Source organism: Pseudomonas sp. XK-1 (assembly GCF_038069885.1).
Lineage (GTDB): Bacteria > Pseudomonadota > Gammaproteobacteria > Pseudomonadales > Pseudomonadaceae > Aquipseudomonas.
This window is the reverse complement of the sequence record NZ_JBBPES010000010.1, coordinates 57,236-113,930: the sequence shown is the minus strand read 5'-3', so window position 1 is coordinate 113,930 and position 56,695 is coordinate 57,236. Positions and strand designations below refer to the sequence as shown.

Sequence of the window (56,695 nt, the reverse complement as noted above, 5' to 3'; positions counted from 1 at the left end):
GCGGCGCAGGCCATGGCCGATGTGTTGATGGCGCAGGCTTTGGCCTTTTCCGACGATCGCAGCTGATAGATACGAGATCATCGATTTTCGTACTGGCACCAGCATCTAGTCGCGGCTTGATTGAGTTACTCAGCCTTGTGGTTTGAACGCGCGGCTACCCCGCCTCAAATAACTGCCGCAGCGCGCTGGGTGACAGCCCGGTCCAGCGCTTGAACGAGCGGCGGAAGTTGGTCGCATCGTGGAAGCTGAGGAAATCGGCGATCTCCTCATTGCTGTAGGCCTTGATCCGGTACAGGTAGAGCGCCACGTGCTTGCGCACAAGGTCGTGCTGTTCCTGATAGTGCGTGCCGTGCTTGCGCAGTTTGCGTTTGAAGGTCGCAGGACTCATTTCGAAGGCGTGCGCGGCCTGTTCCAGGCTGGGGGACTGGCGCACGTTGGCTTGCAGCCAGGCATATAAACGGTCCAGCAGGCTGGCCTGAAAACCAAGGCCCTGCAGTTGCCGCGTAGCTTCCTGGCGGGCCACCGCGCCGGCGGTATGCGCCGCCTGGGGCCAGGCGGCGGTCAGAAATTCGCGGGGCAGGCGCAGCATGTCCAGCTGGCTGTCGAAATGCAGGTCTTCGCCCAGGTGCACCCAGTACTGTTCGACATAGCGCGGCTGCGGGTGGGCGAAGTGGAAGCGCCACGGCAGCTGTTGCCCGGACAGCCAGCGCGCCATCGCCACCACCGCGGTCATGCAGGCCTCGACCAGAAAACGCCAGTGCGGTCCGGCACCGCTGCTGTCGACCCAGTAGAGGTAGGCGTACTGCTCGTCGAGCAGCAGCCGGGGGGCCAGCAGGGGGCTGAACAGCGCGCGCATCTCGATCAGCAGTTCCAGCGCCTGCTGAAGGTTGCCGGCCTGCTGCAGCGCCTGGCTGGCCGCGCCATAGTGGCCAGGCAACAGGCGCTGGCCGAACAGAAAGCTGGTGTCGTCGGCTTCCAGCAGGCGTTGCGCGTTATCGATCAGCACCAGGAACTGCTGCGGGCTGATGCGCATCTGCCCGGCGAGAATGTCATCGTAGAACAGGCCGCTACCGCGCAGCAGGCGATGGGTGTCGATCTCGCGGCTGATGGCCAGATCGATCAAGGCCGCAGGCTGGTAATGGGCGGCAATAAAGCGACTGTCGCATTCGTACCAGGGGGTTTTCACGGTCATGCTATTGGCCTCAGGCGCGCTTGATCTGCGGCGGCTGCTTGGCCCGGGCGAGGGCTTGATTGAGGCGTTGCAGCAGGCTTTCCGGGCTGTCCTGCACCGCCATCGCCACTGCCACGCTGGCCTGCAGCTGCAGGCGCTCGCCGTGCTGACTGCTCTTGTAGGCCAGGTGTTGCACGGCGTTCTGCAGTTCGTGCGCCAACTGCCGCGCCTGGCGCTCGCCGGTGTGCGGCAGCAGCGCGACGAAACGGTCGCCGGCCAGGCGGCAGAGCAGGTCCTGGCGGCGCAGGTTGAGCAGCAGCGCCTGGGTCAGCACCTGCAGAACGCGGTCGCCTTCGGCGTGGCCGTGTTCGCGATTGATTGCGCTGAAGTCGTCGAGGTCGAGGATCACCAGCGACAGCGGCTGCTGCTCGCTGTGCGCCTCCTGCAAGGCCTGCTGCAGTTGCAGGCGTAGGTAGTCGGCCCCGCCCAGCGGCGTGACCTTGTCGAACAGGCGATGCTCGCGGAACAGGCGTTCGCGCTTTTCCATCTGCCCGCTGATCGCCAGTTGTTCACGGTGCCAGTGGTAGATGCCCAGGGTCATCAGGATAAACCCCACGGGCATCGGCCCCGACTCCAGCCACTTGTCCCAGGCGATGTTCTCAGGCAATTGCACGAACTCGTCGAGGCTATCCATCCACAGTGAGAAGAACAGGCAGGCCAGGCCGTAGAACAGCAATGTGGTGACCTGCCCGGCCGGGCGACTTTTCAGCAGCAGGCCGATCCACACCAGCACCAGCAGCGCCGAGCCGCCTTCACCGCCGATATCGGTCCAGTTCCACTGGCTCAGCGCCTTGAGCGTGCCGACGCCGAGGTAGGCGAGCAGGCCGAAGTTGGCCGCCAGCAACAGGCCGGTGAGTTTCCATACGTGCAATTTCAGCAGTGGCGGCATGGCCAATAGGCTCCGCAGAGGGTAATGGCCGCCAGCACAACAGACGCAGATGACAGTTTGGTTGCAGCGGGGGAGGTCAATTTGGCTCAGGGTTCTTCGCCGATTTATTGCGCTTTCCGGCGATCAGGCGGTTCCTGCCGGTGCCTGTTGGCGCATTTCTGCCGCGCTATAGATGAAGGGTTGCGTTAAACCGCGCACCGGTCTGTCTGCTCGGCTGCAAAGATGCAGTCATTTCAGCTCAATTGCATGCTAGAGCCTGCTGAAACCCGCTGTTTTAGCGCTATGGCGGCAAGTGCTGTCACAGAAGCGTCATCACTCCTGCCTAGCTTCCGCTCCCCAGTAGCCCGGCCATTGCAGCCTGGCAGCGATCAATCTTGGGGAGGGTAGGTGATGAAGGTGCGCAGCAGTTCCGCTGGCAATTCGGGTTGGCAGATCAGCGTTCTGGCCCTGGCGATTGCCTCCAGCAGCCAGTTGCTGGCGGCAGAGCCGGCCACCGAATACGTCGAAGTGGTCGGCCAGGCCGTCAGCATCGACAAGGCGCTGAAAGAGCAGCGCAGTTCCGACAACGTCGAGAGCGTGGTGCACGCCGACGGCATCGGCCAGCTGCCGGACGACAACGCCGCCGAAGCGCTGCAGCGTATTCCCGGCCTGTCGGTTGAACGCGACCAGGGCGAGGGGCGCTTCGTCAGCGTGCGCGGCATCGGCCCGGACCTGAACAGCGTGACCATCAACGGCACCCTGGTGCCCTCGCCGGAAAGTGACCGCCGCGCGGTCGCTCTGGATGTCTTGCCCTCGGAGCTGGTGCAGTCGCTGACGGTGGTCAAATCCCTGACCCCGGACATGGACGCCAACTCCCTGGGCGGCACGGTGGAGGTGGAGAGCCTGTCGGCCTTCGACCACGAAGGGCTGTTCTATACCGGCAGCGCCGAAGGCAGTTACGACGAGAATACCGAGCAGACCAGCCCGAAATTTTCCGGCGCGATCAGCGACCGCTTCAGCCTGGGCGACGGTATCGACAACTTCGGTGTGGCCGCGGCGTTGAGCTGGCAGGAGCGCGATTTCGGTTCGGACAACGTCGAAACCGGCGGTGCCTGGGACTTCGACAACGGTGCCCGGCTCGAAGAGCTGGAACAGCGCAACTATGCCATTACCCGCGAGCGCACCGGCTTTGGCCTGAACTTCGACTACAAGCCCGATGACCTTTCCAGCTATTACCTGCGCACCCTTTATAGCCGTTACAAGGACAGCGAAACCCGCAACGCTGCCGGCGTCGAGTTTGCCGACGCGCAGTTGCCGGGCGAAAGCGGCGATGCCGAAGGCTACCGCGAGCTGAAGAGCCGCGAGGAAACCCAGCAAGTGCAGTCTTACGTACTGGGTGGCGAGCGCATGCAGGGCCTGTGGACCATCGGTGCCCAGGCCGGTTACAGCCGCTCCAGCGAAGACAGCCCGGGAGGCATTGCCGGGGCGACCTTCGAAGGTAACGACGATTTTGCCGATGCCGGTTTCAGCAACAGCAAGAAGCCGCGCCTGAATATCGACTCGGCGTTCTACGACCCGAGCAACTTCACCCTCAGCGAAATCGAGTGGGAAAAGCAGAAGACCACCGACACCGAGCAGAACATCAAGCTTGACCTGGCGCGCGACTATGACCTCAGCGGTTATGCCTCCCAGGTCAAGTTCGGCGGCAAGCTCAGCCGGCGGGAAAAAGACAATGACCAGGAAGCCTGGAAGTATGAGGATCTCGGCGATGTCGGCCTGAGCGATGCCGACCTCAACCTCGACCAGTTCACCAAGGGCAGCGTGGATTACGGCCTGGGCCGCTTTGGCCCCGGTATCAGCGCCAAGGCCATCGAGCGCCTGCTGGGCGGCCTGAACAGAGACGACTTCTACAACGCAGAAGAGTCGCGCGTAAATGACTTCGAGATGAGCGAAGACATCAACGCCGCCTACCTGATGAACAGCCTCGACCTCGACGACTGGCGCTTTATCGCCGGGGTGCGCTACGAGGGCACCGAGTTCCAGGCCAAGGGCAGCGGCATCCGTGATGGGGTCTTCGAAAACACCGAGAGCGACACGCGCTATGAGCACTGGTTGCCGGGCCTGCATGCGCGTTATCAGCTCAACGCCAGTACCCAACTGCGCGCGGCCTGGACCAATACCGTGGTGCGGCCGACCTTCGGCCAACTGGCACCGGGCTTCGTCATTGACGGTGACGAGGCCAGCTTCGGCAACCCTGAACTCGATCCGCTGGAGGCGATGAATTTCGACCTCGGTATTGAGCACTATATGGGGCGTGCGGGTGTGGTCTCGGCGTTCGTGTTCTACAAGGACATCGACAGCTTCGTCTACAACACCGACCTGGGCGGCACCGGCATCTGGGCCGACTTCGCCGAAGCCAACACCTATGCCAATGGCGACAGCGCCAAGTTGTATGGCCTGGAGCTGGCCTACTCGCAGAAATTCGACTGGCTGCCGGCACCCTGGAACGGGCTGCTGGTGGGGGCCAACGCCACCTTCAGCCGCTCCGATGCGAAGATCGAAGGGCAGGGCCTGTCGCGCAGCATCGACCTGCCCAACCAGTCGGACACGGTCGGCAACCTGATGCTCGGCTGGGAAGACGACAAACTCAGCTTGCGCCTGTCGGCCAACTACAAGTCCGAGTACCTGGCTGAGGTCGCCGCCATCGATGACAAGGCCCATGACCTCTATGCCGACGAGCAACTGTTCGTCGACTTCAGCGCCGGCTACTTCCTCACCCCGGCCCTGCAGCTGACCTTCCAGGCGCAGAACCTGACGGACGAGTCCTTCTACGTCTACAGCGGCCGCAGCGACTTCAACGCCCAGTACGAAGAGTACGGCCCGACCTACAAGCTCGGCCTGACCTTTACCCACTTCTGACCCCTGTACTGGCCGGAGGCTTGAGCCTGCGTGCCCGTTGCAGCGTTAAATCTTCAACTAAGGATTTGTTTGTATGCACCTTTCGTTTCTGCGGAAAAACCTGCTGCTCGCCAGCCTGATTGCCTTGAGTGCGTGCCAGAGCACGGTGGCCGAACACTCCGCCGCAGCCCTGAGCCTGCAGGCGCTGGCCAGCCCGGGCATGGACGCGGTCGAGGCGGCGCAATGGCTGTCCAGCGACAGCTTCTGGCCAGGTGCCGAGCGCCTGCAGAGCAGCGAGAAAAAGGGCCTGTTCGTGCTCGATCAGCAGGGCGCGACCCTCAGCCAGTTGCCCGGCACCTTCGCCAGCATCGATCACCGGGTCGGCCCGCGCGTGCTGCTGGTGGCGGCCCTGGACGTCGACCGTCAGCAGGCCATGCTGGTCAACTTGAAGAATCGGCGTTGGGGCGAGCCGGTTTATCTGCCGCGCCCGGCTTACAAGATCGATGGCCTGTGCCTGTACCGCGATGCGGCGCATAACGCCTTTGTCTTTCTGATCGGTGAGGAAGGTATCGGCGAGCAGTGGCTGGTGGCCCAGAACGAGGTCCCGCTGTTGGCACCCAAACGTGTACGTGGCATGAGCCTGCCGCCGGCCAGCGAGTATTGCCAGGTCGACGATCAGGCCGAACGCCTGTATGTCAACGAAGAAAACGTCGGCCTGTGGGCCTACGCCGCCCACGCCGAGGCCGATCTGGTGCGCGAGCCGGTAGGCCTGGTGCAGCCGTTCGGTGATATCGGCAAGGCGCTCGCAGGCATGGCCGTGGTGCCGGGCGGGGTGCTGGCGCTGGACCCGGAAAGCAACAGCCTGCACCACTATCAGCGTGACCAAGCCGGCTGGCAGGCTCAGCCCGTACTGCCCCTGGGCAAGCTGAACGAACCGCAGGGCCTCAGCGTGCGAGCGGTTGCGGGCGGCCTGGAACTGCTGGTGCGCGACGACGACGGCCTGCAGCGCGGGCAGTTGAACTGGCAGGCGCAAGCCCCTGAAGCGCAGCCGACACTGCCGATTTTGCCGGTGCAGGTGCAGACCGATCCGGTCCCGAGCCTGGGCGATGCCGCCGATGATCCGGCGATCTGGGTGCACCCGAGTGACCCGCGCAAGAGCCGCGTGCTGGGCACCGACAAACAGGGCGGCCTGCTGGCCTATGACCTGGCCGGCAAGCAGCTGCAGGACCTGCGCGTCGGGCGGATGAACAACGTCGATGTGCGCGCCGGCTTCGACCTCAGTGGCCAGTTGGTCGACCTGGCCGTGGCCAGCAACCGTGACCATAACAGCCTGCAGTTGTTCGCCATCGACCGCAGCAGCGGCGAGCTGCGCAACCTGGGCCAGTTGCCCACGCCGCTCACCGATATCTACGGCCTGTGCATGTTTAAGGATGCCGCCGGGGCAATCCATGCCGTTGCCAACGACAAGGACGGCACCTTTGTGCAGTACCGCCTGAGTGCGGACGCCGGGCGGATCAAGGGCGAGCAGGTGCGCCAGTTCAAGGTCGACGGCCAACCGGAAGGTTGCGTTGCCGATGACCGCAACCAGCGCCTGTTTATCGGCGAAGAGGATGTCGCGGTCTGGACGCTGGATGCCCGCGCCGATGCGCCAGCCCGGCTGGAGCAGGTGATTGCGGCTGGTGATGTGGTCCATGACGACATCGAAGGCCTGGCCATTTATCAGGGCGCAACCCGCAACTACCTGGTGATTTCCAGCCAGGGTAACGACAGCTACGTGGTGCTCGACGCCACTGCGCCCTATGCCGTGCGCGGCGCGTTCCGCATCGGCCTGAACGCACAACAGGGTATCGACGGCACCTCGGAAACCGACGGCCTGGACGTTACCTCGGCCAACCTCGGCGGCAGCTGGAGCGCCGGCATGCTGGTGGTGCAGGACGGCCGCAAACGCATGCCCGAAGACCGGCAGAACTACAAATACCTACCCTGGACCGCGGTGGCCGAAGCCCTCGGTCTGGAGTAAGCAGCACACGCTGTAGGAGCCAGCCTTTACCGGCTTCAAGGTGGCCGTCATCAATCGGCAACACAAACGTAATCGAATAGCGGCCGAGGGTTTTCCTCGGCGCGCGATGCAAGGAGACACCCATGCACAACACCCTCGAACAGATGACTGTCTGGGGCCTGATCACTGATGCCAGCCTGCTGGTACAGGCGGTAATGCTCACCCTGTTGCTGGCCTCGCTGCTCAGCTGGTACCTGATCATCCAGCGCAGCGCAGTATTGCGTCGCAGCGAACGCCTGCTGAAAGACTTCCAGCTGCGTTTTCGCAGCGGCCACGACCTTGCCCAGCTGTACCGCGAAGGCCACGAAGTCGAAGGTAATGGCGGGCTGGATGAGGATGCCGGTTTGCAGCAGATCTTCCAGGCCGGCTATCACGAGTTCATCCAGCTCAAGCGCGAACCGGGAATTGCCGGTGAGCTGGTGATCGACGGCGTCGAGCGTTCGCTGCTGGTGGCCATCAGCGAGCAGGAAGAGCGCCTGGAAAAGGGCCTGCCGTTTCTCGCCACGGTCGGTTCGGTCAGCCCCTATATCGGCCTGTTCGGCACCGTGTGGGGGATCATGAATTCCTTTATCGGCCTGTCCCAGGTGCAGCAGGCGACGCTGTCCACGGTCGCCCCGGGCATTGCCGAAGCGCTGATCGCCACGGCCATCGGCCTGTTCGCGGCGATTCCCGCGGTGATCGCCTACAACCGCTTCAGCGCCCGCGTCGCCACCCTGACCTCGCGCTATTACGGCTTCGGCAACGAATTGCAGGCACGTCTGCACCGCAAGCTGCACGCCGCCAGCAGCCACGTCAGCGCCGCCGCCTGAGGAAACCGCCATGCGCAAGCCGATAAACAAACACGCGCCCAAGGCCGAGATGAACGTGGTGCCCTACATCGACGTGATGCTGGTGCTGCTGGTGATCTTTATGGTCACCGCGCCGATGCTCACCCAGGGGGTGAAGGTCGAGCTGCCCAAGGTCGCCAGCGAAGCGCTGCCCACCGATACCCAGCAGCAGATCCTCACCCTCTCGGTGCAGGCGGACGGCGGCTATTACTGGAACCTGGGCAGCGAGTTGAATACCGAGCAGCAGACCGACAGCGCCGTGGGCCTGGAGGAAATGACCGCCCAGGTGACGCAGATCATCGCCGAGCGCGGCGACACCCAGGTGTATATCCGCGCCGATCAGGCCGCTGACTACGCCACCGTGGTCGCCGGTATCGCCGCCTTGCAGAAGGGCGGGGTGAGCAACCTCGGCCTGATCACCGAGGCCCCGCAGTGAGCAGCGTGCTGATGGACAATCCCGCTTCTGTTGTCTGGCCCAGATTGCCAATCTCGCGTCTGCGCAATGCCCAGGCTGCGCTATTAACCCTGGCCCTGCATGGGTTGGTGCTGGCCCTGTTGCTGGTCAACTGGCCGGTGGAAAAGCCCGCCGCACCGAGCATCAACACCATCAGCATGCAGTTGCTCAGCCTGCCGCCTCCCGCGCCTGTGGTGGAAACCGCGCCACCCGTGCCGGTCGAAGCTCCGCAGCCGGAAGCGCTTGCGCCGGTGCAGCCGCAGATCGACCCGCGTATCGCCCAGCAAAAGCTGGAGCAGGCGGCGCTGGCGCACAAGCGTGTGGAGCAGGAGAAGCTTGAGCAGCAACGCCAGCGGCTTGAAAGCAAACGTCAGGAGCAGGCTCGGCAAGAACAGCAAGAGCGTGAGCAGGCGCAACAACGCCAAGCCGCCGAGCAGCTGGCAGCACAGCAACGTCAGCAGACTGCCGACGCAGCTGCCGAGCAGGCGCGTCAGGCCGAAGCCGCTGCGGCGGCCAGCCGTCAGTACCTGCCGATTGCCAAGAAGGCACCGGCTTACCCGCGGCGCGCACTGGACAAGGGTATCGAGGGCGAATGTACGGTCAGCTACACAGTCAATGCCCAGGGGCGGGTTGAACAGCCCGAGGTGGTCGGTGCCTGCCATCCCTTGTTTATCCGACCCTCATTGGCCGCAGCCAAGAGCTTTCGCTACCAGCCGCGGGTGATCGATGGCCGCGCCGTCGCCGTACCCAATGTGAAGAACACCTTTACCTACCGGATCGAATAACCCATGCCCGCCGTCCAGGCTGCTCCGTATCGAGCGGTGCGGGGCGGTGCGCGCCACTTTTTGCGAGAGCCGTAATGAACCCGGATCACCAACAGTTTCACGCAAGCCTTGAAGCCCACGATGATGTGGCGATCAACCCTAGCGCAAACCTGGCGCTCAGCGACGTGGTTAACCCAGCTCGACGCAATGTGCTCAAGGGCGGCCTTACCCTGGCCGCGCTCGGTTTCTTCGCCGGTGGCATCAGTGCCTGCCGCAGTGCCGGGGCCAGCCCGCTGCTGGGCTTCAAGGGCGTGCCGGTGCAGATCGACCCGCAATTCGATCGCGTGCTGGTCGCCGAAGGCTACAGCGCCACGCCGTTCTTCTCCTGGGGCGACCCGGTCGAGGCCGGCGCGCCGCAGTGGAACCCGGATGCCAGCGACGATTGGCAGGCCCAACTCAAGCAGGCCGGGGACAACCACGACGGCATGGATTTCTTCGCCTTCGAGGGCGAAACCGACCGTGGTCTGCTGGTGATGAACCACGAATACGTCAACCCGCCGCTGCACCCCGGTAACCGCATCGACCAGAGCAAGCCGCGGCCGCTGAATGAGGTGCGCAAGGAGCAGGCCGCCCATGGCGTATCGGTGATCGAGGTGCAGAAGGCTGCGGACGGCCAGTGGCAGCGGGTCATGGATTCGCCCTACAACCGCCGCATCAGCGCCCTCACCGCCATGCGCATCGCCGGCCCACTGGCCGGACACGCGCTGATGCAAACCGTCGCCGACCCCAGCGGCCGTGAAGTGCTCGGCACAATCAACAACTGCGCCACCGGCATCACCCCCTGGGGCACCTTCCTCACCTGCGAGGAAAACTGGCACAACTACTTTATCAACCGTGATCAGGCCGACTACGCCAGCCGCGTGTCGCACAAGCGCTATGGCCTGGCCCAAGAGGGCACCAGCAAGAATTACGCCTGGGAAACCGCCGACCCGCGCTTCGACGCCACCCCCGACCCGCGGCAAGCCCACGGCGGCTACGTCAACGAGCCGCACCGCTTTGGCTGGGTGGTGGAAATCGACCCCTTCGACCCGCAGGCGCAGCCGATCAAACGCACCGCCTTTGGTCGCTTCAGCCGTGAATGCGCGGCCCTGAGCCTGGGCGATGACGGGCGCATGGCGTTTTATTCCGGCGACGACGCCAAGGGCGAGTACGTCTACAAGTTCGTCCCCAGTGGGCGTTTCGATGCGGCCAAGCCCAAGGCCAACCGCGACCTGCTGGATGAAGGCACCCTCTACGTCGCGCGTTTCGATGCCGACGGCTCCGGTCAATGGCTGGCCCTGGTCCATGGACAGAACGGCCTGACCGCCGCCAGTGGCTTTGCCAGCCAGGCCGAGGTGCTGCTAAACGCCCGCGCCGCCGCCGACCTGGTGGGGGCAACGCCGATGGACAGGCCCGAGTGGGCGGCCGTGCATCCCGCCAGCCGAGAGGTCTATGTGGCCCTGACCAATAACGATGGTCGTGGCGACAAACAGCCCACCGATAAAGCCAACCCGCGCCCGCAGAACCTGCATGGGCAAATCCTGCGTTTCAAGGAGCAGGGTGCCGACCCCAGCGCCGAAACCTTCAGTTGGGAGCTGTTTCTCCTGGCCGGCGAGCAGAAAGGGGCCCGTGACGCCAACGGCAACGCGGTGCCCGCCAATCTCACCGGCACCATCAACGGCGACCTCTTTTCCTCGCCCGATGGCCTGGCCTTCGACCGCCACGGACGGCTGTGGATTCAGACCGACTACGGCGACGATGAAGCGGCGATGCAGGCCATGGGCTGCAACCAGCTGCTCTGCGCCGACCCCAGCACCCGCGAGGTCAGACGCTTTCTGGTCGGTCCGCGCGGCTGCGAAATCACCGGCCTGGCCTGGAGCCCGGATGGCAAGACGATGTGGGCGAATGTGCAGCATCCCGGCATCAGCTACCCGGCCAGCGACGGCCAGAGCCGGCCGCGTTCGACCACGGTGCTGATTTCTAAAAATGATGGCGGGGTGATTGGCAGCTAAGCCGCGAGGGCAGGGACTGAGTTATAGGCTTGAGCGGCTTATCTCAACGAGCGTCAACGGTCAGGATTTCTGGCCGTTGACGGCGGCGTATGGGCGGCTGGGCGCGGTACTTGAGCGGCCATCTAGGCAGGCAGCTCAACGGACTCAATGCCATTTCAGGCGCGTTTCAACGCCTGGCCGGCGATCTCTTCTCGGGCGCCGCGCAGTTGAGCGGCATCCAGGTTCATCCGATGGATCACGTTGAACAGTTGCTGCCTGAGCACCTCGTCGCCAATTCTTTCCGCCGCGCGCATCACGGCAACTGCGGCAGTCTCATTGTTGCTGGCCACCTGGTCGAGCGTTTTGCAGAGGTGTCGTATCGTGCGGCTCACAAGCGTGCTCTCCTGAATTTGTGTGTGCACTGTAGAGCCGGCATATTTCCTTTTGATTTCAGCCTGTCAATCGCAGCTTGCCGGCTTCTCGACCGCCGTGCGGCATGGCAGCCGAGGGTGCCGGCCGTTGGTCAGCTGCATTGAGCGATGGCCCATAAAATCCTCTCGATCATGAGGATTTGAGCGTAACGCTTGAGGTCCCGGAGGCCTTTGCCCCTGAAACCCTGGGGCATTACCAGAGCATCCAGCGCAAGCGTCAGCGCACTGTGGATGCACAACCTGAGACCTCGAAAAACGAGGTGCCCTGATGCAGCGGGCGCTGAATGTCTGGATCAACAGTGTCATGGCGGGGGCGCTGCGCGAGTTCAACGGCCTCTGGGCGTTTGCCTATAGCCAGGCGTGGTTGAGCCGGGAAGATGCCGCGCCCCGAGATCCGTGCAACGCTGAATGGTGAGATGCGCTTACTGCGGGCCATGGTTGAAATCGTTATCCGCGAAATGGCCAGACAAATCGGGCGGGTTGCCGATTAACCACTGCGTACTTCCAAAGCACTATTGCGCGGCATAGGCTGGGACATTGATGCTTGTTTGCCGAACTCCGCCAGGGCCACTGCCAACCATGTCTGCTCGCGCCGCACCTTCTGTACACCCTGGGCCGCAGCCCGACTATCGGCGGCTGGGCAATGGTCTGGGTGTGATCCTGCTGAGCCAGCCGGGTGTGACCAAGGCGGCGATCAGCCTGCGGGTCGCCGCCGGCAGTCATGACGAGCCGCTGGAATACCCGGGGCTGGCGCATTTTCTCGAACACCTGCTGTTTTTAGGCAGCGCCGGTTTCGCTGGCGAGCAGCGGCTGATGCCGTTCGTGCAGGCCTGCGGTGGCCAGCTCAATGCCTCGACCCAGGCGCATCACACCGATTATTTCTGCGAGGTACCGGCGCAGCGCCTCGAAGAGGCCCTGGCGCGGCTGCTGGATATGCTCGCCAGGCCCCTGTTCGAGCCCGAGGCGCAGGTGCGCGAGCGCGAGGTGGTGCACGCCGAATTTATCGCCCGCGGTCAGGATGCCGACACCCTGATCAGTACAGCGCTGGGCCAGGCCTTGCCTGCGGGGCATCGTTTTGCCGCCTTTCAGGCGGGCAACCGAGAGACCCTGGCGGTCGAGCAGGGGGACTTCCAGCAGGCGCTGCGGGCCTTTCATCAGCGTTTCTACCAGGCTGACAATCTGACCCTGGTGCTGCTGGCACCGCAGCCGCCGGAGCAGCTCTATGCCCTGGCCGAGGCCTATGGCGCTGCCCTGGGTGAAGGCGACGGCCCGGCTCGGTCAGCGGCTGCAGCACTGTTGCCGCTGAGGGCGCAGCACTTGCAGCTGTGTCTGCCGGCGGATGCCCCCAGCCTGCAGTTGTGTTTTGCCCTGGAACTGCCGCGCCCGGCGCAAGCGGGTGGGCTGGCCGAGGCGCTGGATTTTCTCCAGACCTGGCTGCTTGGCGAGTCGTCAGGCGGCCTGCTGGCCAACCTGCGAACCGCGCAGCTGTGCCGGGACCTGGAGGTTCGCCGGCTGTATCAGCATGACGAGCAGGCCTTGCTGCTGCTGAGCTTTGCCGGGGTGGAAGGCGCGGAGCAGGCACGCGCGGGCATTACCGCGGCGCTGCAGGGCTGGCTGGAGTTCTTTGCCGAGGCCGACTGGACGACGCTGCAGGACAGCTATCGGGCAATCCGCCAGAGCCAGCGGCGCAGCCTGCCACCCCTGGCGTTGGCGCGTTACTGGCAGGACGGCCTGGCCGTTGGCGGCAATCCCCATGACGCGCTGACCGTCCAGGGCGAGCACTGCCTGCGTGCCGTGCTCGAGCAGATGCGCCAGCCGCAGCGGTTGATCGAGTTGTTGGTCAGCCAGGCCGAGCAGCCGCTCTGGTCGACCGCTGGTTTTGCCCTGCGTATGGCCGCCATACCGCCTTTCTCGGCTGCAACGACCGACTGGTGCTGGCAACTGCCGGCGGCCAACCCCTTTTTCACGGTTACGCCGCCGCCGGCTCCGCTGCTGAGTTGCAGCGCCCAGCTGCGCTGGCTGGCCGCGCCGGACAGCCAGGCGGACGGGCAGGGCGCGCTGTACTGGCGTTGCTGTTTTAGCGCACCGCTGCCGCTGCAGATTGCCCTGGCCGTGGCCCAGGAGGCGCTGCGGGAAACCCAGGCCAGTGCCGCCCAGGCGGGCGTCAGCCTGCACCTGTCCGCCGCGAGTGCAGGGCTGCAGTTGGTTCTGCAGGGCCCGGCCGAGATGCTGGTCAGGGTGGCGCAGCAGGCCCTGCCGCGTCTGCTGGAGCCGACAGAGGCGGCCTGGCAGTTGGGGATGCGCCAGGCCCAGGACAATAGGCAGCAGGGGCAGATGCCGATTCGCCAGTTGTTGCAGCGCTTGCCAGGGTTGCTGCGGGCTCCTGACAGGGCGGCCGAGTCGCCCGGCCTGGAGCCGTTGCAGGCGCGCTACCGCCAGGTCCTCCTGGAAGGCTTGGGCGTAGGGCTGCTGCCGTCCGGGCAGCGCGCGCTGGAGGCGCTGTTCGCCAGCTTTGCGCCCCTGGTTCCGGCTGTCTCAGCCCACGCCGTCGAGGCCGGGCGTTACTGGCTGCACGACAGGTGCGACAGCAGCGAGGCGGCGCTGCTGCTGTTCTGTCCGCAACCGGCCGCCGATGCTGCCAGCGAGGCCAGTTGGCGGCTGCTGGCGCATCTTTACCAGGGGGCGTTCTTTCAGCGATTGCGTAGCGAACTGCAGGTGGGCTACGCGGTGTTTTGCGGCTTTCGCCAGGTGCAGGGGCAAGCGGGCATTCTGTTTGCCGTGCAGTCGCCCCATGCCTCGACCGAGCAGATCCTCGGCCATATCGAAGACTTTGTGCAGGCCCAGGGCGAACGCCTGGCGGGGCTGGACGAGGGCGCAATCGCCCAGGCCGCCGCGCAGCTGCAGGCCCAGTTGCAGAGTAGCGCCGGCAACCTGGCCGACTTCGCCGAGCAGCAATGGCTGCTGCATCTGGCCGGGCTGCCGGCCAGCCATGTCACGGCCGTGGTGCAGGCCCTGGTTGGCTGCGGCTGGCCGGCACTGCGGCACAGCCAGGCGTTGCTGAGTCAGGCACGCTGCGGTTGGCGCGTGCTGGCCAATAGCGCGCCGCCTGCCAGTGGCTGGGTCGCCCTGGGCTAAGGCTCGCGTTTTTCCCTCTGAAAAACATAAATCGTGGCTATGTCTGAGTAGGCTGTTGTCGGCATGCTACAGCCCCTGTAGGAGCGGGCTTGCCCGCGAATCGTGGCTCAATAGAAAAACATCGCGGGCATGGCCCGCTCCTACAGGGTTCGCAGCACCCGCAAGCCCTGCTGGCAACACTGAATTGGTACATCGCCCTCCCACCAAACCTAAACCACCGGCCAGCCTTGCCCGCACGCGGCCTTTATAGGCGTGCGCCTGTCCGTGCCTTGCCCTTGTTCCTGGATTGCCCCCGGTATTACGACCTTGGGCCTGCTTCTTTCTGCTCAGAGCCTAGGGTCGCAGCAGTCGTACGCCTTTACGCCTGCGCCGGCGCGCCCGGCCAAGGCAGCAGCCAAGCAGTGCCATAGCAGCATATGGCCACTGCCAGGGCTTTTCGATAATCGCCTCCGACCCGACTGACTGATTAGTCGTTCCTCAAGCGGAGAGCGTTATGAACAACAAGAAGATCGCCAGCACCCGATTCCTGCCTCTGGCACTGACTGCCGCCGTGGCCATGGCTACGGCCCAGCAAGCCGCCGCGGAAATCGTTCTGTATGACCAGGACGACACCACGTTTTCCACCGATGGCTACATCAACGCCTTCTATGTGAACAGCGATGTGGATCGCGAGGGCGACACCTTCGACCGCCGTCAGTCGCGGGTAAAAATGGGCTTTCTGCCCAACTGGATCGGCTTCAACTTCGGCAAGCAGATCGACGACCTGAAGCTCGGCGGCCGCTCCTCGTTCTGGGTCACCATCAACGACAGCGAGCAGAACGGCACCTCCACCGCCATCGACGTGCGTCAGTTCTACGGCACCGTCGGCAGCGAGTGGGGCGAAGTGCTGGTGGGTAAGGACTTCGGCCTGTTCGCCCGTTCCAACATCTTCCTCGACGAATTGCTGTCCGGTTATGGCCAGGTCAGCGACACCCTGGGCCTGGTCGACTTCGGCGGTGTGTCCTTCGGCAATATCGGCAGCGGCTACCCGTACCCGTTCCCCACCGCGCAGATCACCTACCGCAGCCCGAAAATGGGTGGCCTGCGCGTGGCCGCCGGGATCATGGACCCCTACGACTCCAACCAGATCGATGCTGACGGCAAGGCCTACCAGGAGAGCCCACGTTTCGAAACCGAGATCACCTACGAGTTCGAAGTGGCCGGCGCGAAGATCTACTCCTGGATCAACGGTGCCCACCAGACTTCGGACAACACCGATTCCAACGTCGACTCGGTCACCTCGCAAGGGCTTGGCTATGGCGTGCAGGCCAAGATGGGCGGCTTCTCGATAACCGGTTCGGGCTTCCAGGCCGAGGGCATGAACCCCTTCTATACCAACAACGCCGGTGAGGCCACGTTGCGCGAAGTGGACAGCGACGGTTACCTGCTGCAGACCTCCTATACTTTCGGCAAGAACCGCGTAGCGCTGTCCTACGGCAAGACCGAGGACGATGGCAACGGTCTGGGCACCGCCGCCGACTACGAGACCCGCGGCATCGCCTACTTCCGCACCATCAACGACAACCTCAAGCTGGTGGCCGAATACAACCAGTTTGAGATCGACGCCGCCACCGGCAGCGGTCTCAGCGAAGACACCAATACCTTCGCCGTGGGTGCCGTGCTGAACTGGTAAACCCGCAGAGCAGGCCGGGCCGGGGTGACCTTGCCCGGCCTTTGCCTGGAGATCGCCATGCACCTGGATTTACTGCTGATCCTGTTACCCTGCAGCAGCGTGATTCTCGCGCTGCCCATTGTGCTGATGCGCTGTCTGTTAAACGAACGTAGCTGAATTCAAGGAGGCAACATGCTCGGCTTATGGAGTGTGCATGCCCCGCAATACCTGTTGATTCTGACGCTGTTGACCACCCTCGTTTTTGCCCTGCCGATTTTCTGCATTCCGCTGGTCTGGGCCCGCCTGATGGGCTGGACGCTTCCCGCGCATACCGACCTTGCGGTCTACTTCGGCCGTTGCCTGGGCGCGTTTATCCTGATTCTCGAAGCCATGATGCTGCGCGCCGCGCTGACGGGAGAGGCGATCCACGCCGTCTTCGAAATACTCCTGGCGGTGGCCGTGATGATGATAGTGGTGCACATCTACGGGGCTCTGCGGCGTATCCAGCCGCTCAGCGAAACCCTGGAGATCGGCTTCTATGTCGGCCTGCTGGTGCTGACGCTGTTGTTCTGGCCTGCTACTTAGGGAGTAGGTCGGCGCTACTCAAGTGGCATGGGGGGCAGGGGCCGAGCTTCGTAGAATGACCCCGGGCTATCTAGGTTTATTCGCGGGGCAGGCTATGCAGCAGGAAATGACCGACGACGTCGTCACCGCCATGTCCTGCGCCAACGACGTCGAACTGGTGGCGCAGGAACTGGCACGGCAACTGATCCATCCCCATCTGGGCTTCGTACTGTTCTTCTGCTCCGCCGAATACGACCTGCAGAGCCTCGGCGCGGCGCTGGAACAGCATTTCGGCGGGATCAACCTGGTCGGTTGCACCACCGCCGGCGAGATCACTACCCAGGGCTATGGCCGCGGCTGCGTCAGCGCGGTGGGCTTCGATCACCGTAGTTTCTCCATCGCCAGCGGCCTGATCGACGAGATGGAGCGTTTCAGCCTGATCGACGCCCAGCAGCTGGTCGAGCGCCTGGTCAAAGACTGCCGCACCAACGAACTGGCCTCGATCAAGGGCCACAGTTTCGCCCTGACCCTGCTCGACGGCCTGTCCAGCCGTGAGGAAGTGGTGCTCGGCGCGCTCAGCGCAGCCCTGGGTAGCATCCCGCATTTCGGCGGCTCGGCCGGCGACGATAACCACCTGACCCACACCCACGTCTACTACGGCGGCCAGTTTCACACCGGCGCGGCGGTGGTGGTGCTGTTCAACACCTGGCTGGATTTCGAGGTGTTCAGCACCCACCACATCGAACCCTGTGCCGAGAAACTGGTGGTGACCCGTGCCGACAGCGCCAGTCGCCGGGTTTATGAACTGAATGCAGCACCGGCCGCCCAGGAATATGCCGAGCTGATCGGCGTGCCGCTGGCCGAACTGGATCACCGGGTGTTCGCCGCCAACCCCCTGGCCGTGCGCATCAGCGAGCAGTACTACGTGCGCTCGATCCAGCGGGTCAACGAAGACCTCAGCCTGACCTTCTACTGCGCGGTGGAGAACGGCATCGTGCTCACCGCCATGCAGCCCGGGCCCTTGCTGCCCAACCTGGAAGGGGTGTTCGACGGCCTGCGTGAGCGCCTCGGTCCCTTGCTCCTGACCATCGGTTGCGACTGTTTCCTGCGTCGCCTGGAAATCGAAGACCACGGCGGCGTGGAGCCGGTCTCGGCCTTTCTGCGCAGCCAGCCGGTCATAGGCTTCAATACCTACGGAGAGCAGTTCAATGGTATGCACATCAACCAGACCTTCACCGGAGTCGCCATTGGCCGCCCCGGCCGAGGCTGATGTCGCCGAGCTGCAGGCCCGCTGTCAGGCCCTGGAAAAGGAAAACCACAAGCTCAAGCGGATCAACGCGGCCCTGATCGAACGGGTCGAGTCGGTGCATTCGCGCGGCGACGACGCCTACGCCGCCTTCCAGCATTCGGTGGTGCTGGCCGAGCAGGTGCGCGAGCGCACCGATGCGCTGAACCAGGCGATGGCCGAACTGAAGTCCAGCAACCAGCTGCTCAGCGACGCGCGGATGCGCGCCGAGACCGCCCACCAGCACCTGATCGACGCCATCGAGAGCATCTCCGACGGATTCGTCCTGTTCGATCGCGAGCAGCGCATCGTCCTGTTCAACAGCCGTTTCAAGTCCTTCTGGGCCCACAGCCGCGCGCGGATCAACGCCGGCACCCGCCTGGCGGAGATCAAACGCCTGAGCAAGAGCACCGGCCTGGTGGTCGAGGAGCAGCGCGGCAAGGACGGCGAGCATATGCTCTACCGCCTGCGCGACGGGCGCTGGGTGCAGGTCAGCGAGCGGCCGACCCGCGAGGGTGGGCTGGTGATCCTCTACACCGATATCACCGAGGTCAAACTCAACGAAACCCTGCGCCGCGAACAGGCCCTGGCGCAGAAGTCGCGCCTGCTGCAGCGCGCCGTCGACAACCTGTCCCAGGGCATGGCCATGGTCAATGCCGAGGGCCAGCTGGAACTGTGGAACCACCGCTTCCTCGACCTTTGCGGCCTGGCTCCGATCAACGCCCATCGGCCCTTCGCCGAGGTGATGGCCGACAGCGAGCTGGCCCTGCTGACCCCGGACAGCCGCGACGCCAACGGCAAGCCGATCGAGGAGTTGGAGCTGCACCTGTTCGACGGACGCATGCTTGAGGTGCGCACCCATGCCTTGCCCACCGGCGGTTTCGTCAACACCTTCACCGATATCACCGAGCGTCATCGGCATGCCGAGGCCTTGAGCGAGAGCGAGCGCTGGATTCGCCTGATCACCGACCATGTACCGGCGCTGATCGCCTACCTGACCGCCGACCTGGTCTACGAATTCACCAACAAGGTCTACGAGGAATGGTACTGCTGGCCCCGCGGCGCGATGCTCGGTCAGAGCCTGCGGGCGGTGCACAGCGAGGAACATTGCCGGCGTCTGGAACCCTATATCGAACGGGCGCTGTCCGGCGAAAGCGTGACCTTCGAGTTCGCCGAAACCAACCACAGCGGTCAGGAGCGCTACATGCTGCGTTCCTATGTGCCCAATCGCCAGGCCAATGGCGAGGTAACCGGGATCTTCGTGCTGATCCGCGATATCACCGAGCGCCGGCGCACCGCCGAGGCCCTGCACCAGGCCTATCAGCACCTGGAACAGCGGGTGCGTGAGCGCACCGCCGAGCTGACCACCGTCAATCAGCAGCTGCGCCGCGAGATCGACGAGCGTACGCAGATGGAGTCGCGCCTGCGCGAGGCCAAGGGCGAGGCCGAACAGGCCAACCTGTCGAAGACCAAGTTCCTCGCCGCGGTCAGCCATGACCTGCTGCAGCCGCTCAACGCCGCCCGGTTGTTCACCAGCGCGCTGCTGGAGAAGGGTGAGCTGGCCGGCCACGCACCCCTGGTGCGCAACGTCAGCAACTCCCTGGAGGATGTGGAGAGCCTGCTCGGCACCCTGGTGGATATTTCCAAGCTCGACGCCGGGGTGATCAAGCCGGATATCGCCCCCTTCGCGGTCAGCGAGCTGCTGGAAAACCTCGCCGCCGAATACCACCAGATCGCCGGCAGCGAAGGCCTGCGACTTGATTTCATCCCCAGTTCGGCGCTGGTGCGCAGCGATATCCAGCTGCTCGCGCGGATTCTGCGCAACCTGCTCAGCAACGCCATCCGTTACACCAGCAGCGGGCGCATTCTGCTCGGCTGCCGCAGGCGTCGGCAGAGCCTGTCGATCGAGGTCTGGGACACTGGCATCGGCATCGCCGAGGACAAGCTCGGCGAGATCTTCCAGGAGTTCAAGCGCGGCGATGTCAGCCACCGCAAGCAGGATCGTGGCCTCGGCCTGGGCCTGGCCATCGTCGACAAGATCGCGCGCATGCTCGGCCACCGCATTCGCGTCAGCTCGCAGCTGGGCAAAGGCTCGATGTTCGCCATCGAGGTGCCGCTGACCACCCGCGCGCCACGCCCGCGGGTGGTGCAGGACGCCCCCGATCTGCTGCTCGAACGCCTCAGCGGCTCGCGCATCTGGGTGCTGGATAACGACGCGGCGATCTGCGCCGGCATGCGCACCCTGCTCGAAGCCTGGGGCTGCCAGGTGGTCACCGCGCTCTCCGAGGAGGACCTGGCGCGCCAGGTCGACAACTACCACGCCGACGCCGACCTGCTGATCGCCGACTACCACCTCGACGACGGCCACAACGGTGTCGACGCCGTGGCCCTGATCAACGCCCGGCGCAGCACGCCGCTACCGGCGCTGATGATCACCGCCAACTACAGCAACGAACTCAAGCAGCAGATGCGCGAACTCGGCCATACCCTGATGCACAAGCCGGTACGGCCGATGAAGCTGAAAACGGCAATCAGTCACCTGCTCGATCGCAACGCTGGCTGACGCCTGTGGCCGGCCTTATCTCGGCCGGGCCCGCAGCAAGCCGTACAGGGTCAGCAGCAGTGCCAGGATGATGGTCAGACCGCACAGTTGCAGCAGGCCACTGACCAGCAGGCTGTCGGTACCAAAGGGCGGCGGGAACTTCTCATTGAGGGTTGGCATCAGGGGTGACGAGCGGCCGATAAAGGCCGCCGCCAGGCCGGCCGCGCCGTTGCTCCAGGTGCCGAGCTGCAGGGTCACGAACCAGCAGCGCAGCGCGATGGGCTTGAGCGTCATCTCCTTGACCAGGAAGGCGAACACCACCATCAGTACGCCATTGGCAGTGAACTCGATATGCGCCATGACGATGCCGCGAAACCATTCCACCGCGGCGGGCGGGATAAGGCCAACCAGGCAGCCGACGCTGATCTGTAGCACCCCGAGTAGCAGGGTCCAGTGCTTGAGCTGTATCTGCAACCCTGTGGCTGGGCGGATCATGCTGTACTCCTGGCCATCCATAGGCAGCGGTTAGCGGAGTCTGGGTAGTCGCATTCGCCCGCGCCGGCGGTCGCTGGCCGACTCAGCGGCGCAGGTAGGCCGCGAAGTCGATATCGCCGGCGGAGAGGATTGCTTGCACCCGGTTATGCACATTGAGTTTGCGCAGGATAGCGGAGACATGGGCTTTGACCGTGGTTTCGGCGATATCCAGGCTGTAGGCGATCTGCTTGTTGGATTCACCCTTGGTCATGCGTTCGAGCACCAGCAGCTGCTTGCGGGTCAGGGCCTGCAGCAGTTCCGGCGGGAAGCTGGGGTGGTCGGAGTGGCTGCGCTGCGAGCTGCTTTTCTGCGAGCGGATGATATCCGGCGGCAGGTAGACGTTGCCGTCGAGGATCTGCTGGATCGCCTCGGTCATCTGCGCCCGTGGCGAGGACTTGGTGATAAAGCCCACCGCGCCATAGGTGATGGCCTGCAGCACGATCTGCTTGTCCTGCTCGGCGGAGACGATCACCACCGGGATGGTCGGAGCTTCGTTGCGCAGGTTGATCAGGCCGTTCAGGCCGTGCATGCCGGGCATATTGAGGTCGAGCAGGATCAGGTCGAGGTCGTCGTTTTCCAGGGTCAGGGCCAGGGCGCTGTCCAGGTCGGCAGTTTCCATGATCTCGCTGCCGGGGAAGCCATCGCTGATAACGTTGTGGATGGCTTCGCGAAACAGCGGATGGTCGTCGGCAATCAGAATTTTGTACATGGCCTTTCACCTCATTGTTTTGATTATGGTGTGGCTATAGCCGCAGGGACAATTTTGCACGGTTACGGCATGACGAGCGGTTGCGCGGGAATCAGGGGCAGGCCGGCCTGTTGCCAGCCATCGATGCCGTCACGGTACCAGTAGAGGTTGCTGTAACCCAGGTGATGGGCGCGTTTGCTGGCATTCCAGCCTAGCCAGCAGTCGGAGCGGCAGTAGAACACCAGCGGCCAGGCTTTGTCGCCCTGACTGGCCTGCTCCAGGTAATGGCTGAAGTAGGCCTGCCATTGCGGGCTCAGTTCGCCGTCACCGGTATTGGCCAGCCACAGGCTGCCGGGCAGGTTGGCATGTACTTCGTCTTCGATAAATTGGCCGTACCGCCATGGCCGGCGGTACACGTCGATCAGCCGGGTGCGTGGCTGCTCGCGCAGCAGCTGCTGCAGGGCTGAGGTGTCGAGGGTCTGGCCATAGTCGATCTGGGCCGGGGTGGGGCTGCGGTAATGGCTCAGGCGGTAGCCATCGGCGGAAAACAGCGGTGTCTCGGTCTGGGCCTGGGCCAGCGAGGTCAGGCTACTGCCCAGCAGGCCGCAGAACAGCAGGAAAGCAGGTCGTGCCAGCAGGGAATGCTTCATCGCCTTTGGTCTCGGTTCTTTTTATGCGCGTATTACAGAGCAAAGCTGCTGCTTTTGAAATTCTCCATTGGAGAGGAAAAGCAGTACCAAAGTAGTAAAAGCCAGCCCAGCAGAGCGTGCGGTCTGTAGGGAATTCCCCGTCGTCCAGACGCCGCGCTGTCGTTGGAGGCAATCGTGTCTTTCGGCTTGTAGGTACTTGTAGGAGCGGGGGGAACGCCTAGTTCCATGCCCGCGAAAGGGCGCGGCGCGGTTTAACGCCTGGGCAAAGCCGGGAGGCGCTGGTTTGGGCGAGAGCGGGGTGCGGCCTGGAGACAATCGCGGCTAAAGCCCCTCCCACGGGCATGCGCTGTTTGTAGGAGGGGCCGGGCGGCGTTCCGCTTTAGCTGGCGCGGCGCAGGGCCGCGTGTTGCGGGTTGAAGGTAAGCACCGCGAGCACGGCGAACAGCAGGGTCAGGCCCAGGCAGACCAGTAGGGCGGACAGGCTGAGGCGCTGGTAGAGGGCGAAGCGCACCAGCTCCACCGCATGGCTGAAGGGGTTGAGGGCGCACAGCCAGTACAGCCATTCGCTGGCCTCGCGCATCTTCCACAGCGGGTAGAGCGCCGAGGACAGGAAGAACAGCGGGAAGATCACGAAATTCATCACCCCGGCGAAGTTCTCCAGCTGGCGGATGCCGTTGCTCAGCAGCAGGCCCAGGGCGCTGAGCAGCAGGGCCACCAGCAGCAGCGCCGGCAAGGCCGCGAGCAGGCCCCAGAGTGGCGGCTGCACGCCGTAGAACCAGGCGATGGCGAGAAAGGCATAGACCTGCAGCAGCGAGATCAGGGCGATCGCCAGCAGCTTGCTGGCCAGCAGAAAGGCCCGCGGCAGCGGGCTGGTCAGCAGCACGCGCATGCTGCCCATCTCGCGGTCGTAGACCATCGACAGCGAACCCTGCATGCCGTTGAACAGCAGGATCATGCAGGCCAGGCCCGGGACTATGTAGGTCTCGTAGGTGATGTAGGTGTCATAGGGGGCGATGATGGCGATGCCCAACGCCGCCCGGAAGCCGGCGGCGAACACCACAAGCCACAGCAGCGGCCGCACCAGAGCGCTAAAGAACCGCGAGCGTTGCAACACAAAGCGCAACCACTCGCGCTGCACGATGCCCTGCAGGCAATACCAGTAGGCGTTCATAGCGCACTCTCCATCGGGCGATGCGGACGGGTAGGGTACAAGGCGACCTTTGCCGCGGTGCGTAGTGTCTGTAGGAGTGTGGGGAGACGCCGAGTCCCATGCCCGCGAATGGGTATTGAATGATCGAATGGATCGCGGCCATGGGCCGCTCCTACGGGGTTGCGTTCTGCCTGTGAGAGCGGCTGGGTGGCCGTGCGCACCGGCAGGTTCGGCATTGGGCCCTTGGTGCGCACGGCGCACCCTACGAGATACCTCATATGACCTCCGCGGTAAGGCGGGCGAAGGTGGCGGCCAGGCTGGCGTCGTCGGCTCCGATCTGGCTGGCCGGGCCCTGGGCCACCAGGCGGCCGCGGTTGAGAATCAGCAGCTGGTCGCTGGCCTGCACTTCATCGAGCAGGTGGGTGGTCCACAGCACGGCCAGGCCATCCTCGCGACACAGTTGGCGCACATGCTGGTTGAGGGCCTGGCGGCTGGCCGGGTCGAGGCCGACGCTGGCCTCGTCGAGCAGCAGCAGGCGCGGGCGATGGAGCAGGGCGCGGGCGATTTCCACGCGGCGGCGGTGGCCGCCATTGAGGTCGCGCACCTTGTCGGCGCGGCGTTCGTCGAGTTGCTGGCGCGCCAGTTCCTCGTCGATTCGGGCCTGCGCCGCGCGCCGTGGCATGCCGTGCAGGGCGGCGTGGTAGCGCAGGTTCTGCTCCACGCTCAGGTCCAGGTCCAGAGTGCTCTGCTGGAACACCACGCCGAGCTGGCGCAGGGCCTCGCGCGGCTGGCGGCGCAGGCTGCAGCCGAGCACCTGGATCTCGCCCTGCTGCAGATCGTAGAGGCGGGTAAGCAGGGCGATCAGAGTCGACTTGCCGGCCCCGTTGGGCCCGAGCAGGGCGGTGAAGCGCCCGCATTCGAGGCTGAAACCAACGTCCTGCAGGGCTTGGCGCGGGCCATAGGCAAAGCCAACGGCGCTGACTTCTAGAGCATTCATGGGGTCACAACCACGCCCCAGGGGTAACGACCGACCTTGATCGACTTGCTCACCTTGAGCGAGTCGACATCGATCACCGAGACGTCGCCGCTGACCCCGTTGGTGGTCAGCAGGCGCTTTTGGTCCGGGGTAAAGGCCAAATGCCAGACGCGCCGGCCGACCAGCAGGTAGTCGAGTATTTCGTAGGTCTTGGCGTCGACCACCGCCACATGGTTGGCCGGGCCGAGGGCGATGAAGGCCAGCTTGCCGTCATCGCTGAGCTTGACCCCCACAGGTTGCACCTTGTCCGGGTGCACGCCCTTGATCTGGAAGGTCAGCACCTTGTCGATCTGCCGGCTGGCGACATCGACCACGCTGACCGTGCCGCCGATTTCCGCCGAGGCCCACAGGTGCTTGCCGTCCTTGTCGAACTCGACATGACGCGGGCGCTGGTCGACCAGGGTGTTGTCCACCAGTTGCTGGGTGCTGGTGTCGATCCAGTGCAGCATATTGGTGGTTTCGCTGGTGTTGACCGCCCACTTGCCGTCCGGGCTGACGGCCATGCCTTCCGGCTCGACGCCGACGTCGATCTGCGCCAGCACCTCGTCGCTCTGCACATCGACCACGGTGACCAGGGCATCGTCCTCGTTGGAGATGTACAGCCAGCGGTCATTGCGGTGCAGGGCGAACTGCTCGGGATCGGCCCCGGAGGGCAGTTCCTTGATGATCTGGCGCGTGGCCAGGTCCATGACCTGCACCCGGTCCGAGTCGCTGGCGCAGATGTACAGCAGCTTGTTGTCGCTGGACAGCAGCAGGCCACGCGGGCGCATGCCGACTTCCAGGGTGGCGGTCACTTCCAGGCTGTCCAGGTCGATCACGCTGATGCTGTCGTCCTTCTCGTTGGAGACATAGGCGGTGGCGGCCAGGGTAGTGTGGCAGGTCAGGCCGAGGGCGATGGCACAGGCAAGGTGACTAAGACGCATGGGTTGATCCTCTTGTTGTTGTCGGGTGCGGCAGGCTTATGCGGTGGTGCGCACGGCCTGGGGCGGCCCCGCGCACCCTACGAGAGGCCGCACCATCACGTACGACTGCCAGCCAGATCGCAGCTCACTTCCGGTTGATCGAAGCCGAGGCTGTCCAGCTCGCTGGTGGGGTGCAGAAAGCCGTCTTGCGGCGAGTTGCTGACCAGGGCGCGGGGGTGCACCAGGGGAATGGGTTGGCGCAGCTGGCCGTTCCAGCTGCGAAAGCTCAGCTTGCGACCCTTGAAGCCGTCCAGCGGCAACTGGTCGCTCAGCGCCAGTTGCCGGATCGCCGCCGCGTCGCTCTGGCGCAGTTTGCTCACCGCGCTGGCGAGGCTGCGCACGGCGATCCAGGCGGCGAAATCGCGGTCGTTCATCCAGCGCCCGGCATGGGCCTCGAAGCGTTTTTGCAGCTGCGCCGCGCCGTAGGTTTCCACGGTCTTGTGCCAGCCGGTGGCGGTCAGGCCCTGGGTGCCGGCCACCGGGCGCGGGTACCAGGTCTGGTAGGGCAGGTATTCGCCGAAGTCACCGCGCTCGTCGGCCACCAGCACTACGTCGTACTCGGCGGTCTGGGTAAACAGCGGCATCTCCGCCTGGGCGCTGCGGCGCTGGTCATTGTCGAAGCTCCAGGGCTTCTCGGCGACTATCTGGTGGCCGAAGCGCTTGGCCGCACGCTTGAGCGCCGCGGCGTAGGCCTGGTCGTCCTCGGTGGGGCCGCTGATCAGCAGCCAGCGCGACCATTTGCGCACGCTGAGAAACTGCGCCAGGGCATCGGCGAGCATGGCGCGGCTGGGCAGGGTGTGCAGCACGTTGGGCAGGCATTCGCTCTGGCGCAGGCTGTCGTCGCGGCTGCCGGCGTTGAGCAGCAGGCTGTCGTCCAGGCGCAGGCTGAGCTGGCGCAGGGTCTCGGCGGGGGCGTTGACCACAAACAGGCGCAGGCCCTGGGCATGCAGTGCGCTGGCCGCTTCCAGCAGGCTGGCGCTGTCGCCGTGTTGGGCGCTGCTCAGGCTGTAGCTGTGTTTGAGGAAGCGCCCGGTGCTGTTGCTGTCGGTGATTGCCAGCTCGGCCCCGCGCAGGCCGGCGTCGGCCGGTTCGGGGATGACGTTGGACAGCAGCGGGCCAGTTTCCGGGATATAGGCCAGGTAGCCGATGCGTACCTGCAGCTCGGCGGCCGGGGTAGCCGCCAGGCAGGGCAGCGCCAGGCCGAGGCTGGCGACGGCGCAGAGCAAGAAGTGACGGCTGGTCTGGCGCATGGGCAACTCCTGGGGCGGTGTTGCCAGCATAGGAACAGCAGGCCATGGGGGAAATATGCCCAAAGTACCGATGGGCTTGTACCAAGGTCGTAAGTGCCCGGCCCAAGGATCAGCGTTGCGGATCCCGAATATCCAGGCGCAAGCGCTCTATCACGGCGCGTCCGGCGCTGATGCGCAGCTGCGCCTGTTGCTCGATCTGCAGTTCTCGCGCTGCCGCGCCCACCGCGCCAATACGTTCGCGCAGGGTGGCGAAGGCCAGGATGCGGCCGTCCGCGGCCAGCAGCTCGGTTGCGCCGCGGGCATAGCTGTAGTCCTCAGCACGGTCGAAGCTGGCCTGCCAGAGCGCTGCCAGTTCGGCCTTGTTCAGACGTTGCCAGTGCGGGCTGTCGGGCAGGCGTACCTGTATATCGGCATCCGCATCGAGGGCGGCCACAACTGCCTGGGCATCCCGGCGCTGGGCGGCCTGGTCGATGGCCGTCAGGGTTGCGAGCACCGCTTCGCGCTCGTCGGCGGAGGGCTGCGAGCCACCTTCGGCGCGGCCTTCCAGGTTGGCGAGAAAGGCGATGGCCGCGGGCTCGTCGCCCTGCCGTGCGGCAGCGCGGATCCAGTGCAGGCCGGGTAGCCGGTCGCCGCGCTCGTACAGGCGCTTGCCCAGCAGCCACTGCGCCGTGCTGTTGTCCCGTTCCGCGGCGCGGCGGTACCAGTGTTCGGCCTGGGCCGCATCCGCCGCGGTCCCCAGGCCCAGCTCATGGGCGCGACCGACCTCGTACATGCCGATGGCATCGCCACTGTCGGCGGCGCGCTGGTACCAGTGCAGGGCCTGGCTATGGCTCTGCGCAACGGCCAGGCCGGCGGCATGCATATTGGCCACGTTGAGCATGCCCTGGCGGTTGCCGGCCTCGGCCAGGGCCAGGTAGCGGTCATAGGCTTCGTCATATTCGCCCATCTTGTAGACCGCATAGGCTTCCAGCACCTGGACCATCTCCCGGGCGATACGACTCTGCTCGTCGGCAGCCGGGGATGCGCTGCAACTGAGGGCAAGCGTCAGGGCCACGGCGTGCTTGCGGCAGCGGGCTAACAATAGAGCGCGAGGCATGGGGCACCTGTCGGCAGAGGGCGGCTGGAGTGCGCCTGAGGCTAACAAGCGGCGGGCGGCGCGGCTGTACTTCCATGGTGGCGGATCGCTGCGTCGATGGTGTTGGTTGCGCGGCGGGTGGCTGGTTTTGATGGCTGTCCAAAGTACCAGCCGAGCGCTACCAAGGTAGTAGGCCGGCGCGCGTGCGGCGGTTTTAGGATGGCCCCTCGACAAAAACAACAAAGGTACGCGCCCATGTCTGCGCTCAAGACGGCCACCCTGGCCCTGATTCTGCTCGGCAGCCTGTTCGGCTTCGACCCCCTCTATGCCGCTGGTGATCTGACCCGCATGAGCACCGCGTTGCCGGACTTGGTCCTGGGCAACGAGGAGAGCGACTACAGCATGTCGCAGCACGAGTATCAGCTGGAAACCGGCAAGGCCTACAGCCTCAAGATCATCGCCAGCGGGCAGAAGGAATACGCTTTCCAGGCTCCGGAGTTCGCCCACTCGATCTTTCTGCGCAAGGTCGAGGCGGGTGGCGTGGAGATCAAGGCGATCACCCTGACCGAACTGGAATTCGAGGACGCCGGCGAGGCGGAGATCTTCTTCGTGCCAATCAAGCCGGGCACGTTCCGCTTCTATGCCAAGGGCCTGGAAGGCAAGGGCATGCAAGGCCACTTCGTGGTCAAGTAAGGCATAACGGCGCTGTGGCGGATCAACCTCTGCGTCACCCTGTTCTTTGCCCTGGTGGCCTTGCTCGGTACGGCCCTGTTGCTGCGCCAGGGCAGTGCCGATGTACAGCGCGAGATGCGCGCCGCCGAGGCCATCATCGAATACCTGCAGGTGGCCGCCCGGCGTGACCCGGCCAGCCTGCACGGCGGCCTGGCCGCTAATCTGCGGCATGTGCGGGTGACCCGCGTGCCGGCGGAGGGCGTTGCGCCACCTGTTGCTGAATCCGCTCTGCAGCAGTGGCTGGCCGCTCATCTGCTGCCCGACGCTGGGCCTGCGCTGCAGCTGCAACTGGACGACGGCCAGCCGCTGCAGATCGCCCTGGACCCCGCCGATGAAATCGAAGAAGTCTGGGATTCGCTGCTGCAGCTGCTGTTGCTCAGCCTGCTCAGCATCACCTGGGCCGTGCGCCGTGGCCTGCGTGTGCTGGACGAGCTGCTGGCGGGTTTGGCGCGGGTGAGCCAGGGGCCGCTCGATGTGCGTCTGGCCGCCCACAGCATGCCCGAAGCGCGCAGCCTGGCCGGGCGCTTCAATGTCATGGCCACCACCCTGCAACAGGTGCAGGCCGACAACGCCGAACTGACCTAGGTCTTGCCGTTCAGGCGGCCCATGTGGCCTTCGACGAAGGGCCGCATCCAGACCTCTTCGCCGGTTTTCGGGTCGCGGGCGAACAGCTTGCCGACCACGCCGAACTCGTCGCCGGAGCTACCGTGGATCAGCAGGCTCTTGCCGCTGACCTTGTCCTTCACGATGGTCGGTGCGCCGGTCATGGTGTAGCCGACGGCGTGGTCGCCGAACTTCTTGTTCCACACCACCTTGCCGGTGTCCTTGTTCAGCGCCACGATGCGGGTGTCGAGGGTGCCGAAGTAGACCTTGTCGCCTTAGATGGCCACGCCGCGGTTGACCACGTCGCAGCACGGCCGAATGTTGTCCGGCAGGTGGTGGCTGTAGGTCCACAGGCGCTGGCCGGTCTTGGCATCGAGGGCGAATACCCGCGAGTAGGAGCCGGTGACATAGACCACGCCGTCATGCACCACCGCCTGGGATTCCTGGCCGCGCTGCTTCTCGTCGCCGAAGGAGTAGCTCCAGGCCGGGGTCAGCTTGAATACGTTCTGGTCGTTGACCTGGGCCAGCGGGCTCCAGCGCTGGGCGTTGGTGCCCATGCCGTACTGCAGCACGTTGTCGGTGCTCAGGTGGTCGCTGGCGATATCGTCCCAGGTAACGGGCTTGGCCAGCGCGCTGCCCGCCAGGGCCAGGCCACCGGCCAGCAGCAGGCTGTGCAGGGCGAGTGCCACGGGGCGTGGCGAGCTGGGTAACGATCTTGTTGTCATGGTTGTGGTTCCCATCGTGATGAAGAAGGCCGCCAGTGCGCCCTGGTTGGCGAACTGGCGAGCCGATAGTGGAACCATGGCGTGCGGGCAGAAACGGAAAAACTCCCGGATTTGCCGGGAAAATTGCCCATGCTCGTCATGACTTGGCCTTGGCTCTTAAGCCCTGCCGCCGCTCGCCATCGGCCCTACTACCAAGGGACTAGAGGTGAGCCACCAAAGCAGCATTCGTTGTTGACCGGGGCCTTTCTAAGATGCAGATAACGAGCGATTTACTGATGTGCTCTGCGTGCATTCACAAGAAAAAGAGGTCTTGATCATGGCTATTAAAAACAACTGTGCCGGTGCGCTCCTGCTGTTGGCCTTCTCCGCCAATCTGTGGGCCCATGGTGATGTGGTGCCACAAGCGGTCAAGACCGATGGCCTGGACCCCCTGGGCGAAGAGTGGCTGGAAGAGAACCCCTACCGCGATAACCCCAGGGCCATCGAAATCGGTACCTCGGCCTACAACCAGAACTGCGCGGCCTGCCATGGCCTGGAAGCCATATCTGGTGGTATCGCCCCGGACCTGCGTCTGCTCGAAGCCGGCGCGATGGGCGATGAGTGGTTCAAGGAGCGGGTGATCAACGGTGCGGTGCGCGACGGCCGGGTGTATATGCCGAAGATGGCCGACTACCTCAGCCAGGAAGCGCTGTGGGCCATACGCAGCTACCTGGAAAGCGTGGCCGTCGAGGAGTAATGGCCATGGGCCGGAATGCGCCGAGCCTGGTCGCCCTTGTGCGCCAGTGCGGTTTGTACCTGGCCCTGTGCCTGGCTGTGCTGGCGGGTGCGGCCCAGGCGCAGAACGTCGGTCGTGCGCCGGTGCGCAGCTTCGATTCGATCATCGAGTCGGGGGTGCTCAAGGTTGCCCTCTATGACGATTTCGCCCCCTACAGCTTCAGGCAGGACGGCCAGCCCCGGGGCGTCGATTACGAGGTCGCCGAGGCCCTGGCCAAAGGTCTTGGGCTCCGGCTGGAGCTGATCTGGGCACCGCCCGGGGAAAACCTCGACGCCGACCTGCGCGACTATATCTGGCGCGGTCACTACCTGCGCCCCGAGGTGCTCGCCGACGTGATGCTGCGCGTGCCCTACGACCGCGAATTTGCCTACAAGAGCAACGAATTCGGTGAGCTGGTCAACGAGCTGGTGGTGATGTTCGGGGCCTATCAGCGCGAGCGCTGGCAGGTGGCCTACGACCAGCGTCGGCTTGAGGCGGTGCCGAGCATCGCAGTATTTCAGCGGCACCCGATTGGCGTCGAGGTCGACAGCGTGCCTTCGTTCTACCTGTCCTCGGTGTTCGACGGCATGCTCAGCGCCAAGACCCACCATTTCGCCACGCCCCAGGCGGCTTTTGCCGGGATGCGTAACGGCGAGGTGGACGCGGTGATGGCCATGCGCGGCGAGATCGACTGGCAGCTGCAGCAGGCCGCCGACGACAACCTAGCCCTGGCGGAAAACGCCTACCCGGATATGGGCAAGCAGGTCTGGGACATCGGCATGGCGGTGCATGAAAGCAACCGTCAGTTGGCCTATGCCCTGGAAGAAAAGCTCGAGGAGCTGATCCTCGCCGGCGAGCTGAAAACCCTCTACAGCCGCTACGGTCTGCGTTACGAGTTGCCGGGCCTGTATCAGGATATCGACTAGCAGGCCGCGGCCCCAGCCGCGACCCGTTGCTGCGGAGGTGGTGGATGGATCTGGACTGGCGTAGCTTTCTGTTCCTGGCCCTGCTGGCCGTGCCCTGGGACAGTTGGGCGGCGCAGGACGACCCGGTCAGCTCGGTGATGTGGGAGTACCACCACGCGCGTCTGCTTGACGGCGCGCCCTATGTCTTCGACGAGCGCATCGTGGTGCAGGTGCCGCCCTTTGCCGAGGATGCCCGCCAGGTGCCGATCCAGGTCGACGCCAGCGCCTACGACGGCGAGGTGGTGCGCATCCTGGCCTGGGCCGAGCTCAACCCGATCGCGCAGATCTTCGACTTTCGCCCCGGCGAGCAGGTGGTGGCGCGCCTGGCCATCCGCATTCGCGTCGAGCAGGCCACGCCGATCCGCGCCGCGGTGCTGACCCGCGATGGCCTCTGGCATATCGGCTCGGCCCAGGTCGATGCCGCCGGCGGCGGCTGCACCGCACCCAGCGTGGTACGCGCCGAAGCGGGCTGGGAAGAGCGCCTGGGCCAGGTGCTCGGCAAGCGTTACCCCCTGGCCGACTCCAGCCGCTTGCGCCTGCAGGTCGCCCACCCGATGGACAACGGCCTGGTCGGCGGCATCCCCGAATTCTTCCTTAACCAGGCCGAACTGCGCGACAGCGCCGGCAACAGCCTGGCGACCCTGGAGCTGTTTGCCGCCGTCAGCGAAAACCCCACCATCAGCCTGGAGGTGAAGGGCGAGGGCGAAACCACGCTGTGGCTGCGCGATAACAACGGCAATGAGTTCGAGGCGGCGTTTTGACGGGGGGGAATGCAATGCGCTGGATAGTACTGCTGCTAAGCCTGACGTTTGGCCCGGCCCAGGCCGAGTTGAATTATGAGTTGCAACCCCGGCAGATTGCCGACGGCGTCTGGCTGCTGCAAGGCAGCACCGACAACTTCGCCCAGAGCAATGGCGGCAATATCGTCAATACCGGGTTTATCGTCACAGAGCAGGGCGTGGTGGTTATCGATAGCGGCCCCTCGAAACGCTACGGCGAAGCCATGCGCCAGGCCATTGCTCGGGTCACCGACAAGCCCGTGCTGCAATTGCTGCTGACCCACCACCACCCCGACCACGCCCTCGGCAACCAGGCCTTCGCCGATGTGCCGATCGCAGCCCTGGCCGGCACTCGCCGCCTGCTGGATGAGCAGGGCGAGGCCATGGCGGAGAATATGTACCGCCTGGTCGGCGACTGGATGCGCGGCACCGAAGTGTTGCTGCCCAACCAGACCCTGCAACCCGGGGTGCTGCAGATCGGCGAGCGCCGCCTGCGCCTGCTGGAGCTGAGCGGCCACAGCGGGGCCGACCTGGCGATCCTCGACGAAAACAGCGGCGTACTGTTTGCCGGCGACCTGCTGTTCTACCAGCGAGCCCTGACCACCCCTGGCACCCCAGGGCTGGACACCTGGCTGCGCGATAACGAGTTACTACAGGCTCTGCCCTGGAAGCAGATCGTCCCCGGCCACGGCCCGCTGGCCCTAGACGCCGCCCCCTTCGTGCAGATGCGCGACTACCTCGGCTGGCTCGACGACGTGATGCGCAGCGGAGCCGAGCGGGGCGCGGAAATGAACGAACTGATCCGCACCCCTATCCCCGAGCGCTTTGCCGGTATCAGCCTGAGCCGCTACGAGCTGATCCGCAGCGTCAGCCATCTCTACCCGCGCTACGAGCAGGCGCAGATGCAGCGGGTGGATAGATAAGGCGCTGTCCCCGGTTTATGCAGGTTGTAGGGGCGGCGGGGGTGCCTAGCCTTGCCCGCGAAATCCATCGCGGGCAAGCCCGCTCCTACAGGGTACCTACAAGCCGATAGACACTATTGCCTCCAGTTTGCTGCGCGATAGTGCGGCACCTGGAGGACGGGGGCTCTCCTACCGGGTGATTGGCTCCGGCCGGGACTTGGGCAGTCTAGGGTGGGTTAGCGACGCCGAATACTGCTCGATAATCCAAATGCGATAGTGGTGCGGCGCGTAACCCACCAGACGGTAGAACGCGTTACGCCGCATGCCGGGTGAGGCGATGCTTGGCAATCCCCACACGCGGCTAACCCACCCTACGAATTACTGCGGCCCGGACATCGGGGCATGCCCGCACGATGCAACACATAGATGGCGGCATAGCCTTTTTCAATCCCGATCGGGCGCTCCCAGCGGAAATAGGTGGCGATAGGGGCGTGCCTCATCCACCGCTCTGGCGAAGGAGGGCCGCGCCAGCAGGCGTTGGCGCAGGTCATGCACCTGGGTCAGGCTCGGGCTGATCGGCTGCACCCAGTCGGCATAGAACAGCGCGGGCGCGGCTGCGCAATCGGCGAGGCTGAAGCTGTCGCCCGTCGCCCACTGGCGGCCCATCAGAGTGGTGTCGAGCCAGCGATAGGCGCTGTCGAGCATCTGCCGGGCGTCGCTGACGCCCTGAGGGTCGCGGGTATCGGCGGTGCGGATGCGGTCGAAGACGATCTTCTGCATCGGCGTGGAAATGTAGTTGTCGAAGAAGCGATCCATCGTCCGCACTTCCAGCGCTGCGCGTGGGTCCTCGGGGATCAGGCGTAGCGTACCGGGATGATAGAGATCCAGGTACTCGATGATGATGCTCGACTCCAGCACGCTGCGCTGGTTATCCAGCAGCAGGGGAAAGCGCTTGAGCGGCCAGAGCGCGGCGAGTTCGGCCGCGGCCTGCGGGTCATCGGGTGCGAGCAGGCGCATCTCGAACGCGGTGGCGTTCTCATAAAGCGCAATCAGCACCTTCTGACAGTAGGACGAGAAGGGGTGGGCATAGAGTTTCAGCGACATGGGCGATTCCTCGGCTGGGCAGGTTGCAGATCAGGTCGTGCCGGCAAGGCGTGAGTCCTTGCCGACAACCCCTAGTCGTTTGCCGCGATGAGGAATCGACAGGTGGCTGGCAAAAAACTGCTGCAGCCTACTGCAGCGTCAACTCCTCGCCGCGTTCCTGCTGCCAGTCGTCCAGGCTGGGGGCGGCCTGGTCGCCGGCCATGCGGTGGATGATCTCGAAGTAGTTCTGTTTGAAGGGATCTCTCATGATCTCGTCGCGCTTGCGCACACGCACGGCGTAGATGCTCTGCACGTTCTGGTGGTCGAAGGCGCGCCATTGCTGCTGGTCCTTGAGCAGGCTGTAGCTGTGGCCTTCGAGGGCCTGGATCAGTTTTTCGCTGTCCAGGCTCTGGCTGCGCTGCACCGCCGCGCTCCATTGCTTGACCACCGAGTAGGCGCTGGCACTGGTGCTGCCGGGGTACTCCTGGTGGGCGTCGATATAGCGCTGGACGAAGCTCTGGCCGTGGGGGTTCTGGTCCAGTCGGGGCAGTTCCCAGGTCCAGGCTTCGGTGCCGATTACGCCTTCCATCACCAGCGGCCCGGCGTTCTGCACCACGCTCTTGGTCAGGTTGGGCACGATGATCTGCATGTTCTCTTTCAGCCCGAGGTTGTGTACCAGGCGCATGCTGCGTTGCAGATTTTCCCCCAGTAGCACCAGCACTAGGATATCGGCCTCACTGGCCCGGGCCTTGGCCAGGACGCTGAGGTATTGCGCGCGGCTGACCACGCCGCTGGGCAGTACGCTGCGGCCGTGGCGGGCGCGGTCGCTGCTGCCGGTGGCCTGGCGCAGGGCGTTTTCCATGCTGCGCCCCCAGGCATCGTCGATCAGGATGTAGTGGTAGTGCTGACGCGGCTGGTGCCAGGAGAGGTATTCGCCGAGTACCCGGGCGCTCATCCAGGCGCTGTTGGATTCGCGAAACAGATAGCGCTGGCCGGCCTGGCCGGTGACTTCGTTGGCGTAGCTGAGGGTAGCGAAGTACAGCAGGCCGCGTTCGCGGGCGCGTTGGCCGGCGGCCATGGCCTCTTCGCTGGTGGCCCCGCCGAAAACCATGCGCGCGCCCTGGTCGGCGAACAGGTCGACATTGTCGCCGGCCTGGGCGGCGCGCGAGGCAGTGTTTTCGCTAAGCAGCTCCAGCGGCCTACCGAGCACGCCGCCGGCGTGGTTGATTTCCTCGACCGCGAGCAGGGCTCCGCGGCGCAGTTCCAGGCCTTCGTCCTTGTAGTTGCCGGTGCGTGGGTAGTTGAGGCCGATTTTGATCGGCTCGGCAAGCAGCTGGTTACCCAGGCAGTTGAGTAACAGGCAGCACAGCACAATGACACGGGCCATGGGCGTTCTCCTTGGCGTGGGGGGTATCTCTTTCTAAGGCCTGGGCGGGGCACTGGGAATGCTCTTTTCCGGTGGCCTGGGCGGCACTTAAGTCGGTCGCAGAAGCCGAGCGGCGCAGTTGGCCCGACGAAGCCGAGCAGCCTGCGCGGCATAAACCAAGGCTTGGGCGGTGGAGTGCGCAGGCCCATTGTGGGCGCTGTGTGGGGCGGCGAGCGGCGAAGTATTGCTACCAAGGAACTAGGGAAATCGGTACTGCGTTCAATTGCTGGGTAGCCCCCATAGGCCAAGAATCTGTCACAGACCGGGAAAACTTCCCGGTAATAACAATGAACCCACAGAGGTAGCCGCAATGAAACACTCTGGTCTACGCAAGCCTTTCGTTCTCAGCACGCTGTGTGCCGCTATGTTGATGTCCGGCGCAAGCGCATGGGCCGTTACCGACAAGGAAATTCTCGGTGACGTGAATACCACCCATGAAATCGTCACCAACGGTATGGGCCTGCAAGGCCAGCGTTACAGTCCGCTGGATACCCTCAACGTCGACAATATCAAGGATCTGCGGCCGGTCTGGGCACTGTCCTTCGGCGGCGAGAAGCAGCGCGGTCAGCAGGCTCAGCCGATGATCAAGGACGGCGTGATGTACGTCACCGCCTCCTACTCGCGGGTGTTTGCGGTCGATGCGCGCACCGGTAAGGAACTGTGGCAGTACGATGCGCGCCTGCCGGAAGATATCCGTCCGTGCTGCGACGTGATCAACCGCGGCGTGGCCCTGTACGGCGACCTGGTGATCTTCGGCACCCTGGATGCCAAGCTGGTAGCCCTGAACAAGGACACCGGCAAGGTGGTATGGCGCAAGAGCGTGGCTGACCACAAGGCCGGCTACTCGATCACCGCCGCACCGCTGGTGATCAACGGCAAGCTGATCACCGGGGTGTCCGGTGGCGAGTTCGGCGTGGTCGGCAAGATCGAAGCCTATGACCCGAAGAACGGCGAGCTGCTGTGGACCCGTCCTACCGTGGAAGGTCACATGGGCTATGTCTACAAGGACGGCAAGGCGGTCGAGAACGGCATCAGCGGTGGCGAAGCCGGCAAGACCTGGCCGGGCGACCTGTGGAAGACCGGCGGCGCGGCCCCTTGGCTGGGCGGCCTGTACGACCCGGAAACCAATCTGCTGCTGTTCGGCACCGGTAACCCGGCTCCGTGGAACTCGCACCTGCGCCCTGGCGACAACCTCTATTCGTCCTCGCGCCTGGCCCTGAACCCGGATGACGGCACCATCAAGTGGCACTTCCAGACCACCCCGCACGACGGCTGGGACTACGACGGCGTCAACGAACTGGTGTCGTTCAACTACCAGGAAGGTGGCAAGACCATCCAGGCTGCGGCCACTGCCGACCGTAACGGTTTCTTCTACGTGCTGGATCGCACCAACGGCAAGTTTATCCGCGGCTTCCCCTTCGTAGACAAGATCACCTGGGCCAAGGGCCTGGACAAGAACGGCCGACCGATCTACGACGACAGCAACCGTCCGGGTGCGCCGGGCGGCGAGACCAAGGGCAAGAGCGTGTTCGCCGCGCCGGCCTTCCTCGGTGCGAAGAACTGGATGCCGATGGCCTACAGCCAGGACACCGGGCTGTTCTATGTGCCGAGCAACGAGTGGGGCATGGACATCTGGAACGAGGACATCGCCTACAAGAAAGGCGCGGCCTACCTGGGTTCGGGCTTCACCATCAAGCCGCTGAACGAGGACTACATCGGCGTGCTGCGCGCCATCGACCCGAAGACCGGCAAGGAAGTCTGGCGGCACAAGAACTTCGCGCCGCTGTGGGGCGGGGTGATGACCACCAAGGGCAACCTGGTGTTCACCGGTACGCCTGAGGGCTATCTGCAGGCCTTCAACGCCAAGACCGGCGACAAGGTCTGGGAATTCCAGACCGGCTCCGGCGTACTCGGCTCCCCGGTTACCTGGGAAATGGACGGCGAGCAGTATGTCTCCGTACTCTCCGGCTGGGGCGGCGCGGTGCCGCTGTGGGGCGGCGAAGTGGCCAAGCGGGTGAAGGACTTCAACCAGGGCGGCATGCTCTGGACCTTCAAACTGCCCAAGGAGCTGGTAACCAAGCGCTGATCCTTTAGCGCCAAGGCTGCAATGCTGCACAAGGCCGGCTTATAGCCGGCCTTGTGCTTTCTGGCGTACAGGTTTTCCGGTCTTGCGTCGCCCGGATGGAATCCGGGAGCGGTTTGGCTAGCGCTGGCGTGTCCCGATTGCATCCGGGCTACGGACGCGCAGACCTTTGTGGGAGGGGCAAGCGGCAACTCGCGAACCTTTCGCGGTGCTGGTTGCCAACTCTTTACCTAGCGTGCATTGGATTGCCGACGGCATGGGTTGGCAGCAGCGCCTATGCTGAGTAGTCCAGGGCCCTGCCGCGCGGCATACGGCCGGGCTGTCTACTACCAAATGACTAGCAGTCCTATGCCATGGACGCATACCGGCCGCGCCGGCAGCTTCCTAATATCGAACCATGACCTGCGCCTCGTTCCCGGCGGCAGGCTCCGACAACAAGAGAGGTCAGCATCATGATTTACGCTAAACCCGGTACTCCAGGCGCAGTCATCAATCTCAAGCCGCGCTACGGCAACTTTATCAACGGTGAATTCGTCGCGCCGCTGGGTGGCAGCTATTTCACCAATACCAGCCCGGTCGATGCCTCGGTCATCGGCGAGTTCCCGCGCTCCGATGCCGCCGATATCGAGCGCGCCCTGGACGCCGCCCATGCCGCCGCCGATGCCTGGGGCAAGACCAGCGTGCAGGCCCGTTCCCTGGTGCTGCTGAAAATCGCCGACCGTATCGAAGCCAACCTTGAAGTGCTGGCCGTGGCCGAAACCTGGGACAACGGCAAGGCCGTGCGCGAAACCCTGAACGCCGACGTGCCCCTGGCAGCCGACCACTTCCGCTACTACGCCGGTTGCATCCGCGCTCAGGAAGGCAGCGCCGCCGAGATCGACGAACACACCGCCGCCTATCACTTCCACGAGCCGCTGGGCGTGGTCGGGCAGATCATTCCGTGGAACTTCCCGCTGCTGATGGCCGCCTGGAAACTCGCGCCGGCCCTGGCCGCCGGTAACTGCATCGTGCTCAAGCCAGCCGAGCAGACCCCGCTGTCGATCACCGTGCTGATGGAGCTGATCGGCGACCTGCTGCCGCCTGGCGTGCTCAACGTGGTCCAGGGCTTCGGTCGCGAAGCCGGTGAGGCCCTGGCCACCAGCAAGCGCATCGCCAAGATCGCCTTTACCGGTTCCACCCCGGTCGGTTCGCATATCCTCAAGTGCGCCGCCGAGAACATCATTCCGTCGACCGTGGAACTGGGCGGCAAGTCGCCGAACATCTTCTTCGAAGACATCATGAACGCCGAGCCGGCCTTTATCGAAAAAGCCGCCGAAGGCCTGGTGCTGGCGTTCTTCAACCAGGGCGAAGTGTGCACCTGCCCATCGCGGGCCCTGGTGCAGGAATCCATCTACGACGCCTTCATGGTCGAGGTGATGAAGAAGATCAAGGTGATCAAGCGCGGTAACCCGCTGGACACCGAGACCATGGTCGGTGCCCAGGCATCCGAGCAGCAGTACGACAAGATCCTCAGCTACCTGGAAATCGCCCAGCAGGAAGGGGCCGAGCTGCTCACCGGCGGCGCGGCAGAACGCCTGGAAGGCGACCTGGCCAGCGGTTACTACATCCAGCCGACCCTGCTCAAGGGCAACAACAAGATGCGCGTGTTCCAGGAAGAGATCTTCGGCCCGGTGGTGGGTATCACCACCTTCAAGGACGAAGCAGAAGCCCTGGCCATTGCCAACGACACCGAGTTCGGCCTGGGTGCCGGTCTGTGGACCCGCGATATCAACCGCGCCTACCGCATGGGCCGGGCGATCAAGGCCGGTCGCGTGTGGACCAACTGCTACCACCTGTACCCGGCGCACGCCGCCTTCGGTGGCTACAAGAAGTCCGGCGTCGGCCGCGAAACCCACAAGATGATGCTCGACCACTACCAGCAGACCAAGAACCTGCTGATCAGCTACGACATCAACCCGCTGGGCTTCTTCTGATTGCTGTTTGCTCCCCGGCACGTTCGCTCCAGCGTGCCGGCTTCTCCCTGCGATAGGCCCTCAGGGCAGGATTTGCAGCAGGCTGCAGTGGCCTGACAAACGGCAGCAAATCACTCTCGCAACGCGGCTTCGGCCGCGTTTTTTATTGCGCCGCGTTCTGCCCTGCGCGGCGCAGGCCGGTGGGTGAGGGGTGATGGCGCTGTGGTAACGGTGCCTGGGGTACATGTTTGGCTACATATTCCCGGCTGTTGTCAGGCGGGCAGGGGGTACAGTTTTCGGGCTGCAGACTGCTGCGGAAGGCCGGTCGGCCGGGTTCCTACCAATGCTCGGCCGACTTACTCCCAAAGTACCATTTAGTCGTGCGCCGCTCCGGTGCATAACTAGCACTACCGGAATTCGCCGGTTTTGATAAGAAGAGGACCGCGCCATGTGGACTAAACCCGCCTTCACCGATATGCGCATTGGTTTCGAAGTCACCATGTACTTCGCCAATCGTTGATCCGCCTTGCCCCGGCTCTGTCGGGGCATCTACCCGGAATTTCCCATGCATATCCAGATTCTCGGTTCCGCCGCTGGCGGCGGTTTCCCCCAGTGGAACTGCAATTGCCATAACTGCCGCGGCGTACGCGATGGCAGCCTGCGCGCGCAGCCGCGCACCCAGTCGTCCATTGCCCTGTCCGACGACGGGGTCAACTGGATACTGTGCAACGCCTCGCCCGATATCCGCGCCCAGATCGAAGCCTTCCCGGCCCTGCAGCCGGCCCGCAAGGTGCGTGATACGGCGATTGGCGCAATCATCCTGCTGGACAGCCAGATCGACCATTGCACCGGTCTGTTGACCCTGCGCGAAGGCTGTCCGCACAAGGTCTGGTGTACCGAGATGGTGCATCAGGATCTGACCAGCGGCTTTCCGCTGTTCAATATGCTCGACCACTGGAACGGTGGCCTGCAGCATCAGCTGATCGAACTGGGTGGGGTGCCGTTCACTATCCCGACCTGCCCGAACCTGTCGATCACCGCCATCGCCCTGCGCAGCAGCGCACCACCTTATTCGCCGCACCGCGGCAACCCGCACCCCGGCGACAATATCGGCCTGTTCGTTGAGGACCGGCGCACGGGCAGTACGCTGTTCTATGCCCCGGGCCTGGGTCAGGTGGACGAAGCGCTGCTAGCCTGGATGCGCCGCGCCGATTGCCTGCTGGTCGACGGCACGCTGTGGCGCGATGACGAGATGCGCCACTGCGGGGTGGGCGACAAGCTCGGCAGCGAGATGGGCCACCTGCCGCAGAGCGGCCCCGGCGGCATGCTCGAGGTGCTCGATGGCCTGTCAGCCAGCCGCAAGATCCTTATCCATATCAACAACACCAACCCGATTCTCAATGTCGACTCCCCTGAGCGCGCGCAACTCGCGGCCCACGGCGTCGATGTGGCCTGGGACGGTATGAGCATCAATTTGTAGGGTGCGCGCTGCGCACCGGAGAGCCATGATGAGCCAGACCGCCATGAGCCCCGCCGAATTCGAGCAGGCGCTGCGCGCCAAGGGCGCTTACTACCATATCCATCACCCTTTTCACCGGGCCATGTACGCAGGCAACGCCAGCCGTGAACAGATCCAGGGCTGGGTGGCCAACCGCTTCTATTACCAGGTGTGCATCCCGCTCAAGGATGCCGCGATCATGGCCAACTGCCCGGACCGCGACACCCGCCGCGAGTGGATCCAGCGCATCCTCGACCACGACGGCGCACCCGGCGAGGAGGGCGGTATCGAAGCCTGGCTGCGCCTGGCCGAAGCAGTGGGCCTGGACCGCGAGCAGGTGCTGTCTCAGGAACTGGTGCTGCCAGGGGTGCGCTTTGCCGTGGACGCCTACGTCAACTTCGCCCGCCGAGCGAGCTGGCAGGAAGCCGCCAGCAGCTCGCTGACCGAGCTGTTCGCCCCGACCATCCATCAGTCGCGCCTGGACGCCTGGCCGCAGCACTATCCCTGGATCGACGCCGGCGGCTACGACTACTTCCGCAAGCGCCTGAAGGAGGCGCGCCGCGATGTCGAACACGGCCTGCGCATCACCCTCGCGCACTACACCACCCTCGAGGCCCAGCAGCGCATGCTGGAGATTCTGCAGTTCAAGCTGGACGTGCTGTGGAGCATGCTCGATGCCATGAGCATGGCCTACGAGCTGGAGCGCCCGCCGTACCACACGGTGACGGCCGAGCGGATCTGGCACCGGGGGATCGCCCTATGAGCCAGTCCCTTGTCAGCATGACCCCCAGGCTGCGCCGCGGCTTTCGCCTGCAGTTCGAGCCGGTGCAGAACTGCCATGTGCTGCTTTACCCGGAAGGCATGATCAAGCTCAACGACAGCGCCGGGGAAATCCTCAAACAGGTCAACGGCAGCCATAGCGTTGGCCAGATCATTGAGGCGCTGAGCGAGCGCTTTCCCGATGTGCCAGGGCTCGATGAAGACATCCTGGCCTTTATGGAGGTAGCCAATGCACAGTTCTGGATCGAGCTTCAGTAAGCCGGGCCACGAAGCGGGGCCGCCGCTCTGGCTGCTGGCCGAGCTGACCTACCGTTGCCCGCTGCAATGCCCCTACTGCTCCAACCCGCTGGATTTCAGTCAGCAGGGCGCAGAACTGTCCACCGCAGAATGGCTTGAGGTGTTTCGCCAGGCCCGCGAACTGGGCGCAGCGCAGCTGGGTTTTTCCGGCGGCGAGCCGCTGGTGCGTCAGGATCTGGCCGAGCTGATCAAGGGCGCGCGCGACCTGGGTTACTACACCAACCTGATCACCTCCGGTATCGGCCTGACCGAGGCGCGTATCGCCGAGTTCGCCGAGGCGGGGCTGGACCATATCCAGATCAGCTTCCAGGCCGCCGACGAGGAGGTGAACAACCTGCTGGCCGGCTCGCAAAAGGCTTTTGCCCAGAAGCTGGCCATGGCCCGGGCGGTCAAGGCGGCCGGCTACCCCATGGTGCTGAACTTCGTCACCCATCGGCACAATATCGACAATATCGAGCGCATCATCGAACTGTGCCTGGAGCTGGAGGCGGACTTTGTCGAGCTGGCCACCTGTCAGTTCTACGGCTGGGCCGAACTCAACCGTGCAGGACTCCTGCCGACCCGCGCCCAGCTCGAGCGCGCCGAGCGCATCACCAATGAATGGCGGGCCAAGCTCGCGGCCGAAAACCACCCCTGCAAGCTGATCTTCGTCACTCCGGATTACTACGAGGAGCGGCCCAAGGCCTGCATGAACGGCTGGGGCAATCTGTTTCTCGATATCACCCCGGACGGCACCGCGCTGCCGTGCCACAGCGCACGGCAGTTGCCGGTGCAGTTTCCCAATGTGCGCGAGCACAGCATCGAGCATATCTGGCGGCATTCCTTCGGTTTCAACCGCTTTCGCGGCGACGACTGGATGCCCGAGCCGTGCCGTTCCTGTGATGAGAAGCACAAGGACTTTGGCGGCTGTCGCTGTCAGGCCTTTATGCTCACGGGAGATGCCAGCAACGCCGACCCGGTGTGCAGCAAGTCGGCCCATCACGACCTGATCCTCGCCGCGCGCCAGCAGGCCGAAGATGCGCCGCTGGGGCTGGAAGAGCTGCAATACCGCAACGACAAGGCCTCGCGGCTTATATGCAAGGCGTAGCCGACCCCGACAGAATCTGGAGCGCTGAGCAGGCCGCAGCCGCCAGCGCCGATTTCGCCGAGTTGCACGCCGCCCATGGCGGCCTGCTGTGGGTGGCCTTCGACCCGCAACAGGCGCGTTGCGGGCTGTTCTTCTGGCAGGGAGGGGTGGCTCGCGAGCTGACTCCGCCTGGCTATTCGGTGCGCAGTCGGGTCTACGAATATGGCGGCGGTGCCTGTTGCGCCACGGCGCAGGGCGCGGCCTTTGTCAATGAGGCCGATCAGCAGATCTACCTGATAGACTTTCTGGGAACACAGGGCCATGACAGTGCGCACAGCCTAGGCGGCCCCGCGTCACCCTACGGGCTAACCGCCACGTCGCAGTGCCGCTATGGCGAGCTGTCCTTTGTGCCGGCCTGGCAGGCGCTGCTGGCGGTCGAGGAAAGCCATGAGGCCGAGGCGGTGGTGCATCGACTGGTGCGCATCGGCCTTGACGGTAGCCGCCAGGTGCTGGTCGAGGGAGCCGATTTCTATGCCGGCGTGGTGGCCAGCCCTGATGGTCGGCAACTGGCCTGGATCGAATGGGACCGGCCCAGCCTGCCCTGGGTCGCTACCCGGCTATGCCAGCGCGAGGAGGGTGGCGCAATTAGCGTGCTGGCTGGCGGGCAAGCTGATCAAGCGCTACAGCAGCCGCGCTTCGATGAGGAAGGGCGGCTCTGGGTGTTGTCCGACCGAGCGGGCTGGTGGCAGCCGCTTTGTATCTACAAGCCGGGCCTTGGTGTGCACAGCCTCGGCGGCCCCGCGTCACCCTACGATCATGCCGCTGCGCCCTGGCAACTGGGTGGGCGTACCTACCTGCCGCTGGCAGACGGCGAGATGCTGCTGACACGTTTCGAACAGGGTTTCGCCGTGCTGCTGGACGTAGGGTGCGCCGCGCGCACCAATGCCATTTGCGCAGGTGTCGATGGTGCGCACAACCTAGGCGGTCCCGCGTCACCCTACGAGATGCCAATCGGCGAACGGCGTCTGGCCGAGGGCTTTACCCGCTTTCGCGCCCTGGCGGCGGATACCGGGCATTACTACTGCATCGCCGCCTCATCGAGCCGGCTGCCGGCCGTGCTGGCGATTGCCCGAGATGATGGCGCGGTAGGGATATTAGCCGGTGGCGAGAGGCCCTTGAACGAAACGCACCTTTCTCTGCCGCAGCCAGTTGACTGCACGGTGGGCGAAGGCGAGCGCTGCCATGGGTTTTTCTATACGCCAGTAGAGGGGGGCGAGACGCCGCCGCTGCTGGTCTTTCTGCATGGCGGCCCCACATCGGCCTGTTATCCGGTGTTCGATCCGCGTATCGCCTTCTGGACGCTGCGCGGCTACGCCGTGCTCGATCTCAATTACCGTGGCAGCAGCGGCTATGGCCGTGCCTATCGCCTGCGTTTAGCCGGACAGTGGGGAGCGCTTGAGGTCGAGGATATCCGCGCCGCCGTAGCCAAGCTGGCGGACGAGGGCGCTATCGACCCGGCGCGGGTGTTTGTACGTGGTGCCAGTGCCGGCGGCTACAGCGCCCTGTGCGCCTTGATAAGTGGCGGTTTTGCCGCTGGTGCCAGTCTCTACGGGGTCAGCGATCCGCTGGCGCTGCGTCGGGTCACCCACAAGTTCGAGGCCGATTACCTCGACTGGCTGATCGGCGATCCGCAGCGTGATGCCGAGCGCTACCAGGCGCGTACGCCGTTGCTGCATGCCGAGAAGATCAGCGTTCCGGTGATCTTCTTTCAGGGCGGCCTGGATGCGGTGGTGTTGCCGGCGCAGACCGAGACCATGGTCGCCGCGCTGCGCGAGCGTGGCGTGCCGGTGGAATACCGGCTGTATGCCGACGAGCGCCATGGCTTCCGCCAGGCGACCCACCTGGCCGATGCCCTGGCGGCCGAGCTGGCGTTCTATCAATGCGTGCTACAAGGTTGATTGCGCCGAGGCTAATGCCTTGGTTGCATTGCATTCAGCGAACAATGCAGTAGGCTGGCCGGAGATATCCGCCAATCACAGATCGTTGTATGAGCCATACCCTGAGCCAGCTGCGTAAATTCGTTTCTCCGGAAATCATCTTCGGTGCCGGTTGCCGCCACCATGTCGGCAACTATGCCAGCACCTTCGGCGCGCGCAAGGTGCTGGTGGTCTCAGACCCGGGTGTGGTGGCCGCAGGCTGGCTCGCCGACGTCGAAGCCAGTCTGCAGGCCCAGGGCCTGGAGTACTGCCTGTATACCGGGGTGTCGCCCAACCCGCGGGTGGACGAGGTAATGCTCGGCGCGGAGATCTATCGCGCCAACCAGTGCAACCTGATTGTCGCTATCGGCGGCGGCAGCCCGATGGATTGCGCCAAGGGCATCGGCATCGTCGTCGCTCACGGCCGCAGCATTCTCGAATTCGAAGGGGTGGACACCATCCGCGTGCCCAGCCCGCCGCTGATCCTGATTCCCACCACCGCTGGCACCTCGGCGGATGTTTCGCAGTTCGTGATCATCTCCAACCCGCTGGAGCGGATGAAGTTTTCCATCGTCAGCAAGGCGGTGGTGCCCGACGTGTCGTTGATCGACCCGGAAACCACCGCCAGCATGGACCCCTTCCTCTCCGCCTGCACCGGTATCGACGCCCTGGTGCATGCCATCGAGGCCTTCGTTTCCACCGGCAGCGGGCCGCTGACCGACCCCCATGCCCTGGAAGCCATGCGCCTGATCAACGGCAATCTGGTGCAGATGATTGCCAACCCGCAGGACATCCTGCTGCGCGAGAAGATCATGCTCGGCAGCATGCAGGCCGGCCTGGCCTTCTCCAACGCCATCCTCGGCGCGGTGCATGCCATGAGCCACAGCCTGGGCGGCTTTCTCGATCTGCCCCACGGTCTGTGCAATGCGGTGCTGATCGAGCATGTGGTGGCCTTCAACTACAGCGCCGCGCCGGACCGCTTCAAGGTGATCGCCGAAACCCTCGGCATCGACTGCCGTGGGCTGAACCACAAGCAGATCAGCCAGCGCCTGGTGGAGCACCTGATCGCCCTCAAACGCGCCGTGGGTTTCCATGAAACCCTTGGCCTGCATGGCGTCGGCAATTCGGATATTCCCTTCCTGTCGCGCCACGCCATGGGCGACCCCTGCATCCTCACCAACCCGCGTGAATCCAGCCAGCGCGACGTTGAGGTCGTCTATGCCGAGGCGCTCTGACCCTTCAGCAAGCCAGAGCGATGCGCTAGCCGGGCTGCTCGGCTTGGGCAGCCACTCGACGCGCAAAAGCCATTACCCGGAGCTGATCGCCCGCCTGGAAGAGCTGGAAACCGAGCGCAACCGCTATAAGTGGCTGTTCGAGCACGCAGTGCATGGGATCTTCCAGGCCAGCCTGCATGAGGGCTTGCGCGCGGCCAACCCGGCCCTGGCGCGCATGCTTGGTTACGACGACCCGCAGGAAGTGCTGTGGTCGCTGAGCGGGCTGGCCAACTACCTGTTTGTCGGCGGCGTCGAGGAGTTGCAGCAGATTCGCCAGCACCTCGGCAGCGGGCCGGGCCTGTTCGGTTACGAGACCCAGTTGCGGCGCAAGGACGGCAGCGTTATCGACGTGCTGATGAACCTGCTGCTCAAGCCCGGCGAGGAGGGGCTGTTCGAAGGGTTCGTGGCCGATATCACCGAGCGCAAGCAGGCCCAGCAGCGCTTGCAACTGCTCAACGACGAGCTTGAGCAGCGGGTCGGTGCGCGTACTGCCGAATTGCAGGACGCCAACCGCAACCTGCAGCAGCAGATAATCGAGCGCGAACGCATCGAACAGGCCTTGCGCGAGGCCCGGGATGCCGCCGAAGCGGCCAATCGCAGCAAGGACAAGTACCTGGCTGCCGCCAGTCACGACCTGCTGCAACCGCTCAATGCCGCGCGCCTGCTGATTTCGACCCTGCGCGAGCGCAACCTGCCGAGCGCGGAACACAATCTGGTCGAACGCAGCCACCAGGCCCTGGAAGGGGCCGAGGACCTGCTGACCGACCTGCTGGATATCTCCAAGCTGGACCAGGCGGCGATCAAGCCGGATATCGATGTGTACCGCCTGGAAGAGCTACTCGCACCTCTGGCTTCGGAGTTCCAGTCGGTGGCCGAGGCCGAAGGCCTGGCGTTCAAGGTGCGTATTGCCGAGTGCAGTATCAGTACCGACTTCCGCCTGCTGACGCGCATCCTGCGCAACTTTCTCAGCAATGCCTGCCGCTATACCGAACAGGGCAGGATTTTTCTCGGTGCGCGCAAGCGCGGCGCGTTTCTCGAACTGCAGGTTTGGGACAGCGGCCGTGGCATCTGCGAAGACCAGATGGAGAGCATTTTTCTCGAGTTCAACCAGCTGCACGTTGGCCGCGCCGCTGAACGCAAGGGCGTTGGCCTGGGCCTGGCGATTGTCGAGCGCATTGCGCGCATCCTCGGTTACCCGGTGCGGGTTCGCTCGCAGCCGGGGCGTGGCTCGATGTTCAGCATCCAGGTGCCCCTGGCCGAGCATCGGGCGGCAGCCGCTGTGACGCCCTCGCTGCAGGCGCTACCCGGCGATCCGCTGCCGGGTCGGCGTCTGCTGGTGGTGGATAACGAATTGAGCATCCTCCACAGCATGGCCGCGCTGCTCGGCCAGTGGGGCTGCGAGGTGATTACCGCAACCGATCAGCAGGCCGCCTTGCTGGCTCTCGAACAGCGTGCTCCGGACCTGATCGTGGCCGATTACCATCTCGATCACGAGGTGCTCGGCCATCAGGTCGTGGCCCATCTGCGCGAGCATTTCGCCACCCGCATTCCGGCACTGATGATCACCGCCGATCGCAGCGATCAATGCCGTCACGACCTGCAGCGCATGGGCGTGCCGCTGCTCAACAAGCCGGTCAAACCCGGCAAGTTGCGCGCAGTACTGAGCCAGTTGCTGCGCTGACCCTTAGCACTCTGAATTGCAGCAGTTTTGTGCTTGGTGATCCGGGGTGCCGCGGCTATGCTCCGCGCGAGCCTTAGCCACTGAATATGTGAAATGCCTAAATTCTTCTTGCCCGCTGTGTGTTTATCCGCCTCGCTGCTACTGACTGCTTGCACGAGCGTGCCGCTGTCGCTGGAAACTCAACGCCTGCCGGAGCGGGTTGAGCTGAGCGATGTACCGTTCTTTCAGCAGAGCGATGCCCAGGGTGGGGCCTCCGCTTTAGCCGCACTGCTTAACCATCATGGCGTGATCAGTAGCCCCGGTTTGCTGGAGCAGCGCATGCAGCAGGCTGGGGCTGTCAGTGCCCAGGCGGGGCTGGAGTTCGCCGCCAGGTCCCATGATGTGCTGGTGTATCCGCTGCCGGCCAGCTTCGATGCCTTGTTGCAGCAGGTGGCGGCGGGACATCCGGTGCTGGTCTTGCACAATCAGACGCTGGCCTGGCCAGGGCAGCAGTTCGCCATCCTGGTCGGTTACGACAAACGTGAGCGTACGCTGGTACTGCGATCAGGCAATAGCAGGCGCTGGCATACCAGTTTTTCCAGCTTCAGCAGTGGCTGGGAGGAGGCCGGGCGCTGGGCGGTGGTATTGACGCCAGCCGATCGGTTGCCGGCGCAACCACAAATGCAGACCTGGCTGGATGCCGCAGCAGCGTTGCGTGACCAGGGCCGCAGCGATGCTGCGCAACGGGCGCTGCGCACGGCCCGCCAGCAGTGGCCAGATGCGCAGTTGTAGATGGCAGGTCATAAAAAACGGCACCCGCGGGTGCCGTTTTTATTGTGGGGTCGTTACACGCCCAGCTTGTCACGCAGGGTGTAGTACCAGGCCCCCATGGCGCTGAAGGGTACCTGGAATAGCTGGCCGCCGGGGAAGGGGTAGTGCGGCAGTTCGGCGAAGGCGTCGAAGCGCTCGGCCTGGCCGCGCAGGGCTTCCGCCAGGATCTTGCCGGCCAGGTGGGTGTAGGTCACGCCATGGCCGCTGCAGCCCTGGGAGTAATACACATTGTCGCCGAGGCGGCCGACCTGGGGCAGGCGCGACAGGGTCAGCAGGAAGTTGCCGGTCCAGGCGTAGTCGATCTTCACGTCCTTCAGTTGCGGGAATGCCTTGAGCATCTTCGGCCGGATGATGGCTTCGATGTTGGCCGGATCGCGCGCGCCGTAGACCACGCCGCCGCCGAAGATCAGGCGTTTGTCACCGCTGAGGCGGTAGTAGTCGAGCAGGTAGTTGCAGTCTTCGACGCAGTAATCCTGCGGCAGCAGGCTTTTCGCCAGCTCATCAGACAGCGGCTCGGTGGTGATCACCTGAGTACCGCAGGGCATCGACTTGGCCGACAGCTCGGGAATCAGGTTGCCGAGGTAGGCGTTGCCGGCGATCACCACGAACTTGGCCTTGATCCGCCCGTTGGGGGTGTGCACCACGGGGTTGGCACCGCGTTCGATACGGATGGCCGGGGACTGCTCGTAGATCACCCCGCCCAGGGATTCCACCGCAGCTGCCTCGCCGAGGGCCAGGTTGAGCGGGTGGATATGGCCGCCGCTCATATCGAGCATGCCACCCTTGTAGATATCGGTGCCCACCACCTCACGAATGCGCTCGGCATCCATCAGCTCGAGCTGGGTGTGGCCGTAGCGCTCCCACAACTTCTTCTGCGACTCGAGGTGCTTCATATGCTTGGCGGTGTTGGCGGCGAATACGCCACCGTCTTTCAGGTCGCACTGGATGTCGTATTTCTTGATCCGCTCACGAATGATGCGGCCGCCTTCGAAGGCCATATCGCCCAGCAGTTTCGCCTGCTTGGGGCCGACGCTACGCTCGATCACGTCGATATCGCGACTGTAGCTGTTAACGATCTGCCCGCCGTTGCGCCCGGAAGCACCGAAGCCGACCTTGGCCGCCTCGACGATGCTGACCTTGAAGCCGTTCTCCAGCAGGGCAATGGCGGTGGACAGGCCGGTGTAGCCCGCGCCGACGATGCACACATCGGTTTCGCTCTCGCCATTGAGTTCGGGGCGGGCCGGCACGGGATTGGCGGAAGCCGCGTAATAGGATTGTGGATAAGCTGTGTGCGCCATTTTGCAACCTCTGTTCTTTATTTTTTACGAATAGATGGATGCTACCTGAGTTGAAAATGCTCGGCTAGTGGCCTGTGCGAAATATTAAACGCACCTCTGAACAGTAAAAAATTCATTTATTCAGGCAGTTAGCTAAAAAACCTGTTGACACTTTTTCGCGTGGCCGTAGAATGCGCACCCATCGTAGGCACGTAGCTCAGTTGGTTAGAGCACCACCTTGACATGGTGGGGGTCGTTGGTTCGAGTCCAATCGTGCCTACCAAATTTGGTAGAAAAAGGGTCGCTTAGGCGGCCCTTTTTTATGGCTTGCCATTAATGGTCGCCACCTTGGTGGTTTTCACGGTGCGGCCTGGAAGTGGCTTCCTGCTATTTTTTTATTGGGCCGCTTGCCAGTAAGCCAGGCTTTCTGCAAGCATCCCTGCGCTCAGTTGTTCTGTTCAATAACCTCCAGTGACTCCGGTTCGGTTTTGGTTGGCTCACAAGCTCCTGCCACTGTAAGGCGGGCATACCGCCGAATCGCTTACTGGCTCATCCCAACCCATGTGGCCTTTGGTAGAGGTCACCACTAGGAGAGGAGGCGCCATGCCCATCATTACTCTTCCCGACGGCAGTCAGCGTACGTTCGAACACCCGGTATCCGTACTCGAGGTGGCGCAATCCATTGGTGCGGGTCTGGCCAAGGCTACGGTGGCCGGCAAGGTCAACGGCAAGCTGGTTGATGCCTGTGACCTGATCGACAGTGACGCGACCCTGCAGATCATTACGCCAAAAGATCAGGAAGGCCTGGAAATCATCCGCCACTCCTGTGCGCATCTGATCGGCCATGCGGTCAAGCAGCTGTTCCCCACGGCCAAGATGGTGATCGGCCCGGTCATTGATGAAGGTTTCTACTACGACATCGCCTCCGAGCGTCCCTTCACTCTAGAGGACGTGGCGGCAATCGAGCAGCGCATGCAGCAGCTGATCGAAAAAGACTACGATGTGATCAAGAAGATCACTCCGCGCGCCGAGGTGATCGATGTGTTTGCCTCGCGCGGCGAAGACTACAAGCTGCGTCTGGTCGAAGACATGCCGGACGAGCAGGCCATGGGTCTGTACTACCACGAAGAATACGTTGACATGTGCCGCGGTCCGCACGTGCCGAACACGCGTTTTCTCAAGGCCTTCAAACTGACCAAGTTGTCCGGTGCCTACTGGCGCGGCGATGCCAAGAATGAGCAGCTGCAGCGTGTCTATGGCACCGCCTGGGCTGACAAGAAGCAGCTGGCGGCCTATATCCAGCGCATCGAGGAAGCCGAGAAGCGCGATCACCGCAAGATCGGCAAGCGCCTGAACCTGTTCCATACCCAGGAAGAAGCACCGGGCATGGTGTTCTGGCATCCCAATGGCTGGACCCTGTACCAGGTGCTCGAGCAGTACATGCGTAAGGTGCAGCATGAACATGGCTACTTGGAGATCAAGACGCCGCAGGTGGTCGACCGCTCACTGTGGGAGAAATCCGGGCACTGGGCCAACTACGCCGAAAACATGTTCACCACTGAGTCGGAAAGCCGCGACTACGCGATCAAGCCGATGAACTGCCCGTGCCACGTGCAGGTATTCAATCAGGGCCTGAAGAGCTATCGCGAGCTGCCAATGCGTCTGGCCGAGTTCGGTGCTTGTCACCGTAACGAGCCGTCCGGCGCGCTGCACGGCATCATGCGCGTGCGCGGCTTCACTCAGGACGATGCGCATATCTTCTGTACCGAAGAGCAGATGCAGGCCGAATCCGCTGATTTCATCAAGCTGACCCTGGCGGTCTATGCCGACTTCGGCTTTACCGATATCCAGCTCAAGCTCTCGACCCGTCCGGACAAGCGTGTGGGCTCCGATGATCTGTGGGATCGCGCCGAGGCGGCCTTGGCTTCCGCGTTGGACAGTGCCGGGCTGGCGTATGACCTGCAGCCGGGTGAGGGTGCGTTCTACGGGCCGAAGATCGAATTCTCCCTGAAGGATTGCCTGGGTCGGGTCTGGCAGTGTGGTACCCTGCAGCTCGATTTCAACCTGCCTGTGCGTTTGGGTGCCGAATACGTCAGCGAGGACAACAGCCGTAAGCATCCGGTGATGTTGCACCGCGCGATTCTCGGTTCCTTCGAGCGCTTTATCGGGATTCTGATCGAGCACTACGAGGGTGCATTCCCCGCCTGGTTGGCACCGACTCAGGCGGTGGTGATGAATATCACCGACAAACAGGCCGATTTTGCCCTGGAAGTGGAAAAAACTCTCAGTCAGAGCGGGTTTCGTGCCAAGTCTGACTTGAGAAACGAAAAAATTGGCTTTAAAATCCGCGAGCATACTTTGCTCAAGGTTCCCTATCTGCTGGTTATAGGCGATCGGGAAGTAGAGATGCGAACTGTCGCCGTGCGTACCCGTGAAGGTGCTGATCTGGGCTCAATGCCCATCACTCAATTCGCTGAATTCCTCGCGCAGGCGGTTTCCCGGCGTGGTCGCCAAGATTTGGAGTAAAGATTATTAAGCGTGAAATGAGACAAGATAAGCGAGCTGCACCGAAGGCCCCGATCAACGAGAATATCTCGGCACGCGAGGTTCGGTTAATTGGCGCAGAGGGTGAGCAGCTCGGGATTGTGTCAATTGAAGACGCGCTTCTTAAGGCCGAAGAGGCCAAGCTGGATCTGGTGGAGATTTCCGCCGATGCAGTGCCGCCTGTTTGCAAGCTGATGGACTACGGCAAGTCGATCTTCGAAAAGAAGAAGCAGATTGCCGCGGCCAAGAAAAACCAGAAGCAGATTCAGGTTAAAGAAATCAAGTTTCGTCCAGGGACGGAGGAAGGGGATTACCAGGTAAAACTACGCAACCTGGTACGTTTCCTTAGTGATGGGGACAGGGCCAAGGTATCGCTTCGATTCCGCGGCCGTGAGATGGCGCATCAGGAGCTGGGCATGGAGCTGTTGAAGCGGGTTGAAAATGACCTGCTTGAATACGGCACCGTTGAACAGCATCCAAAGATGGAAGGACGCCAGCTGATCATGGTCATCGCCCCCAAAAAGAAGAAGTAACCACCAGGGCACGGCAGGCCTTGCGGTTATGTTTATCAACTGAATGCGGAGTATCCGAACATGCCAAAGATGAAAACTAAGAGTGGTGCAGCCAAGCGTTTTCTTAAAACCGCTAACGGCTTCAAGCACAAGCACGCTTTCAAGAGCCACATCCTGACCAAGATGTCCACTAAGCGTAAGCGTCAACTGCGCGGTAGCACCATGGTGCATCCGTCCGACGTTGCAAAAGTGGCGCGCATGCTGCGCGTTCGATAATCCGGTCAAGATAGAGGAAATTACTCATGGCTCGTGTAAAGCGCGGCGTTATCGCTCGCAAGCGTCACAAAAAGATTCTGAAACTCGCTAAAGGCTACTACGGTGCGCGTTCGCGCGTATTCCGCGTTGCCAAGCAGGCTGTGATCAAGGCAGGCCAGTACGCCTACCGCGACCGCCGTCAAAGGAAGCGTCAGTTCCGCGCCCTGTGGATCGCCCGTATCAACGCTGGTGCTCGTGTTAACGGTCTGTCCTACAGCCGTTTCATTGCCGGCCTGAAAAAAGCGTCCATCGAGATCGACCGTAAGGTATTGGCTGATCTGGCAGTGAACGAAAAAGCGGCGTTTGCTGCGATTGTCGAGAAAGCGAAAGCCGTACTGGCTTAAGTCCCCGACAATCACCGGGCTCGCCCGGTGTTGAACGTCACCAATAGGGGAAGAGCCTTCAAGCTCTTCCCCTATTTCGTATCTGGAGTCTGTAAATGGAAAATCTGGATGTGCTGGTCTCGCAAGCGCTTGAGGCCGTTAGCCACACCGACGATGTGAATGCCCTCGAGCAGTTGCGGGTTCACTATCTGGGCAAGAAAGGCGAGTTGACTCAGGTGATGAAGACCCTGGGCAACCTGTCGGCAGAAGAGCGTCCGCAAGCTGGTGCCCTGATCAATGCTGCCAAGGACAAGGTTCAGGAAGCCCTGAACAGCCGCAAGGCGACCCTTGAAGGGGCTGCATTGAGCGCCAAGCTGGCGGCCGAGCGCATTGATGTAACCCTACCTGGGCGCGGCCAGACTTCCGGTGGCCTGCATCCGGTTACCCGGACTCTGGAACGCGTCGAGCAGTTTTTCACCCGGATCGGTTACGGCATCGCCGAAGGCCCCGAAGTGGAAAACGACTACCACAACTTCGAAGCGCTCAATATCCCTGGCCACCACCCGGCCCGGGCGATGCATGACACCTTCTACTTCAATGCAAACATGTTGCTGCGCACCCACACCTCGCCGGTACAGGTGCGCACCATGGAATCCCAGCAGCCGCCGATCCGCATTGTTTGCCCGGGTCGTGTGTACCGCTGCGATTCCGATATCACCCACTCGCCGATGTTCCACCAGGTCGAAGGCCTGCTGGTTGACGAGAACGTGAGTTTTGCCGACCTCAAGGGCACCATCGAGGAGTTCCTTCGGGTGTTCTTCGAGAAGCCCCTGGGTGTGCGCTTCCGTCCATCTTTCTTCCCCTTCACCGAGCCTTCGGCGGAAGTCGATATGCAGTGCGTGATGTGCAGCGGTAAAGGTTGCCGCGTGTGCAAGCAGACTGGCTGGCTGGAAGTGATGGGCTGCGGCATGGTTCATCCGAACGTGCTGCGCATGTCCGGTATCGACCCTGAGAAGTATTCCGGTTTTGCCTTCGGTATGGGCGTCGAGCGCCTGGCGATGCTGCGTTATGGCGTCAACGACTTGCGTCTGTTCTTCGATAACGACCTGCGATTCCTGGCGCAATTTCGCTAGAACCGCACGACCGTAACCGAATTGTTTAGGAGAGCAGGATGAAATTCAGTGAACAATGGCTGCGTAGCTGGGTAAACCCGCAGGTTTCCCGTGACGAGCTGGTGGCGCGCCTTTCCATGGCGGGCCTGGAAGTTGATAGCGTGACCCCGGCTGCGGGCATTTTCAGTGGTGTGGTGGTGGGCGAGGTGCTCGGCACCGAGCAGCATCCGGATGCCGATAGATTGCGCGTGTGCCAGGTCAGCAACGGCGCGGAAACCTTTCAGGTGGTGTGCGGCGCGCCGAATGTGCGCCCCGGCCTGAAGATTCCCTTTGCCATGATCGGTGCCGAGCTGCCGGGCGACTTCAAGATCAAGAAGGCCAAGCTGCGCGGCGTCGAGTCCAACGGCATGCTGTGCTCGGCCTCCGAGCTGCAGATCAGTGACGAAAATGATGGCCTGATGGAGCTGCCGGCCGATGCACCTGTTGGCCAGGATATCCGGGCTTATCTCGAACTGAACGATGCCAGCATCGAGGTCGATCTGACCCCGAACCGCGGCGACTGTCTGTCCCTGGCCGGTCTGGCTCGTGAAGTCGGTGCTTTGTACGACGCGCCGGTAAGTCGCCCTGAGATTGTCGCAGTTGCGCCGAGCCACGATGAGGTGCGTCCGGTCGAGGTGCTGGCTGCACAAGCCTGCCCGCGTTACCTCGGCCGTGTGGTGCGCAATGTCGATTTGTCCAAGCCGACGCCGCTGTGGATGGTCGAGCGCCTGCGCCGCGCCGATGTGCGCAGCATCGATGCCGCGGTGGATATCACCAACTATGTGATGCTCGAGCTGGGCCAGCCGATGCATGCCTTCGATCTCGCTGAGATCAATGGCGGCATTCGTGTACGTATGGCCGAGGAGGGCGAGAAACTGGTGTTGCTCGATGGCCAGGAAGTCAGCCTGCGTGCCGACACCCTGGTGATCGCCGACCATCAGCGCGCCTTGGCGATCGCCGGCGTTATGGGGGGTGAGCACAGCGGTGTGAGCGACAAGACCCGCGACCTGTTCCTCGAAAGCGCTTTCTTCGACACCATTGCCATTGCCGGCAAGGCCCGCTCCTATGGTCTGCACACCGATTCCTCGCACCGCTTCGAGCGC

Annotated in this window: 51 protein-coding genes, 1 tRNA gene and 1 pseudogene (2 of these 53 cut by a window edge); 38 read left to right on the top strand and 15 right to left on the bottom strand. The window is 63.7% G+C overall.

The window, feature by feature from the left end; all coding sequences use genetic code 11:
* A protein-coding gene (locus WMW70_RS21645; RefSeq protein ID WP_341439529.1) for a LysR family transcriptional regulator crosses the window boundary here: on the top strand, positions 1–66 show its final stretch. It extends 837 nt beyond the left edge of the window; only the last 66 of its 903 coding nucleotides appear in the window; its start codon lies beyond the left edge, outside the window; it ends in the stop codon at positions 64–66.
* Positions 67–154: 88 nt separating this feature from the next.
* Here the strand turns inward: WMW70_RS21645 and WMW70_RS21640 are convergent, their stop codons facing one another.
* Positions 155–1,192: an AraC family transcriptional regulator gene (locus tag WMW70_RS21640; RefSeq protein WP_341439528.1), complete on the bottom strand. Its 1,038-nt coding sequence runs from the start codon at positions 1,190–1,192 to the stop codon at positions 155–157.
* A 10-nt stretch (positions 1,193–1,202) separates the two neighbouring features.
* Complete coding sequence (locus tag WMW70_RS21635; RefSeq protein WP_341439527.1) at positions 1,203–2,120, bottom strand: GGDEF domain-containing protein; 918 nt, start codon at positions 2,118–2,120, stop codon at positions 1,203–1,205.
* 390 nt (positions 2,121–2,510) lie between these two features.
* Here WMW70_RS21635 and WMW70_RS21630 point away from each other — a divergent pair, with 390 nt between their 5' ends.
* From WMW70_RS21630 to WMW70_RS21605, 6 genes are all read left to right on the top strand, one after another.
* Positions 2,511–5,018: a TonB-dependent receptor gene (locus WMW70_RS21630; protein WP_341439526.1), complete on the top strand. Its 2,508-nt coding sequence runs from the start codon at positions 2,511–2,513 to the stop codon at positions 5,016–5,018.
* Between the two features lie 73 nt (positions 5,019–5,091).
* The gene (locus tag WMW70_RS21625; protein WP_341439525.1) at positions 5,092–7,017 is read left to right on the top strand and encodes a phytase; all 1,926 of its coding nucleotides are present in this window, start codon (positions 5,092–5,094) and stop codon (positions 7,015–7,017) included.
* A 122-nt stretch (positions 7,018–7,139) separates the two neighbouring features.
* Positions 7,140–7,865 (top strand): protein TolQ, encoded by a 726-nt coding sequence (gene tolQ / locus WMW70_RS21620; protein ID WP_341439524.1) that lies wholly within the window; start codon positions 7,140–7,142, stop codon positions 7,863–7,865.
* A gap of 10 nt (positions 7,866–7,875) precedes the next feature.
* The gene (gene tolR / locus WMW70_RS21615; RefSeq protein ID WP_341439523.1) at positions 7,876–8,319 is read left to right on the top strand and encodes a protein TolR; all 444 of its coding nucleotides are present in this window, start codon (positions 7,876–7,878) and stop codon (positions 8,317–8,319) included.
* 11 nt (positions 8,320–8,330) lie between these two features.
* Entirely contained in the window at positions 8,331–9,122 is a 792-nt protein-coding gene (locus tag WMW70_RS21610; RefSeq protein WP_341439522.1) for an energy transducer TonB, read from the top strand.
* A gap of 74 nt (positions 9,123–9,196) precedes the next feature.
* Entirely contained in the window at positions 9,197–11,152 is a 1,956-nt protein-coding gene (locus tag WMW70_RS21605) for a PhoX family protein (protein WP_341439521.1), read from the top strand.
* A 155-nt stretch (positions 11,153–11,307) separates the two neighbouring features.
* On the opposite strand, the gene WMW70_RS21600 is transcribed toward WMW70_RS21605, so the two are convergent.
* Complete coding sequence (locus WMW70_RS21600) at positions 11,308–11,523, bottom strand: hypothetical protein (RefSeq protein ID WP_341439520.1); 216 nt, start codon at positions 11,521–11,523, stop codon at positions 11,308–11,310.
* 179 nt (positions 11,524–11,702) lie between these two features.
* On the opposite strand from WMW70_RS21600, the gene WMW70_RS21595 reads away from it, so the two are divergent.
* From WMW70_RS21595 to nahK, 7 genes are all read left to right on the top strand, one after another.
* Entirely contained in the window at positions 11,703–11,831 is a 129-nt protein-coding gene (locus tag WMW70_RS21595; RefSeq protein WP_341439519.1) for a hypothetical protein, read from the top strand.
* Positions 11,831–11,977, top strand: a complete 147-nt coding sequence (locus WMW70_RS21590; protein WP_341439518.1) for a hypothetical protein — start codon at positions 11,831–11,833, stop codon at positions 11,975–11,977. The genes WMW70_RS21595 and WMW70_RS21590 overlap by 1 nt, the downstream gene beginning before the upstream one ends.
* Before the next feature lie 164 nt (positions 11,978–12,141).
* Positions 12,142–14,697, top strand: a complete 2,556-nt coding sequence (gene pqqF / locus WMW70_RS21585) for a pyrroloquinoline quinone biosynthesis protein PqqF (RefSeq protein WP_341439517.1) — start codon at positions 12,142–12,144, stop codon at positions 14,695–14,697.
* Between the two features lie 493 nt (positions 14,698–15,190).
* Positions 15,191–16,369 (top strand): porin, encoded by a 1,179-nt coding sequence (locus tag WMW70_RS21580; RefSeq protein ID WP_341439516.1) that lies wholly within the window; start codon positions 15,191–15,193, stop codon positions 16,367–16,369.
* Positions 16,370–16,540: 171 nt separating this feature from the next.
* Positions 16,541–16,933, top strand: a complete 393-nt coding sequence (locus WMW70_RS21575; RefSeq protein ID WP_341439515.1) for a hypothetical protein — start codon at positions 16,541–16,543, stop codon at positions 16,931–16,933.
* Positions 16,934–17,027: 94 nt separating this feature from the next.
* On the top strand, positions 17,028–18,182 hold the full coding sequence (gene nosP / locus WMW70_RS21570) for a nitric oxide-sensing protein NosP (protein ID WP_341439514.1): 1,155 nt from the start codon (positions 17,028–17,030) through the stop codon (positions 18,180–18,182).
* Entirely contained in the window at positions 18,121–20,760 is a 2,640-nt protein-coding gene (gene nahK, locus WMW70_RS21565; protein WP_341439513.1) for a hybrid sensor histidine kinase/response regulator NahK/ErcS', read from the top strand. Before nosP ends, nahK begins: the two co-directional genes overlap by 62 nt.
* Before the next feature lie 15 nt (positions 20,761–20,775).
* On the opposite strand, the gene WMW70_RS21560 is transcribed toward nahK, so the two are convergent.
* From WMW70_RS21560 to WMW70_RS21525, 8 genes are all read right to left on the bottom strand, one after another.
* Positions 20,776–21,234 carry a hypothetical protein gene (locus WMW70_RS21560; RefSeq protein ID WP_341439512.1) on the bottom strand — a complete coding sequence of 153 codons (459 nt, stop codon included), beginning with the start codon at positions 21,232–21,234 and terminating at the stop codon, positions 20,776–20,778.
* A gap of 82 nt (positions 21,235–21,316) precedes the next feature.
* Positions 21,317–21,982 carry a response regulator transcription factor gene (locus tag WMW70_RS21555; protein ID WP_341439511.1) on the bottom strand — a complete coding sequence of 222 codons (666 nt, stop codon included), beginning with the start codon at positions 21,980–21,982 and terminating at the stop codon, positions 21,317–21,319.
* Positions 21,983–22,044: 62 nt separating this feature from the next.
* Positions 22,045–22,611 carry a PQQ-dependent catabolism-associated CXXCW motif protein gene (locus tag WMW70_RS21550; RefSeq protein ID WP_341439510.1) on the bottom strand — a complete coding sequence of 189 codons (567 nt, stop codon included), beginning with the start codon at positions 22,609–22,611 and terminating at the stop codon, positions 22,045–22,047.
* A gap of 379 nt (positions 22,612–22,990) precedes the next feature.
* A complete protein-coding gene (locus WMW70_RS21545) occupies positions 22,991–23,782 on the bottom strand; it encodes an ABC transporter permease (protein WP_341439509.1) in 792 nt (263 codons plus the stop codon).
* 253 nt (positions 23,783–24,035) lie between these two features.
* Complete coding sequence (locus tag WMW70_RS21540) at positions 24,036–24,758, bottom strand: ABC transporter ATP-binding protein (RefSeq protein WP_341439508.1); 723 nt, start codon at positions 24,756–24,758, stop codon at positions 24,036–24,038.
* The gene (locus WMW70_RS21535; protein ID WP_341439507.1) at positions 24,755–25,720 is read right to left on the bottom strand and encodes a YVTN family beta-propeller repeat protein; all 966 of its coding nucleotides are present in this window, start codon (positions 25,718–25,720) and stop codon (positions 24,755–24,757) included. The genes WMW70_RS21540 and WMW70_RS21535 overlap by 4 nt, the downstream gene beginning before the upstream one ends.
* A 95-nt stretch (positions 25,721–25,815) precedes the next feature.
* Positions 25,816–27,009, bottom strand: coding sequence for an ABC transporter substrate-binding protein (locus WMW70_RS21530; protein WP_341439506.1), 1,194 nt, complete (start codon positions 27,007–27,009; stop codon positions 25,816–25,818).
* A 109-nt stretch (positions 27,010–27,118) separates the two neighbouring features.
* The gene (locus WMW70_RS21525; protein ID WP_341439505.1) at positions 27,119–28,105 is read right to left on the bottom strand and encodes a tetratricopeptide repeat protein; all 987 of its coding nucleotides are present in this window, start codon (positions 28,103–28,105) and stop codon (positions 27,119–27,121) included.
* 234 nt (positions 28,106–28,339) lie between these two features.
* On the opposite strand from WMW70_RS21525, the gene WMW70_RS21520 reads away from it, so the two are divergent.
* Positions 28,340–28,777 carry a copper-binding protein gene (locus WMW70_RS21520; RefSeq protein ID WP_341439504.1) on the top strand — a complete coding sequence of 146 codons (438 nt, stop codon included), beginning with the start codon at positions 28,340–28,342 and terminating at the stop codon, positions 28,775–28,777.
* A gap of 60 nt (positions 28,778–28,837) precedes the next feature.
* Complete coding sequence (locus tag WMW70_RS21515) at positions 28,838–29,401, top strand: HAMP domain-containing protein (protein ID WP_341439503.1); 564 nt, start codon at positions 28,838–28,840, stop codon at positions 29,399–29,401.
* 2 nt (positions 29,402–29,403) lie between these two features.
* Here WMW70_RS21515 and WMW70_RS21510 read toward each other — a convergent pair.
* Positions 29,404–30,144, bottom strand: a pseudogene (locus tag WMW70_RS21510) (outer membrane protein assembly factor BamB family protein); the annotation flags it as partial.
* 316 nt (positions 30,145–30,460) lie between these two features.
* Here WMW70_RS21510 and pedF point away from each other — a divergent pair.
* The 4 genes from pedF to WMW70_RS21490 are packed head-to-tail and all read left to right on the top strand — an operon-like array spanning position 30,461 to position 33,565.
* The gene (gene pedF / locus WMW70_RS21505) at positions 30,461–30,880 is read left to right on the top strand and encodes a cytochrome c-550 PedF (RefSeq protein WP_341439502.1); all 420 of its coding nucleotides are present in this window, start codon (positions 30,461–30,463) and stop codon (positions 30,878–30,880) included.
* A gap of 5 nt (positions 30,881–30,885) precedes the next feature.
* The gene (locus WMW70_RS21500) at positions 30,886–31,824 is read left to right on the top strand and encodes a transporter substrate-binding domain-containing protein (protein WP_341439501.1); all 939 of its coding nucleotides are present in this window, start codon (positions 30,886–30,888) and stop codon (positions 31,822–31,824) included.
* A gap of 44 nt (positions 31,825–31,868) precedes the next feature.
* On the top strand, positions 31,869–32,624 hold the full coding sequence (locus tag WMW70_RS21495; RefSeq protein ID WP_341439500.1) for a quinoprotein dehydrogenase-associated SoxYZ-like carrier: 756 nt from the start codon (positions 31,869–31,871) through the stop codon (positions 32,622–32,624).
* Positions 32,625–32,638: 14 nt separating this feature from the next.
* A complete protein-coding gene (locus WMW70_RS21490; protein ID WP_341439499.1) occupies positions 32,639–33,565 on the top strand; it encodes a quinoprotein relay system zinc metallohydrolase 1 in 927 nt (308 codons plus the stop codon).
* Between the two features lie 423 nt (positions 33,566–33,988).
* Here WMW70_RS21490 and WMW70_RS21485 read toward each other — a convergent pair whose 3' ends face one another.
* Positions 33,989–34,648 carry a glutathione S-transferase family protein gene (locus tag WMW70_RS21485; protein ID WP_341439498.1) on the bottom strand — a complete coding sequence of 220 codons (660 nt, stop codon included), beginning with the start codon at positions 34,646–34,648 and terminating at the stop codon, positions 33,989–33,991.
* A 127-nt stretch (positions 34,649–34,775) separates the two neighbouring features.
* Positions 34,776–36,014, bottom strand: coding sequence for an ABC transporter substrate-binding protein (locus tag WMW70_RS21480; protein ID WP_341439497.1), 1,239 nt, complete (start codon positions 36,012–36,014; stop codon positions 34,776–34,778).
* 349 nt (positions 36,015–36,363) lie between these two features.
* Here WMW70_RS21480 and WMW70_RS21475 point away from each other — a divergent pair, with 349 nt between their 5' ends.
* The 11 genes from WMW70_RS21475 (at position 36,364) to WMW70_RS21425 (ending at position 49,431) form a co-directional block, all read left to right on the top strand.
* Positions 36,364–38,139: a methanol/ethanol family PQQ-dependent dehydrogenase gene (locus WMW70_RS21475; RefSeq protein ID WP_341439496.1), complete on the top strand. Its 1,776-nt coding sequence runs from the start codon at positions 36,364–36,366 to the stop codon at positions 38,137–38,139.
* Between the two features lie 449 nt (positions 38,140–38,588).
* Entirely contained in the window at positions 38,589–40,109 is a 1,521-nt protein-coding gene (gene exaC / locus WMW70_RS21470) for an acetaldehyde dehydrogenase ExaC (protein WP_341439495.1), read from the top strand.
* A 427-nt stretch (positions 40,110–40,536) separates the two neighbouring features.
* Complete coding sequence (gene pqqA / locus WMW70_RS21465) at positions 40,537–40,608, top strand: pyrroloquinoline quinone precursor peptide PqqA (RefSeq protein ID WP_003284930.1); 72 nt, start codon at positions 40,537–40,539, stop codon at positions 40,606–40,608.
* Positions 40,609–40,653: 45 nt separating this feature from the next.
* Positions 40,654–41,568, top strand: coding sequence for a pyrroloquinoline quinone biosynthesis protein PqqB (gene pqqB / locus WMW70_RS21460; protein ID WP_341439494.1), 915 nt, complete (start codon positions 40,654–40,656; stop codon positions 41,566–41,568).
* A gap of 28 nt (positions 41,569–41,596) precedes the next feature.
* Positions 41,597–42,349: a pyrroloquinoline-quinone synthase PqqC gene (gene pqqC, locus WMW70_RS21455; protein WP_341439493.1), complete on the top strand. Its 753-nt coding sequence runs from the start codon at positions 41,597–41,599 to the stop codon at positions 42,347–42,349.
* Complete coding sequence (gene pqqD / locus WMW70_RS21450) at positions 42,346–42,624, top strand: pyrroloquinoline quinone biosynthesis peptide chaperone PqqD (protein WP_341439492.1); 279 nt, start codon at positions 42,346–42,348, stop codon at positions 42,622–42,624. The genes pqqC and pqqD overlap by 4 nt, the downstream gene beginning before the upstream one ends.
* Positions 42,596–43,750, top strand: a complete 1,155-nt coding sequence (gene pqqE, locus WMW70_RS21445; protein ID WP_341439491.1) for a pyrroloquinoline quinone biosynthesis protein PqqE — start codon at positions 42,596–42,598, stop codon at positions 43,748–43,750. Before pqqD ends, pqqE begins: the two co-directional genes overlap by 29 nt.
* Positions 43,738–45,687 (top strand): alpha/beta hydrolase family protein, encoded by a 1,950-nt coding sequence (locus WMW70_RS21440; protein ID WP_341439490.1) that lies wholly within the window; start codon positions 43,738–43,740, stop codon positions 45,685–45,687. The genes pqqE and WMW70_RS21440 overlap by 13 nt, the downstream gene beginning before the upstream one ends.
* Before the next feature lie 89 nt (positions 45,688–45,776).
* A complete protein-coding gene (gene ercA / locus WMW70_RS21435; RefSeq protein WP_341439489.1) occupies positions 45,777–46,940 on the top strand; it encodes an alcohol dehydrogenase-like regulatory protein ErcA in 1,164 nt (387 codons plus the stop codon).
* On the top strand, positions 46,924–48,660 hold the full coding sequence (locus WMW70_RS21430) for a PAS domain-containing hybrid sensor histidine kinase/response regulator (protein ID WP_341439488.1): 1,737 nt from the start codon (positions 46,924–46,926) through the stop codon (positions 48,658–48,660). The genes ercA and WMW70_RS21430 overlap by 17 nt, the downstream gene beginning before the upstream one ends.
* Before the next feature lie 93 nt (positions 48,661–48,753).
* Positions 48,754–49,431 (top strand): PA2778 family cysteine peptidase, encoded by a 678-nt coding sequence (locus tag WMW70_RS21425; RefSeq protein ID WP_341439487.1) that lies wholly within the window; start codon positions 48,754–48,756, stop codon positions 49,429–49,431.
* Between the two features lie 53 nt (positions 49,432–49,484).
* Here the strand turns inward: WMW70_RS21425 and WMW70_RS21420 are convergent, their stop codons facing one another.
* The gene (locus WMW70_RS21420) at positions 49,485–50,768 is read right to left on the bottom strand and encodes an NAD(P)/FAD-dependent oxidoreductase (protein WP_341439486.1); all 1,284 of its coding nucleotides are present in this window, start codon (positions 50,766–50,768) and stop codon (positions 49,485–49,487) included.
* A 185-nt stretch (positions 50,769–50,953) separates the two neighbouring features.
* Between WMW70_RS21420 and WMW70_RS21415 the strand changes: the two genes are divergently transcribed.
* The 7 genes from WMW70_RS21415 to pheT all read left to right on the top strand — a co-directional run.
* Positions 50,954–51,030 (top strand) — tRNA-Val (locus tag WMW70_RS21415).
* Between the two features lie 320 nt (positions 51,031–51,350).
* Positions 51,351–53,273 (top strand): threonine--tRNA ligase, encoded by a 1,923-nt coding sequence (gene thrS / locus WMW70_RS21410; RefSeq protein ID WP_341439485.1) that lies wholly within the window; start codon positions 51,351–51,353, stop codon positions 53,271–53,273.
* Between the two features lie 17 nt (positions 53,274–53,290).
* Positions 53,291–53,824, top strand: a complete 534-nt coding sequence (gene infC / locus WMW70_RS21405; protein WP_339460472.1) for a translation initiation factor IF-3 — start codon at positions 53,291–53,293, stop codon at positions 53,822–53,824.
* A 60-nt stretch (positions 53,825–53,884) separates the two neighbouring features.
* The gene (gene rpmI, locus WMW70_RS21400; protein WP_079202156.1) at positions 53,885–54,079 is read left to right on the top strand and encodes a 50S ribosomal protein L35; all 195 of its coding nucleotides are present in this window, start codon (positions 53,885–53,887) and stop codon (positions 54,077–54,079) included.
* A 26-nt stretch (positions 54,080–54,105) separates the two neighbouring features.
* On the top strand, positions 54,106–54,462 hold the full coding sequence (rplT, locus tag WMW70_RS21395) for a 50S ribosomal protein L20 (protein ID WP_090505586.1): 357 nt from the start codon (positions 54,106–54,108) through the stop codon (positions 54,460–54,462).
* Between the two features lie 95 nt (positions 54,463–54,557).
* Positions 54,558–55,574, top strand: coding sequence for a phenylalanine--tRNA ligase subunit alpha (gene pheS / locus WMW70_RS21390; protein ID WP_325508663.1), 1,017 nt, complete (start codon positions 54,558–54,560; stop codon positions 55,572–55,574).
* A 38-nt stretch (positions 55,575–55,612) separates the two neighbouring features.
* Positions 55,613–56,695: the beginning of a phenylalanine--tRNA ligase subunit beta gene (pheT, locus tag WMW70_RS21385; protein WP_341439483.1), read on the top strand. The gene runs 1,296 nt beyond the window's last position; the window shows 1,083 of its 2,379 coding nt (coding positions 1–1,083); it begins with the start codon at positions 55,613–55,615; its stop codon lies off the right edge, out of view.

Coding starts and splice junctions, on each gene's coding strand:
- pedF (WP_341439502.1), top strand. CDS start 30,461: ATGGCTATTAAAAACAACTGTGCCGGTGCGCTCCTGCTGTTGGCCTTC.
- WMW70_RS21440 (WP_341439490.1), top strand. CDS start 43,738: ATGCAAGGCGTAGCCGACCCCGACAGAATCTGGAGCGCTGAGCAGGCC.
- WMW70_RS21500 (WP_341439501.1), top strand. CDS start 30,886: ATGGGCCGGAATGCGCCGAGCCTGGTCGCCCTTGTGCGCCAGTGCGGT.
- WMW70_RS21555 (WP_341439511.1), bottom strand. CDS start 21,982: ATGTACAAAATTCTGATTGCCGACGACCATCCGCTGTTTCGCGAAGCC.
- WMW70_RS21530 (WP_341439506.1), bottom strand. CDS start 27,009: ATGCGCCAGACCAGCCGTCACTTCTTGCTCTGCGCCGTCGCCAGCCTC.
- WMW70_RS21520 (WP_341439504.1), top strand. CDS start 28,340: ATGTCTGCGCTCAAGACGGCCACCCTGGCCCTGATTCTGCTCGGCAGC.
- WMW70_RS21420 (WP_341439486.1), bottom strand. CDS start 50,768: ATGGCGCACACAGCTTATCCACAATCCTATTACGCGGCTTCCGCCAAT.
- infC (WP_339460472.1), top strand. CDS start 53,291: ATGAGACAAGATAAGCGAGCTGCACCGAAGGCCCCGATCAACGAGAAT.
- WMW70_RS21485 (WP_341439498.1), bottom strand. CDS start 34,648: ATGTCGCTGAAACTCTATGCCCACCCCTTCTCGTCCTACTGTCAGAAG.
- pqqD (WP_341439492.1), top strand. CDS start 42,346: ATGAGCCAGTCCCTTGTCAGCATGACCCCCAGGCTGCGCCGCGGCTTT.
- WMW70_RS21550 (WP_341439510.1), bottom strand. CDS start 22,611: ATGAAGCATTCCCTGCTGGCACGACCTGCTTTCCTGCTGTTCTGCGGC.
- rplT (WP_090505586.1), top strand. CDS start 54,106: ATGGCTCGTGTAAAGCGCGGCGTTATCGCTCGCAAGCGTCACAAAAAG.
- WMW70_RS21580 (WP_341439516.1), top strand. CDS start 15,191: ATGAACAACAAGAAGATCGCCAGCACCCGATTCCTGCCTCTGGCACTG.
- WMW70_RS21625 (WP_341439525.1), top strand. CDS start 5,092: ATGCACCTTTCGTTTCTGCGGAAAAACCTGCTGCTCGCCAGCCTGATT.
- WMW70_RS21635 (WP_341439527.1), bottom strand. CDS start 2,120: ATGCCGCCACTGCTGAAATTGCACGTATGGAAACTCACCGGCCTGTTG.
- pqqF (WP_341439517.1), top strand. CDS start 12,142: ATGTCTGCTCGCGCCGCACCTTCTGTACACCCTGGGCCGCAGCCCGAC.
- tolQ (WP_341439524.1), top strand. CDS start 7,140: ATGCACAACACCCTCGAACAGATGACTGTCTGGGGCCTGATCACTGAT.
- WMW70_RS21430 (WP_341439488.1), top strand. CDS start 46,924: ATGCCGAGGCGCTCTGACCCTTCAGCAAGCCAGAGCGATGCGCTAGCC.
- tolR (WP_341439523.1), top strand. CDS start 7,876: ATGCGCAAGCCGATAAACAAACACGCGCCCAAGGCCGAGATGAACGTG.
- WMW70_RS21630 (WP_341439526.1), top strand. CDS start 2,511: ATGAAGGTGCGCAGCAGTTCCGCTGGCAATTCGGGTTGGCAGATCAGC.
- WMW70_RS21575 (WP_341439515.1), top strand. CDS start 16,541: ATGCTCGGCTTATGGAGTGTGCATGCCCCGCAATACCTGTTGATTCTG.
- WMW70_RS21425 (WP_341439487.1), top strand. CDS start 48,754: ATGCCTAAATTCTTCTTGCCCGCTGTGTGTTTATCCGCCTCGCTGCTA.
- WMW70_RS21560 (WP_341439512.1), bottom strand. CDS start 21,234: ATGATCCGCCCAGCCACAGGGTTGCAGATACAGCTCAAGCACTGGACC.
- pheS (WP_325508663.1), top strand. CDS start 54,558: ATGGAAAATCTGGATGTGCTGGTCTCGCAAGCGCTTGAGGCCGTTAGC.
- WMW70_RS21480 (WP_341439497.1), bottom strand. CDS start 36,014: ATGGCCCGTGTCATTGTGCTGTGCTGCCTGTTACTCAACTGCCTGGGT.
- thrS (WP_341439485.1), top strand. CDS start 51,351: ATGCCCATCATTACTCTTCCCGACGGCAGTCAGCGTACGTTCGAACAC.
- exaC (WP_341439495.1), top strand. CDS start 38,589: ATGATTTACGCTAAACCCGGTACTCCAGGCGCAGTCATCAATCTCAAG.
- WMW70_RS21490 (WP_341439499.1), top strand. CDS start 32,639: ATGCGCTGGATAGTACTGCTGCTAAGCCTGACGTTTGGCCCGGCCCAG.
- pqqC (WP_341439493.1), top strand. CDS start 41,597: ATGAGCCAGACCGCCATGAGCCCCGCCGAATTCGAGCAGGCGCTGCGC.
- WMW70_RS21525 (WP_341439505.1), bottom strand. CDS start 28,105: ATGCCTCGCGCTCTATTGTTAGCCCGCTGCCGCAAGCACGCCGTGGCC.
- WMW70_RS21590 (WP_341439518.1), top strand. CDS start 11,831: ATGCAGCGGGCGCTGAATGTCTGGATCAACAGTGTCATGGCGGGGGCG.
- WMW70_RS21545 (WP_341439509.1), bottom strand. CDS start 23,782: ATGAACGCCTACTGGTATTGCCTGCAGGGCATCGTGCAGCGCGAGTGG.
- WMW70_RS21640 (WP_341439528.1), bottom strand. CDS start 1,192: ATGACCGTGAAAACCCCCTGGTACGAATGCGACAGTCGCTTTATTGCC.
- nosP (WP_341439514.1), top strand. CDS start 17,028: ATGCAGCAGGAAATGACCGACGACGTCGTCACCGCCATGTCCTGCGCC.
- WMW70_RS21475 (WP_341439496.1), top strand. CDS start 36,364: ATGAAACACTCTGGTCTACGCAAGCCTTTCGTTCTCAGCACGCTGTGT.
- pqqE (WP_341439491.1), top strand. CDS start 42,596: ATGCACAGTTCTGGATCGAGCTTCAGTAAGCCGGGCCACGAAGCGGGG.
- WMW70_RS21535 (WP_341439507.1), bottom strand. CDS start 25,720: ATGCGTCTTAGTCACCTTGCCTGTGCCATCGCCCTCGGCCTGACCTGC.
- pqqB (WP_341439494.1), top strand. CDS start 40,654: ATGCATATCCAGATTCTCGGTTCCGCCGCTGGCGGCGGTTTCCCCCAG.
- ercA (WP_341439489.1), top strand. CDS start 45,777: ATGAGCCATACCCTGAGCCAGCTGCGTAAATTCGTTTCTCCGGAAATC.
- rpmI (WP_079202156.1), top strand. CDS start 53,885: ATGCCAAAGATGAAAACTAAGAGTGGTGCAGCCAAGCGTTTTCTTAAA.
- nahK (WP_341439513.1), top strand. CDS start 18,121: ATGGTATGCACATCAACCAGACCTTCACCGGAGTCGCCATTGGCCGCC.
- WMW70_RS21540 (WP_341439508.1), bottom strand. CDS start 24,758: ATGAATGCTCTAGAAGTCAGCGCCGTTGGCTTTGCCTATGGCCCGCGC.
- WMW70_RS21605 (WP_341439521.1), top strand. CDS start 9,197: ATGAACCCGGATCACCAACAGTTTCACGCAAGCCTTGAAGCCCACGAT.
- WMW70_RS21495 (WP_341439500.1), top strand. CDS start 31,869: ATGGATCTGGACTGGCGTAGCTTTCTGTTCCTGGCCCTGCTGGCCGTG.
- WMW70_RS21610 (WP_341439522.1), top strand. CDS start 8,331: ATGGACAATCCCGCTTCTGTTGTCTGGCCCAGATTGCCAATCTCGCGT.